Annotated in this window: 54 protein-coding genes (2 of these 54 running past the window's edge); 25 read left to right on the forward strand and 29 right to left on the reverse strand. The window is 63.8% G+C overall.

Features of this window, described 5'->3' with window-relative positions; all coding sequences use genetic code 11:
- The 6 genes from OKW37_RS23120 to OKW37_RS23145 all read right to left on the reverse strand — a co-directional run.
- Positions 1-56, reverse strand: partial view of an acyl-CoA dehydrogenase family protein gene (locus OKW37_RS23120; protein ID WP_429403880.1) — the start only. The gene continues 1,162 nt to the left of window position 1, outside the view; the window shows 56 of its 1,218 coding nt (coding positions 1-56); its start codon is at positions 54-56; the stop codon falls past the left edge of the window.
- 35 nt (positions 57-91) lie between these two features.
- Positions 92-1,447, reverse strand: a complete 1,356-nt coding sequence (locus tag OKW37_RS23125; protein WP_429403881.1) for an MFS transporter — start codon at positions 1,445-1,447, stop codon at positions 92-94.
- A gap of 321 nt (positions 1,448-1,768) precedes the next feature.
- Positions 1,769-1,945 carry a hypothetical protein gene (locus tag OKW37_RS23130; RefSeq protein ID WP_187612476.1) on the reverse strand — a complete coding sequence of 59 codons (177 nt, stop codon included), beginning with the start codon at positions 1,943-1,945 and terminating at the stop codon, positions 1,769-1,771.
- 136 nt (positions 1,946-2,081) lie between these two features.
- A complete protein-coding gene (locus OKW37_RS23135; RefSeq protein ID WP_184031106.1) occupies positions 2,082-2,600 on the reverse strand; it encodes a hypothetical protein in 519 nt (172 codons plus the stop codon).
- A 249-nt stretch (positions 2,601-2,849) separates the two neighbouring features.
- The gene (locus OKW37_RS23140) at positions 2,850-3,329 is read right to left on the reverse strand and encodes a DUF1348 family protein (RefSeq protein WP_187612478.1); all 480 of its coding nucleotides are present in this window, start codon (positions 3,327-3,329) and stop codon (positions 2,850-2,852) included.
- 13 nt (positions 3,330-3,342) lie between these two features.
- Positions 3,343-4,008 carry a TetR/AcrR family transcriptional regulator gene (locus OKW37_RS23145; RefSeq protein WP_429403882.1) on the reverse strand — a complete coding sequence of 222 codons (666 nt, stop codon included), beginning with the start codon at positions 4,006-4,008 and terminating at the stop codon, positions 3,343-3,345.
- Positions 4,009-4,131: 123 nt separating this feature from the next.
- On the opposite strand from OKW37_RS23145, the gene OKW37_RS23150 reads away from it, so the two are divergent.
- Positions 4,132-4,782 (forward strand): YceI family protein, encoded by a 651-nt coding sequence (locus tag OKW37_RS23150; protein WP_429403883.1) that lies wholly within the window; start codon positions 4,132-4,134, stop codon positions 4,780-4,782.
- Positions 4,783-4,823: 41 nt separating this feature from the next.
- On the opposite strand, the gene tdh is transcribed toward OKW37_RS23150, so the two are convergent.
- A complete protein-coding gene (gene tdh / locus OKW37_RS23155; RefSeq protein ID WP_090810329.1) occupies positions 4,824-5,855 on the reverse strand; it encodes an L-threonine 3-dehydrogenase in 1,032 nt (343 codons plus the stop codon).
- A gap of 28 nt (positions 5,856-5,883) precedes the next feature.
- Positions 5,884-7,089, reverse strand: a complete 1,206-nt coding sequence (locus tag OKW37_RS23160; RefSeq protein ID WP_429403884.1) for a glycine C-acetyltransferase — start codon at positions 7,087-7,089, stop codon at positions 5,884-5,886.
- 137 nt (positions 7,090-7,226) lie between these two features.
- Here OKW37_RS23160 and OKW37_RS23165 point away from each other — a divergent pair, with 137 nt between their 5' ends.
- From OKW37_RS23165 to OKW37_RS23175, 3 genes are all read left to right on the forward strand, one after another.
- Complete coding sequence (locus OKW37_RS23165) at positions 7,227-7,874, forward strand: helix-turn-helix domain-containing protein (RefSeq protein ID WP_184057682.1); 648 nt, start codon at positions 7,227-7,229, stop codon at positions 7,872-7,874.
- Positions 7,875-7,941: 67 nt separating this feature from the next.
- Positions 7,942-8,352: a DUF2471 family protein gene (locus tag OKW37_RS23170; protein ID WP_184052722.1), complete on the forward strand. Its 411-nt coding sequence runs from the start codon at positions 7,942-7,944 to the stop codon at positions 8,350-8,352.
- A gap of 115 nt (positions 8,353-8,467) precedes the next feature.
- Positions 8,468-9,550: a tyrosine-type recombinase/integrase gene (locus OKW37_RS23175; protein WP_184031072.1), complete on the forward strand. Its 1,083-nt coding sequence runs from the start codon at positions 8,468-8,470 to the stop codon at positions 9,548-9,550.
- Positions 9,551-9,619: 69 nt separating this feature from the next.
- Here OKW37_RS23175 and OKW37_RS23180 read toward each other — a convergent pair whose 3' ends face one another.
- Positions 9,620-10,849: a DNA-binding protein gene (locus tag OKW37_RS23180; RefSeq protein WP_429403885.1), complete on the reverse strand. Its 1,230-nt coding sequence runs from the start codon at positions 10,847-10,849 to the stop codon at positions 9,620-9,622.
- A gap of 1,947 nt (positions 10,850-12,796) precedes the next feature.
- Between OKW37_RS23180 and OKW37_RS23185 the strand changes: the two genes are divergently transcribed.
- Positions 12,797-14,146, forward strand: a complete 1,350-nt coding sequence (locus OKW37_RS23185) for a replication initiation protein (protein ID WP_184057688.1) — start codon at positions 12,797-12,799, stop codon at positions 14,144-14,146.
- Positions 14,147-14,204: 58 nt separating this feature from the next.
- Here the strand turns inward: OKW37_RS23185 and OKW37_RS23190 are convergent, their stop codons facing one another.
- Both OKW37_RS23190 and parA read right to left on the reverse strand, forming a co-directional pair.
- Complete coding sequence (locus tag OKW37_RS23190) at positions 14,205-15,260, reverse strand: ParB/RepB/Spo0J family partition protein (protein ID WP_429352759.1); 1,056 nt, start codon at positions 15,258-15,260, stop codon at positions 14,205-14,207.
- A gap of 24 nt (positions 15,261-15,284) precedes the next feature.
- The gene (gene parA / locus OKW37_RS23195) at positions 15,285-15,947 is read right to left on the reverse strand and encodes a ParA family partition ATPase (RefSeq protein WP_013092840.1); all 663 of its coding nucleotides are present in this window, start codon (positions 15,945-15,947) and stop codon (positions 15,285-15,287) included.
- Positions 15,948-16,666: 719 nt separating this feature from the next.
- Between parA and arsC the strand changes: the two genes are divergently transcribed.
- Positions 16,667-17,026 (forward strand): arsenate reductase (glutaredoxin), encoded by a 360-nt coding sequence (gene arsC, locus OKW37_RS23200; protein WP_184057692.1) that lies wholly within the window; start codon positions 16,667-16,669, stop codon positions 17,024-17,026.
- Positions 17,027-17,080: 54 nt separating this feature from the next.
- On the opposite strand, the gene OKW37_RS23205 is transcribed toward arsC, so the two are convergent.
- A complete protein-coding gene (locus OKW37_RS23205) occupies positions 17,081-18,064 on the reverse strand; it encodes a sulfonate ABC transporter substrate-binding protein (protein WP_429403886.1) in 984 nt (327 codons plus the stop codon).
- Between the two features lie 248 nt (positions 18,065-18,312).
- Here OKW37_RS23205 and OKW37_RS23210 point away from each other — a divergent pair, with 248 nt between their 5' ends.
- Positions 18,313-19,689, forward strand: a complete 1,377-nt coding sequence (locus OKW37_RS23210) for a gluconate:H+ symporter (RefSeq protein WP_429403887.1) — start codon at positions 18,313-18,315, stop codon at positions 19,687-19,689.
- Between the two features lie 40 nt (positions 19,690-19,729).
- Positions 19,730-20,044 (forward strand): DUF1272 domain-containing protein, encoded by a 315-nt coding sequence (locus tag OKW37_RS23215; protein WP_429403888.1) that lies wholly within the window; start codon positions 19,730-19,732, stop codon positions 20,042-20,044.
- 24 nt (positions 20,045-20,068) lie between these two features.
- Here OKW37_RS23215 and OKW37_RS23220 read toward each other — a convergent pair whose 3' ends face one another.
- Both OKW37_RS23220 and OKW37_RS23225 read right to left on the reverse strand, forming a co-directional pair.
- The gene (locus OKW37_RS23220; RefSeq protein WP_429333146.1) at positions 20,069-20,281 is read right to left on the reverse strand and encodes a zf-HC2 domain-containing protein; all 213 of its coding nucleotides are present in this window, start codon (positions 20,279-20,281) and stop codon (positions 20,069-20,071) included.
- Positions 20,262-20,870: an RNA polymerase factor sigma-70 gene (locus OKW37_RS23225; protein WP_184057700.1), complete on the reverse strand. Its 609-nt coding sequence runs from the start codon at positions 20,868-20,870 to the stop codon at positions 20,262-20,264. The genes OKW37_RS23220 and OKW37_RS23225 overlap by 20 nt, the downstream gene beginning before the upstream one ends.
- Positions 20,871-21,335: 465 nt before the next feature.
- On the opposite strand from OKW37_RS23225, the gene OKW37_RS23230 reads away from it, so the two are divergent.
- The gene (locus tag OKW37_RS23230; protein ID WP_018424013.1) at positions 21,336-21,470 is read left to right on the forward strand and encodes a hypothetical protein; all 135 of its coding nucleotides are present in this window, start codon (positions 21,336-21,338) and stop codon (positions 21,468-21,470) included.
- 153 nt (positions 21,471-21,623) lie between these two features.
- Here the strand turns inward: OKW37_RS23230 and OKW37_RS23235 are convergent, their stop codons facing one another.
- Positions 21,624-21,839: a hypothetical protein gene (locus tag OKW37_RS23235; protein ID WP_013092833.1), complete on the reverse strand. Its 216-nt coding sequence runs from the start codon at positions 21,837-21,839 to the stop codon at positions 21,624-21,626.
- Between the two features lie 291 nt (positions 21,840-22,130).
- On the opposite strand from OKW37_RS23235, the gene OKW37_RS23240 reads away from it, so the two are divergent.
- Complete coding sequence (locus tag OKW37_RS23240) at positions 22,131-22,685, forward strand: NADPH-dependent FMN reductase (RefSeq protein WP_090808128.1); 555 nt, start codon at positions 22,131-22,133, stop codon at positions 22,683-22,685.
- A 104-nt stretch (positions 22,686-22,789) separates the two neighbouring features.
- Here OKW37_RS23240 and OKW37_RS23245 read toward each other — a convergent pair whose 3' ends face one another.
- Both OKW37_RS23245 and OKW37_RS23250 read right to left on the reverse strand, forming a co-directional pair.
- The gene (locus OKW37_RS23245; protein ID WP_429403889.1) at positions 22,790-23,959 is read right to left on the reverse strand and encodes a hypothetical protein; all 1,170 of its coding nucleotides are present in this window, start codon (positions 23,957-23,959) and stop codon (positions 22,790-22,792) included.
- Between the two features lie 235 nt (positions 23,960-24,194).
- Positions 24,195-26,489 carry a response regulator gene (locus OKW37_RS23250; RefSeq protein ID WP_429403890.1) on the reverse strand — a complete coding sequence of 765 codons (2,295 nt, stop codon included), beginning with the start codon at positions 26,487-26,489 and terminating at the stop codon, positions 24,195-24,197.
- Positions 26,490-27,095: 606 nt separating this feature from the next.
- Here OKW37_RS23250 and OKW37_RS23255 point away from each other — a divergent pair.
- From OKW37_RS23255 to OKW37_RS23290, 8 genes are all read left to right on the forward strand, one after another.
- Entirely contained in the window at positions 27,096-27,461 is a 366-nt protein-coding gene (locus tag OKW37_RS23255; protein ID WP_090808122.1) for a response regulator, read from the forward strand.
- A complete protein-coding gene (locus OKW37_RS23260) occupies positions 27,454-28,077 on the forward strand; it encodes a chemotaxis protein CheC (protein WP_184031036.1) in 624 nt (207 codons plus the stop codon). The genes OKW37_RS23255 and OKW37_RS23260 overlap by 8 nt, the downstream gene beginning before the upstream one ends.
- Entirely contained in the window at positions 28,074-29,024 is a 951-nt protein-coding gene (locus tag OKW37_RS23265) for a sensor domain-containing diguanylate cyclase (protein WP_184057708.1), read from the forward strand. Before OKW37_RS23260 ends, OKW37_RS23265 begins: the two co-directional genes overlap by 4 nt.
- 233 nt (positions 29,025-29,257) lie before the next feature.
- On the forward strand, positions 29,258-30,106 hold the full coding sequence (gene hpnD, locus OKW37_RS23270) for a presqualene diphosphate synthase HpnD (protein WP_429403891.1): 849 nt from the start codon (positions 29,258-29,260) through the stop codon (positions 30,104-30,106).
- A 4-nt stretch (positions 30,107-30,110) separates the two neighbouring features.
- On the forward strand, positions 30,111-31,379 hold the full coding sequence (gene hpnE / locus OKW37_RS23275) for a hydroxysqualene dehydroxylase HpnE (RefSeq protein ID WP_429403892.1): 1,269 nt from the start codon (positions 30,111-30,113) through the stop codon (positions 31,377-31,379).
- Positions 31,376-33,454, forward strand: coding sequence for a squalene--hopene cyclase (gene shc / locus OKW37_RS23280; RefSeq protein WP_429403893.1), 2,079 nt, complete (start codon positions 31,376-31,378; stop codon positions 33,452-33,454). The genes hpnE and shc overlap by 4 nt, the downstream gene beginning before the upstream one ends.
- A 3-nt stretch (positions 33,455-33,457) precedes the next feature.
- Positions 33,458-34,216, forward strand: coding sequence for a phosphorylase (locus OKW37_RS23285; protein ID WP_429403894.1), 759 nt, complete (start codon positions 33,458-33,460; stop codon positions 34,214-34,216).
- A gap of 1,037 nt (positions 34,217-35,253) precedes the next feature.
- Positions 35,254-35,730: a DUF3828 domain-containing protein gene (locus tag OKW37_RS23290; RefSeq protein ID WP_184052756.1), complete on the forward strand. Its 477-nt coding sequence runs from the start codon at positions 35,254-35,256 to the stop codon at positions 35,728-35,730.
- A gap of 288 nt (positions 35,731-36,018) precedes the next feature.
- Here the strand turns inward: OKW37_RS23290 and OKW37_RS23295 are convergent, their stop codons facing one another.
- A complete protein-coding gene (locus OKW37_RS23295; RefSeq protein ID WP_429403895.1) occupies positions 36,019-37,038 on the reverse strand; it encodes an MlaA family lipoprotein in 1,020 nt (339 codons plus the stop codon).
- Positions 37,039-37,040: 2 nt separating this feature from the next.
- Positions 37,041-39,656, reverse strand: a complete 2,616-nt coding sequence (locus OKW37_RS23300; protein WP_429403896.1) for an MMPL family transporter — start codon at positions 39,654-39,656, stop codon at positions 37,041-37,043.
- 211 nt (positions 39,657-39,867) lie between these two features.
- Here OKW37_RS23300 and OKW37_RS23305 point away from each other — a divergent pair, with 211 nt between their 5' ends.
- The gene (locus OKW37_RS23305) at positions 39,868-40,470 is read left to right on the forward strand and encodes an MlaC/ttg2D family ABC transporter substrate-binding protein (protein WP_184057725.1); all 603 of its coding nucleotides are present in this window, start codon (positions 39,868-39,870) and stop codon (positions 40,468-40,470) included.
- 142 nt (positions 40,471-40,612) lie between these two features.
- Here OKW37_RS23305 and hpnH read toward each other — a convergent pair whose 3' ends face one another.
- Complete coding sequence (gene hpnH, locus OKW37_RS23310) at positions 40,613-41,767, reverse strand: adenosyl-hopene transferase HpnH (RefSeq protein ID WP_018423996.1); 1,155 nt, start codon at positions 41,765-41,767, stop codon at positions 40,613-40,615.
- Positions 41,768-41,777: 10 nt separating this feature from the next.
- Positions 41,778-42,722: a 4-hydroxy-3-methylbut-2-enyl diphosphate reductase gene (gene ispH / locus OKW37_RS23315; protein ID WP_090808097.1), complete on the reverse strand. Its 945-nt coding sequence runs from the start codon at positions 42,720-42,722 to the stop codon at positions 41,778-41,780.
- Between the two features lie 376 nt (positions 42,723-43,098).
- Between ispH and hpnC the strand changes: the two genes are divergently transcribed.
- Entirely contained in the window at positions 43,099-43,965 is an 867-nt protein-coding gene (hpnC, locus tag OKW37_RS23320; RefSeq protein WP_429403897.1) for a squalene synthase HpnC, read from the forward strand.
- Complete coding sequence (locus tag OKW37_RS23325) at positions 43,965-45,137, forward strand: glycosyltransferase (RefSeq protein ID WP_429403898.1); 1,173 nt, start codon at positions 43,965-43,967, stop codon at positions 45,135-45,137. The genes hpnC and OKW37_RS23325 overlap by 1 nt, the downstream gene beginning before the upstream one ends.
- Before the next feature lie 91 nt (positions 45,138-45,228).
- On the opposite strand, the gene OKW37_RS23330 is transcribed toward OKW37_RS23325, so the two are convergent.
- Both OKW37_RS23330 and hpnA read right to left on the reverse strand, forming a co-directional pair.
- Entirely contained in the window at positions 45,229-45,795 is a 567-nt protein-coding gene (locus tag OKW37_RS23330) for a hypothetical protein (protein WP_184057731.1), read from the reverse strand.
- Between the two features lie 134 nt (positions 45,796-45,929).
- Positions 45,930-46,940: a hopanoid-associated sugar epimerase gene (hpnA, locus tag OKW37_RS23335; protein WP_429403899.1), complete on the reverse strand. Its 1,011-nt coding sequence runs from the start codon at positions 46,938-46,940 to the stop codon at positions 45,930-45,932.
- Positions 46,941-47,078: 138 nt separating this feature from the next.
- Here hpnA and OKW37_RS23340 point away from each other — a divergent pair, with 138 nt between their 5' ends.
- Positions 47,079-47,372, forward strand: coding sequence for an acylphosphatase (locus OKW37_RS23340; RefSeq protein WP_090808088.1), 294 nt, complete (start codon positions 47,079-47,081; stop codon positions 47,370-47,372).
- Positions 47,373-47,475: 103 nt separating this feature from the next.
- Here OKW37_RS23340 and egtD read toward each other — a convergent pair whose 3' ends face one another.
- Positions 47,476-48,459 (reverse strand): L-histidine N(alpha)-methyltransferase, encoded by a 984-nt coding sequence (gene egtD, locus OKW37_RS23345; RefSeq protein ID WP_429403900.1) that lies wholly within the window; start codon positions 48,457-48,459, stop codon positions 47,476-47,478.
- 560 nt (positions 48,460-49,019) lie between these two features.
- Here egtD and rarD point away from each other — a divergent pair.
- The gene (gene rarD / locus OKW37_RS23350) at positions 49,020-49,916 is read left to right on the forward strand and encodes an EamA family transporter RarD (protein WP_184057740.1); all 897 of its coding nucleotides are present in this window, start codon (positions 49,020-49,022) and stop codon (positions 49,914-49,916) included.
- 14 nt (positions 49,917-49,930) lie between these two features.
- On the opposite strand, the gene OKW37_RS23355 is transcribed toward rarD, so the two are convergent.
- Positions 49,931-50,470 carry a DUF962 domain-containing protein gene (locus OKW37_RS23355; protein ID WP_184057742.1) on the reverse strand — a complete coding sequence of 180 codons (540 nt, stop codon included), beginning with the start codon at positions 50,468-50,470 and terminating at the stop codon, positions 49,931-49,933.
- Positions 50,471-50,570: 100 nt separating this feature from the next.
- On the opposite strand from OKW37_RS23355, the gene OKW37_RS23360 reads away from it, so the two are divergent.
- Positions 50,571-51,278 (forward strand): Crp/Fnr family transcriptional regulator, encoded by a 708-nt coding sequence (locus tag OKW37_RS23360; protein WP_429403901.1) that lies wholly within the window; start codon positions 50,571-50,573, stop codon positions 51,276-51,278.
- Here OKW37_RS23360 and OKW37_RS23365 read toward each other — a convergent pair.
- From OKW37_RS23365 to OKW37_RS23375, 3 genes are all read right to left on the reverse strand, one after another.
- The gene (locus tag OKW37_RS23365) at positions 51,275-51,592 is read right to left on the reverse strand and encodes a hypothetical protein (protein WP_184052781.1); all 318 of its coding nucleotides are present in this window, start codon (positions 51,590-51,592) and stop codon (positions 51,275-51,277) included. The genes OKW37_RS23360 and OKW37_RS23365 overlap by 4 nt on opposite strands.
- A 240-nt stretch (positions 51,593-51,832) precedes the next feature.
- Positions 51,833-52,195 carry a hypothetical protein gene (locus OKW37_RS23370; protein ID WP_429403902.1) on the reverse strand — a complete coding sequence of 121 codons (363 nt, stop codon included), beginning with the start codon at positions 52,193-52,195 and terminating at the stop codon, positions 51,833-51,835.
- Between the two features lie 148 nt (positions 52,196-52,343).
- The gene (locus OKW37_RS23375) at positions 52,344-54,161 is read right to left on the reverse strand and encodes a putative bifunctional diguanylate cyclase/phosphodiesterase (RefSeq protein ID WP_429403903.1); all 1,818 of its coding nucleotides are present in this window, start codon (positions 54,159-54,161) and stop codon (positions 52,344-52,346) included.
- Between OKW37_RS23375 and OKW37_RS23380 the strand changes: the two genes are divergently transcribed.
- On the forward strand, positions 54,147-54,392 hold the full coding sequence (locus OKW37_RS23380) for a hypothetical protein (RefSeq protein WP_429352782.1): 246 nt from the start codon (positions 54,147-54,149) through the stop codon (positions 54,390-54,392). The two genes, OKW37_RS23375 and OKW37_RS23380, sit on opposite strands and share 15 nt — an antisense overlap.
- 86 nt (positions 54,393-54,478) lie before the next feature.
- On the opposite strand, the gene OKW37_RS23385 is transcribed toward OKW37_RS23380, so the two are convergent.
- Positions 54,479-54,902: the 3' portion of a GGDEF domain-containing protein gene (locus tag OKW37_RS23385; RefSeq protein WP_184057746.1), read on the reverse strand. It continues 302 nt past the right edge of the window; the window shows 424 of its 726 coding nt (coding positions 303-726); its start codon lies beyond the right edge, outside the window; its stop codon occupies positions 54,479-54,481.

Consider the following 54,902-nt stretch of genomic DNA (forward strand, 5'->3'; position numbering starts at 1 on the left):
ATGATGGGTGCGTCGGCGGTGCAAGCGCGGGCGCTAGCGGTATGAACGGCGTGCATGCGCGTTACCTCTTGATTCAGTGATGTGAACGATGTCATTCGGTTTCCTGATGCGCTTCGATGCGCATCGCTTTCGGATAGGTCTCCCGGGCGAGCAGCGTCGCGATCACGGTGATCAGGCCGAGCACGCCGAGATACAGAGCGACCGGCGTCGCGCTGCGATAGTGCGCGAGCAGCGCCGTGGCGATCATCGGCGACAGGCCGCCGCCGAGCACCGAGGAGATTTCGCGCCCGATGCCAAGCCCCGAGAAGCGCAGATGTACCGGCAACAGTTCGCTGATGAACGCGGGCTGCGCGCCTTCGAGGATGCCGAGGGTGAGGCTGTTCGCCAGCACGAGGGCCGTGATCACTTTCCAGTATTCGCCGGAGCCGAGCAGCGCAAAGTACGGCCATGCGACAAGCACCAACGCAATCGCGCCGGCGAGATACACGGGCTTGCGTCCGACCTTGTCGGTCAGGTAGCCGAAGAACAGCGAGAACGGAATCATCAGCAGCATCGAAAGAGTCAGGCCGCCGAGCATCCAGCTCGATTTGATGCCGAGGAACTGGCCATACGCGATCGAGAACGCGAAGAAGATGTACGACGCACCGCCTTCGCCGAAGCGCAAACCGAAGATCGTCAGCACTTCGCGAGGACATTGCCGCAACACTTCGATCACCGGCATGCGGGTGTCGCGACGCGTTGCCTTCGCTCGAGCGAACGCGGCGCTTTCGCCGACCGAGCGGCGCATCCACAAGCCCAGTGCGACGAGCGCGGCGCTGCAGAGGAATGGAATGCGCCAGCCCCAGCTCAGGAAATCGGCAGATGACAGGTTCTGCACCAGCAGGAACGCACCGGTCGACAGCACGAAGCCGAGCGCCGCGCCGCACGGACTCCATGCGGCGAGTGCGCCGCGCTTCGATTGCGGCGCGTTCTCATGGATCAGCAGGATGCTGCCGCTCCATTCGCCGCCCGCGGCGAGCCCCTGCACGATGCGCAGACACACGAGCAGCGCCGGCGCGGCGAGGCCGATCTGCTGGTAGGTGGGCAGCACGCCCATCAACATAGTCGCCGTGCCCATCGCGAACAGCGTCAGCATCGTCACGAGCTTGCGCCCGTAGCGGTCACCGAGATGTCCGCACAGCACACCGCCGATCGGCCGCGCGATGAAGCCGACCGTGAAGCCGCCGAACGCGGCGATGGTGCCGGTGAGCGGATCGCTGCCGACGGGGAAGAACAGCTTGCCGAATACCAGCGCCGCGGCCGTTCCATACAGGAAGAAGTCATACCATTCGAGGATTTGACCCAGCACGGCGGTCGTGACCGCACGTCGTACGCCGCTCGTCGCGGCGGCGGACCGGCGTGATGCGAGCGGGGCGCTCAGATCGGAATTCACGGCGTCAGAGTTCATGGCTCAGGGAGAACGAAGATTGAGGTTCCCGCATGACGATGGCTCTACGCAGCGGGGCGAATCACATCCGGACGACATGGCTGCACGATATGAGCGGCGATAAACGCGGTCAAATTCGGGCCAAAAATGATCGATATGAATGGCGTGCATGGGCGAGGCCCGGGTCGGGCGACGCGCGAATGGTGAGGAGTTCCAGGAGGTGGCGCTACGGTGAGGGTTTACGGGAGCGGTGGGCGGGATGCGCGACGGCTCACGCGGTGTGCGTCGGAACGGCGATGGGGATGAGGTGCATCGAAGTGCGCAGCGCGTGCTTCGCTGGCTTCAGCGTTGTGGTGAACGATTGCGTTTCGGACCAGCGAGCGCGGAGCGCGTCGGTGTCCAGTGCGCGAAAAACACGCTGGAATGCAGGGCTAAAAGTTGAAGCGAGCCTGTTGAGGTGAGGTCTTCCAGGATGGTGAGGATTTCCAGGAGTCGAGAGAACGACGCTTTGTGCGCCATGGTGAGGAGTTCCAGGAGGTCGGCCCCGCATTCGAGACCTCGCGCTCGCGGCAATTGCTCAATCCGGGTAGAACGGAAGCCTTTGGCTCCCGAAAAACCTCACCTGGGGCTATCGCTCACGTTCCTTACGGCTCCATCAGAACTTTACCTTCAGCTGAAAACCAATCGTAAAGGGCAGATTGTCCGATGGGATCGGCGGAATGACGATGAAGTTCGCGCCGACGCGCTTGTATTCGAGCATCACGATCGGCGCGACCACCGGGCCGATCGTGTGATTGCTGCCAAGCCCCCAGTTGCCATAGTTATAGCCGGAGATGATCCCGCCGATCGCCGCGATCCGCACGATTCCCCAATGCGCGAACTCCGGCGCCCACACGCCGCCGCCGTAGTAGGACGGCCGACGCAGCGAGTTGCGAAAGCCGCCGGCCGTCAGCGCCCACTGGTTGTTCAGCCAGCATTCGACGCCAAGCCCGGGATTGAACTGCTCGAAGTGCGTATCGGGATCGGGGTTGATGTGATACGAGCCGAGCATCGCGTCGACCCATACACCGCCGTCACACCAGTTGCCCGCGTGCGCCGCGGAGAGCGCCGCGAAGCTGGCGAAAAGCGCCACCGCGGCGCGCCGGATATTCTTGTTCATCTGCCTGACGTGCATTTCTTCTCCGTCACCGGTCGAGCGCCGGTGTCATGGTGTTCTGGCGATCCGCGTGCCGCCCGTCGCGCACTGTACCTGAAGCCGTGCGGTCGATGTTGGGGACTCGCTCGGCCGGCCGGGCACGCGACGTGCCCCCGCAGCCGGAACCGCCACGATAACGGAGAACCGATGGCGCCGTGATGAACAAGCGGTGAAGAAGTTCGCGGCGCGCATCAGGTGCGCCGCCGGCGATGAATGTGGTGGGAACGTCTACAGACCGAGATCGGACAGGCTGGGGTGATCGTCGGGCCGCCGGCCGAGCGGCCAGCGATACAAGCGGTCGGCTTCGCGGATCGGCAGGTCATTGATGCTTGCGTGACGATGCGCCATCAGACCATGCTCGTTGAACTCCCAGTTCTCGTTGCCATACGAGCGGAACCAGTTGTTCGAATCGTCGTGCCATTCGTACGCGAAGCGCACCGCGATGCGGTTGTCGGTGAACGCCCACAGTTCCTTGATCAACCGATAGTCGAGCTCCTTCGCCCACTTGCGGCGCAGAAAGCCGACGATCTCCGCGCGGCCATGCACGAATTCGGCGCGGTTGCGCCACACGCTATCCGTCGTGTACGCGAGCGATACGCGCTCGGGTTCGCGCGTGTTCCACGCATCTTCCGCGGCGCGCACTTTCTGGATCGCGGTATCGCGAGTGAATGGCGGCAGCGGCGGGCGAGCTTCGATCGTATCGGCCATGATGGTTCCTCAGTCAGGTTATGGTGCGCCGCGATGGCGGCCGTTTGGTTGCGGCGGGTTTCGCTGCCGCATCGAGCAAGGTCTTGCCAACCGCCTGCGCGTCGAGCGCCGCATCGGCTTCGCCGCTCACGAGCGCCACCGCGATCGCGCCGTCGAGCAGCACGAGCCATTGCCGCGCGAGCGGCGCCGCGCGACGCGCATCGATTTCGGCTTCCACGACGAACGCGACGCATTCGGCACGCACGAAACCGAGCAGCCGTGCCTTGTGTTTGCGCGCGACGACGCGGATCGGATCGTCGGCGGATTCGATTTCGCCGGCCGCGTTCAGAAACGCGCAGCCATGAAAATCCGCCGATGCGAACCACTCGCGCAGCACGTCGAACATGCCGAGCAGGCGTCTGCGCGCGCCCTTGCCGCGCCGTTGCGTGCCGGCGATAAACCAGTTCATCCAGCGCTCGTCGCGCCGTTCGAGCGCGGCCGCGATTAGCGCATCTTTCGACTCGAAATGCGTGTAAAAGCTTTTGCGCGCGGTGCCGGACTGCCGCACGATCGCATCTACGCCGGTTGCATGGATGCCGCCGGCGTAGATGAGCGCCTCGGCGGCATCGAGCAGCCGCTCGCGCGCCGTGCCGGACTGGGCCGCGTCGTTTGGATCGGTCGGAATCGTTTCGTGTGTCATGGACGAAAAGGTAGAACGATCATTCTCCATCGTCAAGTTTTTCTTCGAGCTTCGGCGCTGTGGGTGCGCTTGCTGCTATCGTGATGGAGATCGCTTGATCACCGCTCAACCGGAATCGCTTCGATGAAACCATCCTCCGTTCGCACCGCGTGGATGCGCGCGCTGCTCGGCGCAACGCTGCTGGGCGCGGTGGCCTGCACGCCGATCCAGGTGCTCACGCATTCGGTCAGTCAGAACGAGGCGCGCGTGCCGCCCGGACGCTACGACATCGATCAGGACCATACGAGCATCACGTTCGATATCGATCACTTCAAATACACGCGCTTTACGATGCGTTTCGATCGCAAGCAGGGGGAGCTCGACTGGAACGACGGCGGCCTCGAGCGCAGCACGGCGTCGGTCGCGATCGACGCCGCGAGCATCGACACGAACGTGCCGCTGCTCGACAAGATGGTGAAAAGCGACAGCATGCTCGACGTCGCGCGCTATCCGCAGATCCGCTTCGCGAGCACGCGTTTCGAGCGCACCGGCGAAGCGCGCGGCACGCTGAGCGGCGATCTGACGATCCGCGGCGTCACGCAGCCGGTCACGTTCGACGTCACGTTCAACGGCTTCGCGCCCGATCCGCTGACGAAAAAGGACACGCTTGGCTTTTCCGCGGACGGTCATTTCAGCCGCGCGAAGTTCGGTCTGTCTACCTGGTATCCGGCCGTCGGCGACGATATTCACGTGCGCGTCCAGGCCGAGTTCGTGAAAACGCCCGCAGGCGCGTAAGCGCGCTGCGGGCGTCAGCGTTCAGACGGTGAGGTGCCGACTCAGGCAGAGGTCCAGTCGAGAATCACCTTGCCGCTTTCGCCGGAGAGCATCGTCGCGAAGGCTTCCTGATAGTCGTCGACCTTGAAATGGTGGGTGAGGATCGGCGACAGATCGAGGCCGCTTTGCAGCATCGCGACCATCTTGTACCAGGTCTCGAACATCTCGCGCCCATAAATGCCCTTGATTTCAAGGCCTTTGAAGATCACCTGGGTCCAGTCGATCGCGGTTTGCGCGGGTGGAATGCCGAGCAGCGCGATCTTGCCGCCGTGGTTCATCGCTTCGAGCATGCCCGTAAAAGCACTCGGCACGCCCGACATTTCGAGTCCGACGTCGAAGCCCTCGGTCATGTGCAGATCGTGCATCACGTCGCGCAACGATTCGCGCGACACGTTCACCGCGCGCGTCGCGCCCATCTTGCGCGCGAGTTCGAGGCGATAGTCGTTGACGTCGGTGATCACGACGTTGCGCGCGCCGACGTGCCTGGCGATCGCGACCGCCATGATGCCGATCGGCCCAGCGCCGGTAATCAGCACGTCTTCGCCGACGAGGTTGAACGACAGCGCCGTATGCGTCGCGTTGCCGAACGGATCGAAGATCGCGGCGAGATCGTCGGAGATTTCAGGCGGGATCTTGAACGCGTTGAAGGCCGGAATCACCAGGTATTCGGCGAACGCGCCCTCGCGATTCACGCCGACGCCGATCGTGTTGCGGCACAGATGCCGGCGGCCCGCGCGACAGTTGCGGCAGAAGCCGCAGGTGATGTGTCCTTCGCCCGACACCCGATCGCCGATCGCAAAGCCGCGCACTTCCTGCCCCATCTCGACGATTTCGCCGACGTATTCATGGCCGACGTGCATCGGCACCGGAATCGTCTTCTGCGCCCAGTCGTCCCACTTCCAGATATGAATGTCGGTGCCGCAAATCGCGGTGCGCGTGATGCGGATCATCACGTCGTTATGACCGACTTCGGGCTTCTTCACGTCGGTCAGCGTGAGGCCCGGTCCGCGTTCGAGTTTTGCCAATGCTTTCATCTGCTTCTCCATTCGAATCACGCGGCGATCACGTGGTGATGACGCCGAGCTCGCGGCCGACGCGCGCGAACGCCTCGACGGCACGGTCGATCTGCTCCGGCGTGTGCGCGGCGCTCATCTGCGTGCGGATGCGCGCGCGGCCACGCGGCACCACCGGGAACGAAAAACCGATCACGTAGACGCCTTGCTTCAGCAGCGCATCGGCCATCTTTCCCGCGAGTTGCGCGTCGCCGAGCATCACCGGAATGATCGGATGTTCGCCCGGCACGAGCGTGAAGCCGAGCGCGCTCATCGCGCGGCGGAAATGCGCGCCGTTTTCGCGCACGCGTGCGCGCAGCAACGCCCCTTCATCGCTGGCGAGCAATTCGAGTACCTTCAGCGACGCCGCCGCGATGCTCGGCGTGAGCGTGTTCGAGAACAGATACGGGCGGGAGCGCTGCCGCAACAGCTCGACGACTTCCTTGCGCGCCGCGACGTAGCCGCCCGATGCGCCGCCGAGCGCCTTGCCGAGCGTGCCAGTAATGATGTCGACGCGCGCCATCACTGCGCAATGCTCGGGCGTGCCGCGACCGTGTTCACCGATGAAGCCGACGGCGTGCGAGTCGTCGACCATCACCAATGCGCCGTACCTGTCGGCCAGATCGCAGATGCCGGCGAGGTTCGCGATGATGCCGTCCATCGAGAACACGCCGTCGGTCGCGATCAGTTTGAAGCGCGCGCCCGCCGCATCGGCTTCCTGCAGGCGCGCTTCGAGTTCGCCGAGGTCGTTGTTCCTGTAGCGAAAGCGCTTCGCCTTGCACAGCCGCACACCGTCGATGATGCTCGCGTGATTCAGCTCGTCGCTGATGATCGCGTCGTTTTCGTCGAGCAGCGTTTCGAACAGGCCGCCGTTCGCGTCGAAGCAGCTCGAGTAGAGAATGCAGTCGTCGGTTTGCAGGAACGCGGCGAGCGCCGCTTCGAGTTGCTTGTGCACGGTTTGCGTGCCGCAGATGAAGCGCACCGACGCCATCCCGAAGCCGTCGCTGTCGAGGCCTTGCTTGGCGGCTTCGATCAGCCGCGTGTCGTCGGCGAGACCGAGATAGTTGTTTGCGCAGAAGTTAAGCACGTCGCTGCCGTCGGCAAGACGCACGTCGGCCGACTGCGGACTCGCGATCACGCGCTCGCTCTTGTAGAAGCCGTCGGCGCGGATCTGGTCGAGGGTGCCGCGCAAATGGGCAAGGTATTGGTCACGCATGAACGGGACTCCTGAGAGTGATGGCGCCCGCATTCGCATGCGTGCGGGAAGGGCGGCCTGTTATAGTCGGTTGTCAGCTTTATCGGATATTTTCGTTTTTCCGAACTAAAATCCGGTATATCGAACAACTCTAAACGATGGGTCTGGAAATGGCAAGTTCGGGTACACGCCGCACCGCGTCCAATGCGGCGCCCACCTCCGCCAGCGCGGCATTACCGCCGAGTGCGGCGATTGCGGCGCCGCCGCGCGTCGGCGAACAGATTCAACGGCTGCGCGCCGAGCGGCGCATGACGCTCGACGATCTGTCGCGCGCGGCCGGCGTATCGAAATCGATGCTCTCGGAAATCGAGCGCGACAAGGCCAATCCGACGATCGCGGTTGCGTGGCGGCTGACCAATGCGCTCGGCGTAAGTCTCGATTCGCTGTTTGCGCCGCCGAAGTCGCCTGAGGCAATCGCCGTTTCCGGACCGCGCGATATTCCTACGCTAAGCGGTCACGAAGCGAAATACCAGTTGCGTGTGTGGGGACCGATCGAGCTGGCCGGCAAGTTCGAGTGGTACGAGTTGACGCTGCAGCCTGGCGGGGCCCTCGTGTCGAACGCGCACGAGCCAGGCACGCGCGAGCATCTGACCGTGCTGCACGGCTCGATCGAAATCGAGGCGGCCGGCGCGACGAAGCGGCTCAAGGTCGCGGACACCGCGCGCTACGTCGCGGATGTTCCGCATGCGATCCGCAACGTCGGCAAGAGCGAGGCGAAAGCGCTGCTGGTCGTGATTCACGGTTAGGCCGTTCGGCCAGGTTGCGCCCGGTACTGTATGTTTGTACAGTATCAGGTGTCGATTGGAGCCGAGAATGAACAACCTGAAAACCGACCCTACCGATCAAACTCTCGCCGCGCTGCGCTTCCAGACCGCCGCGCGCGATCTCGAACATATCGTGCGCAGCATCGCCGCGCGCTACATCGTCAGGCAGGTGCCGCTCACGTGGCGTCTGCTCCATGCCATCGAAGCCGAGGCGCTGGCCGATCTCGGTTTTGCCAGCCGGCACGACGCGCTGATGCTCGGGCTGTTCCAGCGCCCGTCCGATCTGCCTTATCCAGAAACCGATGACCGCGTGGATTTCGGCACCTCCAACGCATTGCCGGCCGTTTTTGCGTTTGCCGTCAATGCGTACGAGGAAGCGGCGCGGCAAGCGGCGCGCCGGGCGGCGCTGCCACGGCCGGCCGATGCGCCCTTAAAGCGCGCCCGGGCGTGGGGCGGCTAATGGCGGCACCACGTCGGGATGGCTCGGATCCTCATCCATTCCTCGCGGTCGGCCTCGCGGCGCTCAGCGCCTACAATACGCGGACCAAACGGTGCAACTAACGGAAGGATTGCCCATGTCACCCCCTCATCTGTCCGACCCCGTTCCCCGTCCCGCGCCCTCCACCGATCTGTTCGATCAGCAACGCGAAGACTGGCGTCGCGACCCGCAGGTCGCGTTCGATGCGTGGCTCGCGAAGCAGCACTTCCGTCGCTCTTCGGCGTTGGTCTATCAGGCGCAGTGGGGGCAGTTTCTCGATTGGCTCGGCGCGCGGCAACAAAGCCTCGCGACGGTCGACACGCCCGCAATCGCCGAATTCGTCGCCAGCCTCGAGATTCGCAGAACGCAGCGGATCCGCTATTTGCGGCTTATCGAGCGCGTGCTCGATCACGTGCGCGAGATCGAATCTGCGTCGACCAACCCGGCTCGTTTCATCGCTCAGGACGGGGAAGCCGCGTGGCGCAATGCGCGCGACAATGAGCCGACCGGGTTTCTCACGCATGCGGAACGCACTGCGTTGATCGCGCGGCTGTTCGCGCCGTTGCCGGCGTTGTCGACCGCGCAGCGCTGGAGAGAGCGACGCGATCGCGCGTTGATCGCGGTGTTTCTGGGCGCAGGACTGAAGACGGGCGAAGCGGGAGCGCTTACGGTTAGTTGCGTGAGAGAGGGCTCGCCGTGGGTCACGATCGAGTCCGCGAATCCAGTGCTGACGCGGCGCACGCGACTCGCGCCGTTCGCAACGGCGATTCTCGACGCCTGGCTAGCCGAACGACGGCTGACGCAACTGGCCGGCAAGCTTGTGTTTCCCGCATCGCCGTCGGGCAGGCCGATGCATAAGGCCACGATGCTGCGCGCGGTGGATGCGCTCGTCGATGCAGCGGGGATTGCCACGTCGCGCCAATCGCGCGCGAGTCCGCAGACCTTGCGCAACACGTTTGCGGCGGACCTGTTCGAAAGCGGGGTAGAGGCCGAACAGGTCGGTCAATGGCTCGGCTTCGTGCAGGCGGTGTCCGCGAACCGGCTATATCGCGCGTGGCAAACCTGGATTGATCAGCAGGATTCGCCCGCGACAGAGGAGCCGGATCCAGCTGCGGCACCGTTGGCCGAGCCCCGCCGTGACGGGCGTTTGACGAGAAAAACGGGAGCCGGCGAACCTTGAAGAACCTCACCGTTGCGGTCCCGAATTTCCTCACCTTTGACGTTTTTCCGTTAGATTGGCCGCCTCTGGTTAACGCATCGCGTGCACGGAGCGGGACGACGGCGCGGTGGCGCCGTCGTTCGACAGAAACTGGTTCACCGCCGCGAGCCTCGATTCGCCGAGGCCGGAAGAGTGCTCGCATTCCGGGCACAACAGTTCGAAACGGTGATCGACCTGCGAGAGCTCCGGCTCACCTTCCTCGCATTTCGGGCATCTCGCGGGCAGCGTCACGTGGCCGTCAGCCGCGGTGCCGATCATGCTCAACTCTTTGCTCGTGAGCCGCCCGTCAGTAGCCAGCGAGCACAGCAGTACGGCGATGGCTGGATCGATGCCCTGCTGGCCACGCAGGGCGGCGACTTCTTTCGTCAGCGCGTCGACTTCGTCCGACTGCTCGCGCAGCTGCGCGTCGAGCCGATCGGTGCGCGCCTTGGCGGCGGCAATCTGCTGAATGAACTCGAATTCCTTGCGGCTCGCATCACGCACGCCGGACTGATACGTCGCGGCCATGCTACGCAGCGAGTCGAGTTCGACTAGCATCGGCTTGACGCGCCGCTCGGCTTCGGCCACCGCATCCTTGATCTGCTGTGCATAGTGCTCCGTGCTTTGCCGCAATTCGACGTGCAACGCGTCGATCCGGTCGCGCAACGCAGCATTGGCAGTCTGTTCGTTTTCGAGCCGTTGCCGCAGCGCCTCGTTCTCCTGGTCGAGCCGGCGCGTGGTTGCCTGCATGCCTTCGAGGTGAACGCTGCCGTGCGTAGTCGCGCTCGATAACTGCGTTTCAAGTGCGCGAACCCGCTCCCACGCGGTTTCGGCGCGCGCTTCGCTGCGCCTGATGGCGTCGTCGGCCGCATCCCGACGAATTTCCGCCTCGCGTACGCGTAGATCGGCGGCGCTGATCTGCGCGCGGATCTCTTCACGTTCGCCATCGAGCGACGCTTTGGCCTGCACGACCGCTTCTTCGAATAACGCGCCCAGCAGTTCGCCGGCGCGATCTTCCAGTGCCTTTGGTATCGCGCCCGCTCCGACCTTGACCCGCGACACGCTGCGGATGCGCTCCCAGAAATGATCGATGTCCTTCGGGATGTCGCTCGCGCTGCCGGTTTGCGTGAGATCGCGCACGGCCGCCATCGATGGCCGGATGCCGAGATCGAAAAAAAGCCGTTTGCATGCATGCAGCGACAGATCCTGGCGGCGCACGCCCTGCGCACGCATCGATTCAAGCTCGTCGCGAATGGCTTGCCGCTCCTGATCCAGATTCATGTTTACCTCGATGTGGCTCGAATTGGATGGATCATAACAATTTACGTAGTGTTTGCTACCGATTTATCGGTGGCGAACGGATTGGCGTATACCGACGGGCTTTTGCGTGCAGATTGCGATGGTAAACACGCGCCTGCCGTTTTTCTCCGTGAAACAAAACGAAGAATAGCTAATAAGCCATTGTATTAGAAGAATTTTGTTTGATTTCCGCATGATCGCGCACTGTTTCACGATTGATCGGCAATGGCTGCGGGGTGGTGGGCCTGTGTTTCACGGGGCTCGCGGGTGTAAGGCTTGAGAGTAATAAAAATAAACACCTTTGAACCCTTGTTAAAGACGTTAACGACTCGGCAAACCCTTATCTGGCGGGGCTTTCAGGCCAGCAAGGTGAAGCTTTGCGGGAGACTTGGTGAGGGTCTGCGGGAAACTCGAGTGATGGGGTTCGGGAAGCTCGGTGAGCGGCTCCGGGACGGAACGTGAGCGGGTTCAGGAAACGCCGTATACGTGGGGTTTGGGCAAAGGTGAGGTTTTGCGGGACTTCGCAGCCGCGAAGCGCCCGACAGCCCTCGACAGTGTCTGTTCGGTTTGGTCTGCAGCAAGGTGAGGGCTTTCGGGAGGCTCGCGAGCGTGGTTTTTTGCCGGTTTTTTGGGGTGGTTAACCGCTTTGGTGAGCCGTGGCGGGAGAAAACGTAAAACGAAGGTGAGATTTTTCGGGGCGCGGGGTCCAGTTTTGCTTTCTTTTTGAGCATCCATACTGCTGAGGTGAGGTTTTACGGGAGCCAACATGGAATTCGACGCATCGATTGCCCGAAAGACTGGTCGGCGGGAACCGCTGGCGATTGGAAAGGTGAGGGGATTCGGGGAACTGGCTGATCAGCTAGATCCTCGAGCTGATTTGGCCGGGGATTCCGTCAAAGGTGAGACTTTTCGGGAGGGTCTGGATAGGGTTCTGCGCATTAAGGTGAGGAGATTCGGGACTGAAACGCGGGCTATCGGCCGGAGATGCCCCGGCGGATGGCAATTTGCGAGCGTAGGTATACCTGGTCTCTGATTGCAAAGGTGAGTCTTTTCGGGAGATTCATGGGGACGCAATGAAAAGTGCTGCGGTGCGAAAAACGGGCTTAAGGTGAGGTTTTACGGGGACAGCGGTGGTTCGAGCGCTAGATGGGATTATCGCAAGTCACGGAAATCATTGATTTTTTTACTGTCCTCGAGCAAAGGTGAGAGTTTTCAGGAGTTCTTTGGGAGGGGGCGCCAGGGCCTCCGTAAAGGTCAAAGGTGACGCTTTTCAGGAGGTTGCATTGGGGAAATGCGGTACTGGCGCGGCATGAGCGCGTGTCGTGTTGTGCCGTTCTGCGGAGCTACGGTGAGGTTTTTCGGGAGCATGGGAGCGGTGAGGATTTGCCTGTGGTTGGATCTCCCCTTTTTCGGCGGCTTCGGACGAAGCTCGAAGTCGTGCCCGACGATAGGAAGCTTGATGCACCGACAGCAGGGCTGACGGGGCGCCCGTCGCAGGCCCGCGCCGCGTTGCGGTCCCAATACCGTGCGGGCATTCCATCTATCGATCCGGACTGTGCGTCGGCCGGCAGCACGCGACGATCGACGAAACGATCGCGAGGCCGCACGACGAAGTCATCACCCGCCCCGGACACCATCCGTTTACACAAGGGTCTCGAAAAAATCAGCGAAAATTTTTGAGGTGAGAAGATTCGGGATCAAATGCTCCCCATTGCCGCACGCGGCGAAACGAGCCCGATTCGCAAACGCCGCGGCCGGCAAGGAGAGCCCGATCCTGGCGGCACGCACACGAGGTGAGGGTTTTCGGGAGTTGCTCGAGGTGAGTTGCGCTTCGTAAACTCGCTTCACCGGCAATGGTGAGATGGGCGCTATAGACGCGTATCACCACAGCCGGTATGCTCTCGCGAAATCCCCTCCTCACCCCGACGCATGGCCACCAAGCGCGCGAAAAAGACCGATGTTGTCAGCCCGAGCTCGGCTGAGCTGCGCAAAGCCGTCGAGGCGATCGCGATCCAGCCCAAGAGCGGCAAGATCACGCTGCTCACGCGCAAGCTATTTAACGTGTTACTCGCGGTGGCCCAGCAAGCGGATGAATCGGGCGACACCTATCGGGCGCTGCTGTCCGACATCGTCGCCAATTCCGCGTTCGATTCCAATGACACCGCGCTCGTCAAGGAGCATCTGCGCCGCATGGTGTCGGTGCAGGTCGAGTGGAGCACCGGCACGTCGAGTCAGAAGCCTGGCCGCAAATGGGGTATTTCGACGCTGATCGCGGACGCGGAAATTCTCGAAGATCCGACCACGCGTCGCGTCTGGGTCGAGTTTTCGTTTGCGCCGAAGATCAAGAAGAAACTGCTCGATCCGGTTCAGTATGCGCGGCTGAGTCTGCAGTTCCAGAGCCAACTGCGCAGCAGCGCGGGCCTCGCACTCTACGAGATTTGCGTGCGCTACCTGACCAACCCCAGCCACCTGACGATGCGCGAGACCTGGGAATGGTGGCGGCCGATTCTGTCGGGCACGCCGGACACTGAAGCCGGCGACGAGGCGAAGCGCGAGTACAAGTATTTCAAGCGCGACTACCTGCGTCCGGCCATCGCCGAGGTCAACGCGGTCACGAACATTTTTGTCGAGCTGATCGAGCATCGCGAGGGTCGGCGCGTCGCTGAAATCCAGTTCCGCGTGACCGAGCGCAAGCAGCCGATGCTCGCGCTCGACGAACATCCGAACGTGTTCGACAGCACGCTGGTCGACCGGATGGTGAAGATCGGCATTCCGCTCAAGGAGGCGCAGACGCTTTATGCGGACAGCGAGGAGAACCGGATCCGCGCGGCGCTGCAGATGACCGAGCAGCGTATGCGCAGCACGTCACTGCCGCCGGTGCGCAGTGCGCCGGCGCTGTTCAAGGATGCGTTGAAGAAAGGCTATGCGCCGCCGGTCGAGGCGCTGCCCGCGGGTGGCGGCACCAGCAAGGCCGCGGCGTCGCCGGCCGACGATCTGAAGGCGCGTCTGCTCGGTGAATACTCGGCTTACCGTCGCAAGCAGGCCTACGAGTTGTACAACGAACAGGGCGAGTCGGAGCGCGATATCGCGCGACAGTCGTTCGAGGAAGATGAATTGCCGGGGCTCGGCACGCACATGCGCGACGACTGGCGGCGTCGCGGGCTCGATTCGAAGATCGTCGAAACGGCGTTCTTCGACTGGCTCGCGCGCAGGACCTGGGGCGAACCGACCGACGGCGACCTGCTCGCCTTTACGCTGAGCCAGTCGCGCGCGGCGTGATGGGTCGATAACTGCCTTTGAAATCCAGGCGGCGGTGCATGCGCACCGCCCTCACGTCTTACTTCAGCATCTTCTCGATCTGCCGCAGGATGTCGTCGCGCTTTTCACGCGTGAGGCCTTTCAGGCGCAACTCGAGCCGGTCGTCCCCATACGACTTCAGATCGCCGACCGACACACCACCAAGCTTGATTTCCAGACGTTGCGCGTAGCGCTGCCGGCCCGCCGGTTTGGCGCTTTCCTGCGAGGTCGCTCGGCCTTTGACGATGTCGGCGACCTGGCGTGTGCTCAGATCGTCGGAAAGGATCCGGTTGATCAGTCGCAGTGTCGCCTCCGCGCCGCGAGCCGTGTGGTAGCGGCCCACCTGATACGCCATGTTCGAGCCGAAGCGGTCAGGGCGCGCGACCATCTCCTGCATCACGGTTTCCGGGAGTTTGGCGATGGACAGCGCGACTGCGACCGTCGATTCGTCGAGGCCGAGATGTTCGGCCAGTTCCTTCTGGCTCTGGAAATGCCGCTCGTCGAGAAAGCGTCGCCACACGACCGCGTTGTCGAACACCGTCTGCGAGTCGCGCTGCACGTTGAGGTCGTAACCGAGCTTGTAGCTCTGGATGCCGATCGGCAGATCGATGACGATCGCTTTCACCGACTCCTTGTTCGCTTCTTTCAGCGCACGCACCCGTCTGCCGCCGTCACTGACGAAGTAGGTGCCAGGGTTGTCATAGTCGGGAATGACGTGAATCGCCTGCTGCTGCCCCTGCTTCGCCAGATTGACGGCAAGCTCCGCAATCGACGACTTCACATAGAAGTACCGTGGATTGAACGGGCTCGGCTTGATCGTCTTGAGCGCCAGTTCGATGATCTGGCCGGGACGATAGCCGTGCTCGAGCCTCCAGGCGCGGTAGGCCGCCGATTCGTTGTCCGGATCAGGAATCTTCGCGTCCTGCAGACGCGACGGCAAGACGGCCGGAATCGGACGCCCGGCGATCGTGGGAGTTTTCGCCTCGTTGCTGACCAGGCCGTCGATCGCATTCAGACGGTCGAGCGCGGTGCGCTTTTCGCTGCTGGTCGTGTCAGGACGTGCTTGAAAGCCTTTGGCGAACTGGGACGGTTTCATTCAGGGTCCTTTATGCGCATAAATTCATGGGAGCAAGGCGGCGATCTCGTTGGCGCACGCCCGTACTTCGAGCGCGGCGAGCTTCGCGCCGCGGTCGTTCATCTGAAGCACCGTTTGCCCTAACGCCATTGCCTGCTTGTAGGCTTCGCGCGTGGGAATCTGGGTCTTGAGGAGAGGGAAGCCGAGTTCTTCGAGCGCGCGCTTCAGTTCGCGCGTCAGCATCCGTTTCTCTTCAGTCTTGTTGAGCAGGAACACGGCTCGCAGGTCTTCGTTCATGACCTGCGCTTGCTGGACCAGCTTGACGAGGCCGATGCTCGACCAGTAATCGGCAGGGGACGAGGAAGTTGGGATTACCGCGACGCTCGCCGCGAGCAGAACGACGCCCGAGACTTTTTCGGTGATGGAGGGCGGGCAGTCGACGACGATGATGTCGTAGTCAGCCACGAACTTCTTGATCTCGCGATGGATCTGGCTGCCTGCTTCGGACAGGTTGACGACGGCGAATGGAATACCGATGTCGCCGTCGGAGGCAGCACTGGCCCAGTGAATCAGAGTGTTTTGGCCATCCGCGTCGACGACGAGAACGCGTTTGCCTTTCTCGTGAAATGCAGCGCCGAGATGCATCGCGATGGTGCTCTTCCCGACCCCGCCTTTCTGCTGTGTTACCGCGATGATTTCTGCCGCCAAATTTCACCTCCTCTTTTTAGACGCAAATGGATTTTACCTGGTTGAAGTGCTATTTCAAATGATTTGCGTAAGCGCAGTTCGGAAATTGGCCATTCGGCAAAGGGTTTATGCGCATAAAGAGGCATCGGACGTGTGCCGGGGGTCTTGCGGGATATCAGAGCAAGCGTGGACTGGGGCTTAAGCGTTGCTGATCGCTGTCCGGCGGCGGCAAAGGGAAAGTAACGAGTGCTCGCGCACTGCGTGCACAGTCGTCGGTGACTGTTCGCGATTCTCGGGCTGATGTGCAGAGAAAAGGAGCGCATGCATCTGAGCGACCAAAGGGGTGAGAGGTGCCAGACTTTATGCGCATAAAGTTCGCGTGCCAATTGGCCCGGAGGGACCGTTCGTCATGAATTCGTCCGATGCCGATTCTCCCCAGACATGGCGGCAAGTAACGTGCATCCGGCGCCTCATCAGCGGGGGATATAGGTTGTCGTTTGAATCGCGCCCGCGCGAGCAAATCTCAGGTGCGACTAGAACTCAGGGTGCCAGCATTAAACGGTTCCCACTCGCCTCGAAGGCAGCGTCGGTTTATGCGCATAAACCGACCCGCTCGCCGATGGTTCAAACAACGCGGATGCCGCGCAGTCATCCCGCGCCACGTCATCAAGTCACCCGCTAAAATTCCCGAACCCTTCTAACCGTCACAGCCTTCAACGGCGTAAGCCCCGAATCCAGCCATGATCACCATCTACCACAACCCGCGCTGCTCCAAATCTCGCACCACCTGCGAACTCGTCGCGAACACCTACAACTCCGCAAACGAAGCGACGGAAATCGTCGAATATCTGAAGAAGCCACTCACCGTCGCAGAGCTTGAGAAGCTCAATGCTCAACTCGGCTGTCCCGTCCGCGAAATGATCCGCGACACCGAGGTCGAATATAAAGAGCTCAATCTTGCCGACACGTCGCTGACGAACGCCCAGCTCTATGACGCATTGGCGAAGCATCCGATTCTGTTGCAACGACCGATCGTCGTCAGAAACGGACGGGCTGTCATCGGCCGCCCGCCGGAAAATGTCGCCGCGCTTTTCGCCTGATCGCGCGACCGTCGAAGTAAAACGATGTGGGCAATGCGGACTCGAACTGCTGCGCTAGGCTTTGCCGGACAGCGCGGCATCCTTGGTCACGATCTTCGTCGGAATCAGATGCAGTTCGGTGAACGTATCCGCGATGCGCTGTTGTTCCGCAAGCACGTTCGCGTCGACGGGCTTGTAGATATGCGCGTAATGCCGCAAGCCTGATTCGATCACGCTCGCGTCGAGCCCTTGAATCGGCGCGAGTCTGGCGGCGGCCTCGCTGTAATGGCCGCGTACCCACTCCCCTTCCTTGCCGACTTCATCGATCACGATCGCAAGGACGTCGCCGTTCTGTTGCGCGAAGGGCCGCGCGCTCAGAAAGAACTGGTGGTGACTCACGATACCCTCGGCATCGGCGAGCTGCCGCGCGTTCGTTTGCCGCCTGGCGGCTTCGAGGAACGGATCCCAGATCGCCCACGCATCGACCGCACCGCGCTCGAAGGCCGCGCGTGCATCGGCGGGCGGCAGATACACGGGTTGGATCTCGCTGAACTTCACGCCGTTCTTCTGCAACGCGGCGACGAGAAACCAGTGCACATCCGAGCCCTTGTTCAGCGCAATCTTCTTTCCCTTCAAATCGGCCAAGGTTTTGATTGGCGCGTCCGGATGCACGAGGATGCCTTCGGCGTGCGGCGTCGGAATTTCATACGCCGTGTAGACGAAATTGGCACCCGCGGCCTGCGCGAACACGGGCGGCGCTTCGCCCACATAGCCGAAATCGATCGCGCCGACGTTCAGCCCTTCCAGCAATTGCGGCCCAGCCGGAAACTCGGTCCATTTGACCGTGATGCCAAGTGGCGCAAGCCGCTTTTCGAGCGTGCCGTGCGCCTTCAGCAATACCAGGGTGCTTGCGGCTTTCTGATATCCGATGCGAAGTTCTTTTGCATGTTCATCGGCGGCAAATGCGGCGGCGGAGAAGACCGGCAACGCGGCGGCGGCCAGCGTCGCGCCTACGCCGGCCAGAAACGTACGGCGCGTCAGCAGCGGATCACGGGACATGAGAATACTCGTCGAAAAAGAATTTAACGGACGCCAAAAGATGGTCCGATTGGCTCCGACGATAATTCGTCTGCGAGCCTGGACGAACCGATAAATTCGCATAAGCAAATCATGCGGCAGTCGCGAAGCATTGCCCAAAGCCCAACCTATCCCCTCCCGCTACAATCGACCGGCAAAACAAGCGCCCGCGACCATCAGCTCGCGGCTGCATCGATCGACTGCAAACGAAGAGAGGAAAAAAAGCTGCCGTGCCTGTAACGACAACACTGACACCGTGGGCCGCCCACGACACCCAACTGATCCTGTCGTGCGCGCTTGGACTAGCACTGATCATCATCTTCATCGGCGTGCTCAAGCTCGCGCCGTTCCTGTCGATCCTGGTCGGCACCTTCGCGGCGGGCTTCACGGCCGGCCTGCCGCTCGAAGCAGTCGCGAGCGCGTTCAGCAAAGGCGCCGGCGCGTTGCTCGGCGACGTCGGCATCATCATTGCGCTGGGCGCGATGCTCGGTGCGTTGATGGCCGAATCGGGCGCCGCCGACCGGCTCGTGTCGACGATCCTCGCGCACTCGACCCCGCGCACGCTGCCGTGGATGATGGCCGTCGTCGCGCTGCTCATCGGCCTGCCGCTGTTCTTCGAAGTCGGCCTCGTGATGATGGTGCCGATCATCTTCGTCATGGCGCGTCGCGCGCAGCAGCCGATTCTGCGCATCGCGATTCCCGCGCTCGCCGGTATGACGACGCTGCATGCGCTGCTGCCGCCGCATCCGGGTCCGCTGATCGCGGTGAGCGCGTTGCACGCCGATCTCGGTTTGACATTGGGCCTCGGCCTGATCGTGGCGCTTCCCGCGGTGGTCCTCGCCGGTCCGCTGTATGGCATCTGGCTGTCGAAACGCATGCACGTCGTCGAGCCTGAAGAAATGGGCAAGCTGTTCACCGCCGAGCAGAACGGCTTCGAGCCGCCGGGCTTCGCAATCTCTCTGATCACGATCCTGCTGCCCGTCATTCTGATGCTCGGCCGCACGGTCGCGAAGCTGCTGCTCGAGCCCGAAACGTTGCTCTTCGAGACACTGAATTTTCTTGGCGAGCCGCTGATCGCGCTGGGCCTCACCGTGCTGTTCGCGGTGGTCGCGCTCGGCTGGTCGCGCGGCATGGCGCGCGAGCGCGTCGGGGGCATTCTGCGCAAAAGCCTGCCGCCGATCGCCGCGCTGTTGCTGACGATCGGCGCGGGCGGCGGCCTGAAGCAGGCGCTCGTCGCAGCGGGCATCAGCGCGACGATCGGCAAGATCGCGGTCGGGGCGCATATGCCGCTGATCTTGCTCGCCTGGTTGATCGCCGTCGCGCTGCGTCAGGCCACCGGCTCGGCGACGGTCGCCACGACGACGACGGCCGGCATCGTCGCGCCGGTCGTCGCGGGCCTCGGCGCGACGCACAATTCGCTGATGGCGCTCGCGATCGGCGCCGGCTCGGTGTTCTTCTGCCATGTGAACGACGCCGGCTTCTGGATGGTCCGCGAATATTTCGGACTCCAGCTTAAACAGACTGTGCTGGTGTGGTCGGTCTTGCAGACGATCGTATCGGTCGTCGGTCTCGCGTTGACGCTCGTGCTGTGGAGCGCGTTGACGTGAGCACGGCGCGCGCGACAGCCTCACCCATTTGGGCAGCGTATTGACGCGCGCACAGCGGAACACGCGCGCAGAACCTCACGCGACGCCAGGCAGCGAGCCGCGCCTCGCGTCATCAACAACAGGGCCACCGTCATGCTCGAATTGCGAATGCACGCTCTGCGAGGTCTGCGCGTTGACGAGGCTGTGCAACGTGTGTCCGAATTGCGGCGGCAATTTCGCGCATCGGCCGATTCGCACCCGCGCGCAACTCGCCAAACATCCGGCGAGTGCCGATGCGCGTCCTGTCGGCATCGATGAAGCATCGCATGCCCGCTTTTTCGAACGCTATCGCGACGTGCCGATCGGCGAGCGCTGAACTGCGGTGTGGCAAAGCGGCAAATCACTCGTCGCCGCTCACCGCTCCGTCCACGTTCGCCGCTCCGCTCGCCACATGCGCGGCGACCCGCAGCAGGCGGATCTGTTTGCGATAGTTCCGGCACCCGCTGCAGGTCGGCAGATGCAGGCGGATCGCGAGCCATTCGCCAGTCGACAGGGAGCGGTCGAGCGCATCGGATAGCAGCCGCGTGATGTCCTTACATTTCCCCATTCGCATCCTCGCTGGATAGGCCTTTTTCGCTCAGGCACGTGCGCAGCCGCAGCCGCGCGCGATAGATCAGCACGCTGCAATGATTCGCGGTGATCTGCAGTTCCGCGCAGATCGCCGCGATGTCGAGGTCGAGAAACTCCCGCATCATGAACACGCGTCCAATGTGCTCGGGCAAATGCTCGAGGCACATCTCGAACAGCGTCCAGAATTGCTGCTGGCGCAATGCAGTTTCGGGTGTCGGCCACGGACGCGGTTTGGTCTCGCGCGACCAGTGGCCGTTGTCCTTGAAGAGCTCGCGATCAAGCAGCGCCTCGCCGTCGAGTTCGGCTTCGAGCGCCGACAGATTGACCGTGCGCTGGCGCGCGCGCAGCGTGTCGACGAGCTTATGGCGCAGGATGCCGAACACCCAGGTCTTGTGCTCCGACTGCGCGGCAAAACGCGTGGCCTGAGTCCACGCGGCGGTCAGCGCTTCCTGCACGGCGTCCTCGGCGGCCGCGGCGTCGCGCAATTGCAGACGGGCGAAGCGCACGAGGTCACGCCGCAATTGCGCGAGATAGATGGGATCGTCCAGCGAGGGAGCGCCTGGCTGCGTCACGGCATGCTCCGTCGCTGCGCTGTCGGCCGCGCGCTGCGCTGCGCGTGTCGTCCTGAAACGTCGTGATTCATGAGCGGATGGTCGTCCTCGCACGGTTTGCGGATTCGTGCGCCATTCTCCCTCACGTTCCTGCCCTAGCGAATCGGTATTGAACATATGCCCCTTGGCCATCGATGCCCGAGGAGCTTCGTCGCGCGGCGCGGCCGCTTATGACACCGGAAATTAATTGTTGCAAGAAATGATATTTCGAGTCTGCGCGCGACAGGGCTGTTGGATCGCCATACGGGCCGATCAACGCGTCGCAGTCGACCACCAATCCAACGCAATCGCACAATAGTGATTATTTCAATTTATAAAATAATGTCTTCTCATCTTCGCTGTTTGTGGACGCGGGCCCGCTCGCTATTCTTCACGCCATCGATCGCATCAGATCGCGCAACCCACACACAAACGAGGACGCACACCATGAAACGCATTTTCTCCGCCCTGATCGCTTCGGCCGCGCTGTTCGCAGCGGCTTCGGGTGTCGCTCACGCCGACGCTCCGGCTTCGACCTGCAACGGCCCGGCGTCGTACTGCAACGTATTTTTTGGCAACTGATCGACACGTCGAAATACGCAGCAAGGAAGCATGAGAAAAGGGCGCCGGCAACGGCGCCCTTTCATATTCCAGTATTCAGCATTCGGCCTGCATGGGGATACGGCGGCGTCAAGCGGCCCCTTCTAGCCACGGCCGACGGACAACCCGCGAGTCCTAGCGGCTCGGCGCCTTCCCTCCGCCATCGAGTCCGGCGCCCGTGCGCCACACCTGTTTGCCTTGTTCCGACAACTCGCCGCAGCTATGCGTGGCATCGGCTTCGACGCCGTCGACGGCCATCTCGCCGCCCGCCGGCTCCTGCGCGCGCTGCCGCGCTTTCTTGCGCGCGGCGACCGCTTCGTCGTGGGATTTTCCTGCGTAGTCGAGACTCATGATCCGGTCCTCCAGAATGTCGATGGTGTCCCATTTGCCTCAGATCGCCCTGGCCCGAAGGCATGCTTGATTGGCAAGGCAAAAGTTCCACTTATCCACAAGGTTATTCAGCGAATCTGTGGATAACTTTTCGAGCCGCGAGGTTATCCACCGTCAGGTGCCGCAAGAATCCTTCCCGATCCGCTATGAGCTGGCCACATCCGCCAGGGCCTGGGCGTTTCGCGCGGCTTTTGCCTATGATGGACAGTTCGTACTCTCTGCGCGTCGAGCGCCTTACCTGAGGAAGCGAACATGGCCTATCACATTGCAGTGGTCGTCGGCAGCCTGCGGCGGGATTCGTTCAATCGTCAGCTGGCTCAGGCGGTGATTTCCCTCGCTCCAGCCGATTTCACCTTCGAATACATCGATATCGGCTCCTTGCCGCTGTACTCCCAGGACTACGACGCCGACTATCCCGAAGCCGGCAAGAAGCTCAAGGAGCGCGTGCAAGCCGCGGACGGTCTGCTGTTCGTGACGCCCGAATACAACCGCTCGATACCGGGCGTGCTGAAAAACGCGCTCGACTGGGGCTCGCGGCCGTGGGGCACCAACTCGTGGGCCAACAAGCCCGCCGCGGTGATCGGCACCTCGGTCGGTGCGACCGGTAGCGCGCTCGCTCAGCAGCATCTGCGCAACGTGCTCGCCTATCTCGACGTCGCGGCGATGGGGCAGCCCGAGGTGTTCATCAAGCACGATCCAGCGGTGATCAACGAAAAGGGCGAGATCGTCAACGACGGCACGCGCAAGTTCCTGCAGACGTTCATGGACCGCTACGTTACGTGGATCAAGCGGCACGGGGCGGTGTAGCCGAGCCTCAGCGCCGCTGACCGCGTCCCGACCATCCGCCGAAGCAACGCGAACACAGCGCGCGCCGCATAAGGCGGCCGCGCTCGTGCCGCTCGGCGCATCGCCTACACGTGGTGATGGCCGGTCGCCCGCTCCCAGCCGTGACGCACCGCGAGCTTGAAGCGCTCCCACGTGCTGTCCGGCGACGTGGTTTCCCAATGGCGGCGTGCCTGGGGCTCGATCTCATCCCACGGACGATTGCGGAATCGCGCGTCGCGAGCGATCTCCGCGCCGTAGCGATAGGCCGGCACATAGTCTTCGTAGCGCGCGTTCGCGGCGGCGTACTGCTCGTCGTAGTGAGCGCGGAAATCTTCTTCGTACTCCAGATATTCGTTCGGCATCTGCGCGCCGGGACCGGTGCCCGGCTGCCCGCCTTCTGGGACGATGTCGGACGGCTGCATCACCGCGCCCGAACCCGGTACCGAGCCGGCGGCGATCGCGCGGCGTCCCGCATCGCCGGCGAGCGGATCGACGATGGGTTCGTTGACCGGATCGCTCATCGGCCGTTCGCTGATCGGCGGCGGCGCGAACGGCTTGGCGGCGGCGCCGATGTCCGCCGGTGGCATGGCGGTCAGCGGATCAGGGCGCGGGGTGCCGGGAGGGGGCATGGTGTCGGGTGCGGTCGTACCGGTCGCCGAAGTGGCGCCCGTCGCGCCGGCGATTCCGGTCGATTCGGTCATGGCCGCCGCACCCGCTGCGCCGCTGCTCGAACTCACGCCCGCCGCACCCGGTGTCGCAGTGGTGTCGCGCATCCCGGGCGTCGCAACCGCCTCGGTCGTTACGCTCGACGTGCGCGGCGTTCCCGGCATCACCGCGCCGATGCCCAGCTCATCGAGTATCGAGTGGTCGCGGTCGGTGGCGGCCGGCGTGTCCGCCTCGGGCGGGCGGTCGCCGATATCCGTCGCGCCGAGCCGCACGAGCGTATTGCGCGCCAGCTCCGCATGCGACTCGCTTGCCGCGTGGACGCACACGAGCACCGCGCCGCGCCGCATCGCCTCGGCATAACGCGCGGTGTCCGATGGGCGCGGCCCGGTCGAGAACAGGCTGGCGAGAAAGCGCTCGATATTCGCGAGCACGCCCGCGTTGGCGACTTCGCTGGTGGCCGAGCCAACCGAAGGTTCGGCGTTCGCCTGCAACTCGATCTTCTCGCGCGCAAAGCCGGTTTGCACGAGCGTGTCGCGGGCGGTTTCGGCCTGCATGTAAGTGTCGAATAAACCAATCACGGTATGTTGCATGGTTGTCTCCCGACATGTTCTGCTGGAAAGGGCGACGCTCGCGGCGTCGTCCCCTTGCCGTGTGCAGGCAAGCAACCTTCATGCCCCGCACCGCCGCGCGGCGCCGCCGCGTCCCATGCCCAGCCGCGCTGCCCGGCGTGCTACGCATGACGCGGGCTCACGATGAAAAAAGCGCGGCGTGTCAGCGCCGCGCTTTTTACAAGGCCCGGTAAATGACGCCGGCACGGCGCGGACATCAGGTATCGGCCGGATGCGTGGCGGCATCGTTGCTCGTTTGCACGGCGCCGTGCTGGATCGTTTCGAGCAGTTGCTCCAGCAGTCCGATATCGAACGGCTTGGACAGCACGCGCACGTTCGCGTGCCGCGCGCGGTCGAGCTCTTCCGCGTAGCCGGTGACGAGGATGACCGGCAGCTGTGGGTCGAACCTGAGCACCGCTTCGGCCAGATCGATGCCGTTCATCTTGCCGGGCATGTGGATGTCCGACAGCACCAGATCGAACGGCAGCGGCTCGCCGGTGCTCGCGCGCTTCGCGCGGGCGTCGTCGAGTACACGCAGGCCCGTGTCGGCGTTGAACACGCAGGTGACCTGATGACCCATCATCTGCAGCAGCGCCTCGGTGCCGGCCGCGACTTCTTCGTTGTCCTCGACGAGCAGCACGCGCAGGCCCTGTGGCACGCCGCTTTCGGTCGCTAGCGCTTCTGCAGGCCCGGCCGTGTGCGGCTCGGTCGACGCGCGCGGCAGATAGAGCCGCACCGAGGTGCCCGCGCCGATCGCGCTGTCGATTGCCGCGAGCCCGCCCGAGCCCTCGCAGAACGCGAAGACCTGCGGCAACCCGAGTCCCGTGCCCATGCCTTTGGGCTTGGTCGTGAAAAGCGGCTCGAACGCGCGCGCGAGCACGTCGGGCGCCATGCCGGCGCCGGTGTCCTCGAGCGACAGTTGCACGAACTCGCCGGTCAGCGGAAAGCCGTCCTCGTGACGGAACACGACATTGCTCGCGCGCACCGTGAAGCGCCCGCCGTTGGCCATCGCATCGCGCGCATTGACCGCGACGTTGATCAGCGCGAGCTCGAGCTCGGCGACGTCGACGCGCACCGGCCAGGTATCGACGCCGCTATTGATCACGAGCGACACCTTCGCGCCGAGCGACGCGCGCAGCAGTTCGCGGCACGACGGCAGCCAGCGTTCGAGCGACAGCGTCTCGGTGCGCAGCGGCTGCTTGCGCGCGACGCCGAGCAGCTGCCGCGTCAGCGACTGGCCGCTCTTCAGCGCGCGCTCCATCGCCGACAGTTCGCGCTCCAGTTCGCCGACGCCGCGCCGTCGCACGATCTGCACGTTGGCCGACAGGATCATCAGCAGGTTGTTGAAGTCGTGCGCGACGCTGCCGACCAGCCTGCCGAGCGCTTCCATCTTGCGCGACTGGCGGTACGCGGATTCGATCGAGCGGCGCATCGATGCCTCGGCCTGCCAACGCTGCCACGCTTCCTCTTCGGCGCCGAGGCGGCGCAGCGACAGCCAGATCACGCACCACAGCGCGATCGACGGCGTGAACATCGACAGGACCAGCACGCTCAGGTGCTTGTACCAGGCGGCCCAGATCGCCGACGTGCGATAGCCGCACAGCACGTAGACCGGATACGAGCCGACGTGCCGGAAGGCGACGATCAGGTTGCCGCCGGCGAAGCTCGAGCGCATCCGCACGACGCCGGAGCGCTGCCCCTGCCTGACCGCTTCGGCGAACGGCGAATCGGACGCGAGCGCGGTCGGCTCGCGTGGGCCGCGCGGGTAATGCGCGAGCACCGCGCCGTCGGTGCGCACGAGGCTCATGATGATCGGCGTAGAGTCGCTGCTGCCGAGCAACTCGCGATAGAACGCGTCGAAATAGCTGGGCCGCAGCGCGATCGACACGACGCCCGCGAACGAGCCATTGGGCGCCTGGCGCTCGACGCCCATGTTGAACACCTGCTCGCCGCTCACATGTCCCGTCATCACTTTCGACACGCGTTCCAGCACGTTGCCGTCGCGGATGCCGACGAAATCGTCGCGCTGGCCGACCGAATTTTCCGGCGACGGATACAGGCGGCTGCTCACGAGCAGCGCGCCCTGCTGGCCGAAGATCGACACCGAGGCTACCTGCGGATAGCCGCCGCCCATCGTGCGCAACTTGTCGTGAATCGTGTGTTCGCGCGCGCGAATGCCGTCGTCGTCGAGGCCGTCGGTCAGTTCGACGATGCGCGAGTTCAGCGTCTCGTTCATGTCGAACACCTTCAACGCGTGTTCTTCGGCGACCCGCACCGTGCGCAGCGCCAGATCGGTCGCGTCGGCCTCGCGCGAGCGCAGATCGGCGAATGCCATCGCCGCGACGTAGACGAACGGCAGCACGATCGCCGCGACCAGCAGCGCGATCAGCGTGATGCGACGCACCTGGAAATTCTGTTCCGGCACGGTGGGAAACGACGCGTCGTCCTGCTCGCGGGCAGGACGACGCGAAAGACGGCCCGCGCGGGCGGAGTCGACCCGGTCTGATGTCATTGTCGTTGACGCGAAAAGTCGTTCGGATGTGGCAGCCCCGTATCGGGCCGTTGCCGGCACCATGCCGCCTTCAGAACAAGCATAGACGCAGCACGGAATAATTTGCCGCAACGCGTTGGAGATGGGCGTCCGCCGTGCCGGCCGTTCTTTAAGAGCGGCTTTAAAACAGCGACGAATCGGGAAGCGCAAACGTACACAAAAGGATAAAGATAAAAAAATGTCCGCCCCGACGATAGATCTATTTCTGAAATTCGCCTAGCAGAGAAACAGATCGTTACCGTCAGCGATTCTGGCGAGTTGCTTTTGCGCGACTTTACTTCGACAATCCTCGTCACGATAAAAAGGGCCGTTGCCACCTCTGTGCGCCGGATCGTCAAGGTTCGCCAAACGCGTCCTGCCGCATTCGCACCCCCTCTCGCCAAAGGCAATCGCAATTCGACAGGCGCCACTGTACCTGGTCGCGCATTGGTCGGCATCACGCGAAGGTGTGCCACCCTCCGCTGTCGTGACGAACGAAATACGCACACAACCAGGCGCGGAAAGCGCGCAGACGAACCAGCCGATTCCTTTATCCGACCCGCCCAAACCGCCCGACCCGCCGTTGCCATGCTCCCCATTGTGATCGCCGACGATTCGCTGCTCGCCCGCAAGTTGCTCACGAAGGCACTGCCGCCCGACTGGGCAGTCGACGTGTCCTACGCGACGAACGGGCACGAGGCGCTCACGCTGTATCGCGAGGGCAAGGCATCGGTGATGTTCCTCGACCTGACGATGCCGGACATGACCGGCTACCAGGTCCTCGAAGCGTTGCAGCACGAGGACCTCAACACCTTCGTGATCGTCGTTTCCGCCGACGTGCAGCCGCTCGCCCAGCAGCGCGTGCGCGAGCTCGGCGCGATCGCGTTCATCGCCAAGCCGGTGACGCCGGAGGCGGTCCTGCCCATCCTCAAGGAGTACGGCTTGTATGTCTGAGCCCGCCTTCACCGAAGACCAGCGCGACGCGCTACAGGAAATCGCCAATCTCGCGATGGGCCGGGCCGCGACGCGGCTAGCGGGCCTGCTCGATTCGTTCATCGAACTGTCGGTGCCGCGCGTGCGGATGGTCGCGGTGAGCGACGCGGCGCGCACGCTGCGCGAGATGACCCATATTGACGACACGGTCAGCGCGGTGCGTCAGGGCTTTCGCTCGGACATCAAGGGCGAGGTGCTGGTGATCTGTCGCAGCGACAGCATCGCGCAGCTGTGTTCGCTCGTCCGCGACCCGTACGCGCGTTCGAGCTACGAGGAGGTCGGCGAGCGCGAACTGATGCTCGACGTCGCGAACCTGCTGTCCGGCGCGTGCGTGTCGTCGATACTCGACCAGCTCGGCCGCACGCCGGTGTTTTCTGCGCCGGGCATGCTCGGCGACACGCTGACGCTCGACGAAGTGTTCCAGCCCGGCGTGCTGCAATGGCAGGTGGCGCTGCTCGTCGAAGTGAATTTCGCGCTCGAACATCAGAGTTTTCGCGCGCATCTGGTGATGCTGATGGCCGAAGAATCAATCCGTCACATGAACGAAGCGCTCGATGCGCTGCTGTCCAGTATATGAACGTCTCCGTGGAATCGTTGAGCGACCTCGTGGTCGAGCGGGTCGGTTTTGGCATCTTCGTGCTCGACCGTGAACTGAAGGTGCTGATGTGGAATCGCTTCATGCAGGACCATAGCGGCCTGTCGGCGGAGCAGGTGGTCGGCCACTCGATCTACCAGAACTTTCCGGAGCTGCCGCGCGTGTGGCTGTCGCGCAAGATCGAGAGCGTGTTTCAGCTCGGCAGCTTTGCGTTCAGCTCGTGGGAGCAGCGCCCGTATCTGTTCAAGTTCGATCACGACCGGCCGATCACCGGTGGGGTCGACTTCATGCAGCAGGACTGCACGTTCATGCCGCTGATGCGCGGTCGTGAGGTGGTGGCCGTGTGCGTGACGATCTCCGACGTGACGCACGTGAGCATCGTGCAGCGCGAACGCGAGGAGGCAGTTGCGAAGCTGCAGGAGTACGCGAATCGCGACGGACTGACCGGCATCGCGAACCGGCGCTTTTTCGAAACGCGGCTGCGCGACGAGTTCACGCGCTGGCAGCGCTACGGCGGCGAGATGTCGATGTTGCTGTTCGACCTCGATCACTTCAAGAAGATCAACGACCAGTTCGGTCATGGCGTCGGCGATACGGTGCTGCGTGTGATGGCGCAGCGCGTCGCCGGCGTGGTGCGCGCACAGGACACGTTCGGGCGCTTCGGCGGCGAAGAGTTCGCGCTGCTGCTGCCGTGCACGCCGCTCGACGACGCGATGCTGGTGGCCGAGAAGATCCGTCGCGTGATCGAGGAAACGCCGGTGGAGCTGATCGGCACCAGCGTGCCGGTCACGGCGAGCCTCGGCGGCGCGACGGCGCGCGCCGGCGTGCCCGCCTACGACGTGCTGATCAACGAGGCCGACGCGGCGCTCTATAGCGCAAAGCGTCAGGGCCGCAACTGCGCGGTCGCGTTCCGGCTCGCGGGAGCCTGATTCGCTAGCGGGGGCGGCGCAGTCGAGGCCGCCGCGCCCGGCGGCCTTCCTTCCCGTCCCTCTATTGACCGGCGAAACTGCGGTCACCGGCAAAGATTGCTATACTTTTCGCCGTTTCCGGCCGCCCAGCCGGATGTTTCGCGCGTGTCCGCGCGCGCGGGCCCACTGCCCTGCGGGTCGGCATAAAAACCTCTTTGAACGCCTTTCAGCGGGCGCCTCCAGCGGAGATCGTCTTGGCTGTTTCCAATCTTGTCGTGGACGATACTGAAACCGACGCCGCTGCCGCCACGTCCGGCAGCTCGTTTTATCTTGCGATGCGCATCTTGCCGGCGGCGCAGCGCGATGCGATGTACCAGGTCTACGCCTTCTGCCGCGCCGTCGACGACATCGCCGACAGCGACCGGCCGCGCGCCGAGCGCGCGGCCGGGCTCGACCAATGGCGCGCCGACATCGACGCTTGCTACGCCGGCCAGCCGCGCGCGTCGCTGCGCGCGCTGACGCGGCACATTCACACGTTTCATCTGCAACGCGAGGATTTTCACGCAATGATCGACGGCATGGCGATGGATGCCGCCGCCGACATCTGCGCGCCCGACGACGCCACGCTCGACCTCTATTGCGACCGCGTCGCGAGCGCGGCCGGCCGTCTGTCGGTGAGGATATTCGGGATGCGTGACGAGCCGGGCCGGCTGCTCGCGCACCATCTCGGCCGCGCGCTGCAGCTCACCAACATCCTGCGCGATATCGACGAAGACGCCGTCATCAACCGCTGCTATCTACCGCGCGAGCTGCTCGCGCGCGAAGGCATCGCGGCCACGGACCCGCGGCAGATCGCTGACGATCCGACGCTGCCGCGCGTCTGCGCGACGCTCGCCGAGCGCGCGAAGCAGCACTTCGCCGAGTCCGACGCGATCATGGATCACGAGCCGCGCGCTCAGGTGCGCGCGCCGCGCATCATGTCGGGCGTCTATCGCGTGCTGCTCGAGCGCGCGCTGGAGCGCGGCTTCGACGTTCCGCGCACGAAGGTCCGCAAGCCGAAGCTGCGCCTGCTGTGGATCGTCGCGCGTTACGCGCTTTTCTGAGCTGATGCCGAAGCTCGTCCACGTGGTCGGCGCGGGCGTGGCCGGGCTCGCCGCCGCCGTGCAACTGCAGCGGCGCGGCGCGCGGGTCGTGCTGCACGAAGCGCAGGATCACGCGGGCGGCCGCTGCCGTTCGTACTACGACGCGAAGCTTGGTGCGACGCTCGACAGCGGCAATCACATCGTGCTGTCGGCCAATGCCGCGACGCTCAACTACGTGCGCGCGATCGGCGCCGCCGACGAACTGGTCGGCCCCACGCAGCCCGAGTATCCGTTCGTCGATCTGGCCACGCGTTCGCGCTGGAGCGTGCGTCTGTCGCCGGGGAGTTTGCCGTGGTGGATTTTCGATGCGCACGCGCGCGTGCCGAACACGGGCCCGACCGATTACCTGTCGCTCGTGCCGCTGCTGTTTGCGAAACCGGGCCGCAGCGTCGCGCAGACGATGCGCTGTCACGGTCCGCTGTGGGAACGGCTGCTGCGGCCGCTGCTGCATGTGCTGCTGAATCTGGAGCCGCGCGACGCCTCGGCCGAACTGACCGGCGCGCTCGTGCGCGAAACGCTGCTCGCGGGCGGGCTCGCGTGCCGGCCGCTGGTCGCGCGTAATGGTCTTGGCAGCGCGTTCGTCGATCCGGCGCTGCGTCTGCTGCAACATGGCGGCGCGACGATCCGGCTCGGTTCGCGTCTGCGCGACATCACGTTCGCGGCCGACCCGGCCCGTGTGCAGGCGCTGCATTTCGACGATGAGAGCATCGCGCTCGGCGCGAACGAGGCGGTGATTCTCGCGCTGCCGCCCGAAGCCGCGGTGGCTCTCGTGCCGGGCCTGCGCGCGCCGACGCGTTTCGCGGCCGTGCTCAACGTGCATTTCGCGGTCGAGCCGCCGTTCGGCCTGCCGCAGATCACCGCGCTGCTGAACGGAACGGCCGAATGGCTGTTTGCGTTCGACGACCGCCTGTCGGTGACGCTCAACGGCGCCGAGCGGCTCTTCGACACGCCACATGACGTGTTGGCGGCGACCGTCTGGGCCGAGGTCGCGCAGGTGGTCAATCTGCCGGCCGCGCCGCTGCCGCGCTGGCAGGTGGTGATGGAATCGCGCGCGACGTTTGCCGCGCTGCCCGCGCAGGAGACATTGCGGGCGGGTACGCGCACTCGCTGGAACAATTTGCTGCTCGCGGGCGACTGGACGGCCACCGGCCTGCCCGCGATGCTCGAAGGCGCGGTCCGCTCCGGCCGGAAGGCCGCGGATACGCTGCTGAATCAACCGATGGAACGCAGATGAACGACTTATCTCACACCCAGCCGCTCGACGCGGCGCTGCCCGAAGCCGCCGATGCGGCGCCGGACCTGGCCGAAGCTGCCGTGGTTGCCAACGCGCCCGCCGTGGCGGACGCATTGGCAACCGCAACGCCGGCGCCCGAGCAGGGCGCGAGCGCGCTCGACGCATCGATCACGCGCGCGACCGATGCGATCCTGGCCGCGCAGCAACCGGACGGCCATTGGGTCTACGAACTCGAAGCCGACGCGACGATTCCGGCCGAATACGTGTTGCTGGTCCACTATCTCGGCGAAACGCCGAACCTCGAACTCGAACAGAAGATCGCGCGTTATCTGCGCCGCATCCAGTTGCCGGACGGCGGCTGGCCGCTCTTCACCGACGGCGCGCTCGACATCAGCGCGAGCGTGAAGGCGTACTTCGCGCTGAAGATGATCGGCGACCCGGTCGATGCCGAGCACATGGTGCGCGCGCGCGACGCGATCCTCGCGCACGGCGGCGCGGAACACGTGAACGTGTTCACGCGAATCCTGCTCGCCCTCTTTGGCGTGGTGTCGTGGCGCGCGGTGCCGATGATGCCGGTCGAGATCATGCTGCTGCCGGTGTGGTTCCCGTTCCATCTGTCGAAGGTGTCGTACTGGGCGCGCACGGTGATCGTGCCGCTGCTGGTGCTCAACGCGAAGCGGCCGCTCGCGCGTAATCCGCGCAAGGTGCGCATCGACGAACTGTTCCGCGGCGCGCCGGTGAACACCGGCATGAACGAGCGCGCACCGCATCAGCACGCGGGCTGGTTCGGCCTGTTCCGTTGTGTCGATTCGGTGCTGCGCGCGGTCGACGGCCTGTTGCCGAAGGCGACCCGCGAGCGCGCGATCCGCGCGGCGGTCGCGTTCGTCGACGAACGGCTGAACGGCGAGGACGGCCTCGGCGCGATTTTCCCGGCGATGGCCAATTCGGTGATGATGTACGACGTGCTCGGCTATCCGGCCGATCATCCGCATCGCGCGATCGCTCGCAAATCTCTCGACAAGCTGCTCCTCATCAAGGACGACGAAGCTTATTGCCAGCCGTGTCTGTCGCCGGTGTGGGATACGTCGCTCGCCGCGCACGCTTTGCTCGAAACCGGCGAAGCGCGCGCCGAACAGGCGGCCGAACGCGGGCTTGCGTGGCTGCGTCCGCTGCAGATTCTCGACGTGCGCGGCGACTGGATTTCGCGCCGCCCCAACGTGCGGCCGGGCGGCTGGGCGTTCCAGTACAACAACGCGCATTTCCCGGATGTCGACGATACCGCGGTGGTCGCGATGGCGATGCATCGCTCGGCGGCGCTCACGCAATCCGATGTGGATCGCGAAGCAATTGCCCGCGCGCGCGAATGGGTGGTCGGCATGCAAAGCAGCGACGGCGGCTGGGGCGCGTTCGAACCGGAAAACACGCAGTACTACCTGAACAACATTCCGTTCTCGGACCACGGCGCGCTGCTCGATCCGCCGACCGCGGACGTGTCGGGCCGCTGTCTGTCGATGTTCGCGCAGATCGGCGAGCTGCCGCAAAGCAGCGAGCCGGCGCGGCGCGCGTTCGACTACATGCTGCAGGAGCAGGAGTCGGACGGCAGCTGGTACGGCCGCTGGGGCCTGAACTACATCTACGGCACATGGACCGCGCTGTGCTCGCTGAACGCGGCCGGCATGCCACACGACGACCCGCGCATGCGGCGCGCGGTGCAATGGCTCGTGTCGATCCAGAACGACGACGGCGGCTGGGGCGAGGGCGGCGAGAGCTACAAGCTCGACTATCGCGGCTACGAGCGTGCGCCGAGCACCGCGTCGCAGACAGCCTGGGCGCTGCTCGGACTGATGGCGGCGGGGGAGGTTGATCACGAGGCGGTGGCGCGCGGTATCGACTATCTGCAGCGTGAGCAACGCGAGCATGGGCTGTGGGACGAAACGCGCTTTACCGCGACCGGCTTTCCGCGCGTGTTTTATCTGCGCTACCACGGCTATCGCAAGTTCTTCCCGCTGTGGGCGCTCGCGCGCTTCCGTCATCTGAAGCGCAATAGGCTCACGCGCGTCACGGTCGGGATGTGACGGATGTCCGTGTCGATGACGCCGTCCGTGGGGACGGGCGCTAGCAGCTTGCCGGTGATCGTCGTGACGGGCATGGCGTTCGAGGCGCGCATCGCGCGCGGCGACGGCAGCGAGCGCGTCGAAGTCGTGTACGCGGCGCGCGCCGATCTGCTCGAGCGCGCGCTGAACGCCGCGGTCGCTCGCGGCGCGGCGGGGATCGTCAGTTTCGGCACGGCGGGTGGGCTCGCGCCGGATCTGCAGCCGGGCGCGCTGATCGTCGCGGATGCCGTGCATGGGCCGTTCGGGCGTATCGACACGGATCGGCAATGGGCGGAGCGGATTGCCGCCGCCGTGACCAACGTCAGGACGGCCGAAGGGCTCGCGGGACGTCTGCGCCGTGGCGCGATGGCGGCGGTCGCCGCGCCGCTGATCACCGCCGAAGACAAACGCGCGCTGCACGGATCGACCGGCGCGCTCGCGGTGGATATGGAATCGCACATCGCTGGCGCGACCGCTGCCGCGCACGGTCTGCCGTTCGCCGTGTGTCGCGCGATCGTCGATCCGGCCTGGCGCACGCTGCCGCCGGCCGCGACCGCTGGTTTGCGCGACGACGGCAGCACCGCCCTCGGGCCAATTCTGCGCGAATTGCTGCGGCAGCCGTCGCAACTCGGCGCGCTGCTGCGCCTCGCCGGCGATGCGCGCGCCGCGCGGACTACGCTGGTCGAGGCGCGGGAGGCCTTGGGGAAGGGCGGCGCGCTGCGGATCGCGGGCGTCAGCAGTTGAGCGACGGGGATGGCGGTTAGCCATCCCGACTGCGTCTGGGGCCGGCAGCAAGTCGCTAGCGTGTGCGGGACTCACCCCTGGAGCGGCGACTCGAGTCTTCGCCCAGGTCCCTTAGGCGACAGGCGATCGCGGCGAGCAGAAGCGCCACTTTATCGACGATCCAATTCATACCAATTCCGCTCGATGGAGCGCCAGACAGGCGTAGTGCCGGCGCGCTGGCCTATTTGTCAGCACTTCCGGATGGCGATGGATGAATGCCAGCATGGTCTGTGGAACGACCAATCCGAGGCGATCAATTGTAGTGAGGCGGCGCGTTCGCTGATTCAATGGCTTTGGTGTCCCATGTTCCGAGTCGCACGTCTTCTGCCCGCATGCGTAGGGTCAGCGGCACCAGGTCCGCCTGCACGGCGGTCCCAGATATTGGTGTCAAGCACGGCAGCCTGTCCTCGGGTAGCACCAGGCGGCCGAATGAATACCGGTTATTGCTCACAATGTCCACCGGTTAAAAAGAGAAAATTCTAGCCGATGAATGCCCGTTTTTATTTTGTGATGGCATCCTCCACAATAAAAATGGTGAATCTATTGTAAATTCTTGTCACATTCCGTATTAATAATTGACTTGCATCGAGTGGCGATAATTATCAGGCTCCTCTTCTTAAGGAGCCTGATAAAAATGGCATGGTACAAAACCGGCGCGGTACGATACCTGCAAGCTAACGCTAGGCTATCGAGCCAGAGCCGATGCGCGGAGTACACCAGGCGTGCGATTGAAGCGGGAGGACTGCGGATTACGCATACGGCGTACGCGAAAGATTACGGCTCTCGCTCGTGGGAGCGGGGTTTCACGAGGTGGATGGCACTCCGCAGCGCGGCGACGTGGTAGTTATTCAGGCCATTACGGGTCATCCATACGGCCACATGGCGATGTTTGACGGCCAGATATGGATATCGGATTTTCGACAATTGCATGGGTTTTATCGGGGTCAGGCCTATCGAACCATGAAACCTGCATACAAAATATTCCGGCACGACTGACAATGAGTAAATTTCTTTTGCGCGTTTTTGCCTCACTGGCTCTTGCGTTGGTACTCGAGCCGGGTGTAACCACCGCAGCGACTCCGGATACACCAGAAGCCGCAGTGAAGGCGTTTTACACTTGGTATTTGCAGCGGGAGGGCAGCGTTTATCAACTGACGGATAGCCACATTTACAACTATGTGGCAAAACCGACGGTCGATAATCTGCGGGACGACTATCGCCACAAACGCTTGCCGGGCGGTGCGGACTACTTCACGCGGGTGCAAGACCTCGATCCGCAAATATGGCTCACAACGATGACTTTGCATCCGGCAATCGCGCTCGGCGGGACGGCGGTAATTCCAGTGACGTTCGGGTTAACGGAAAAACAGAATCTCGTCGTGTTCGTCGCAAAGGAAAACGGGCATTGGCGGATAACCAAGGTAGAGGACACAACCGGCTATCAGGGATTCCACCAGTATGACCCGATGGATTAGGGAATACGTTCCCAACCTGCCCGCCCGCTGTCGAGCGGGCTTTTTCCGTCGGCGCTGCATGGCCGCACGAGTATCCGTTCCGCGGACGAGCAGTTCGCTCACTATCGCGCGAACTCCAAGCCGGTACCGCAAACGGCACCCGTCAGGGCCGTCGAGGAAGGGTGACGTCTGGCTGTACTTCAGCGTGGGGCGCCCATCCAGGGCGCCCCGCTGTGCCTTGTAGCGCTGGACTGAAGCGCCAGGGCACGGCGGCCGGCCCGGCGGCCGGTTCCCAGATCCCCTGGAGCGCTATTGCGGGGCCGACGCCGGCTCAGCAGGCACGGCTGGCGTAGCGCCCGCGCCACTGTCACCCGGATCGGTGTAGTTCGGCAGATCCCCGCTGGGCGCGTTGGTCGCTCCACCGGAAGCCCCATTGGGCGCCGGCGAGGACTCACCCGGATCGTTGTAATTCGGCAGCGCGCCGGTCGCGCCCTTGGCCGCGCCGCCCGCTCCCGAAGCGCCATTGGGCGTCTCGCCCACATCGCCCGGATCGGAGTAATTCGGCAGGCCGCCCGCCGGCGCGCCTGCCGCAGGGGCAGCAGCCGGGCTCGTATTGCCGTTATCGTCGTAGTTCGGCAGCGGCGGAGGGTTATTGCTCGTGCCGCGCAGACGCGCGAGGCGCTGCTGCACATAGGCATCACGAACGAACGAGTACTTGTCGAGCGCAGCCTGCTCCAGAAGGCTGGTCGCGCCGAGCAGATCCGCACGTGTGCTCACGAACTGCAGCACGTACAGCGGATTGCGGGTCGCGGGTTCGATATAGTTCAGCGGATTGAACTTCACATCGACGACGAGCCCCATGCTGTCGCGCACCGTGCTCGGCCCGAACAGCGGCAGCACCAGATACGGACCCGACGGAATGCCCCAATGCCCGAGCGTCAGACCGAAGTCCTGATGATGCTTGGGCAGACCGGCCGGCGTCGCCCAGTCGAGCAGGCCGCCAATGCCAAACACCGAGTTGAACGCGAAGCGCATGATGTCTTCGGTCGCATCGGTGATCTTCAGTTGCAGCAGCGCGTTTGCGGCGTTGGTGAGGTCGCCGAGGTTCGAGAAGAAATTGCTGACGGCGGTGCGCAGCGGCTGCGGCGTCACTTTCTGGTAGCCCTTCGCGACCGGCACCGCGATATAGCGATCGACGCCGTCATTGAAATTGAAGATCACCCGGTTCACCGGCTCGAACGGATCGCCCGGCTTGCGATCCGGAGCGGTCGCGCAGCCGGAAATGAGACCCGCGGCGGTGAGCGCCAGCGCGGTGTTACGCAGCTTCATGCTTATATTCCTTTTTGCTTCCCGCGACGTTGACGCGGCTTGCCCATCAGCACCGGCTGGAAAACCACCGCTCCGATCAGCGTGCAGAACAGCGAAAGCACGAGCAGCCTCCCCATGCTGGACGTGCCCGGATGGTGCGACAGCCACAGGCTACCAAACGCGGTGGCCGTTGTGGCGGCGCTGAACAGCACCGCATGCGTGAGGCTCGACTGCAACAGGCCGGTCTGGCCGTGGCGCCACGCCATCACGAAGTAGATCTTGAACGCGACGCCCACGCCGAGCATCAGCGGCAGCGCGATGATGTTCGCGAAGTTCAGCGGCATGCCGAATACCACGCACAGTTCGAGCGTGACGATCGCGGACACCAGCAACGGCACCAGCGTGCGCAGCACGTCGCCGACACGGCGCAGCGCGATCCACAGCAGCACGGCGATCGACAGCAGCGCATAGACGGCCGCCTCCAGGAACGCCTTGATGATCGTGTTGGCCGAATGCAGGATCGAGATCGGTCCGCCGATCGCGCCCGGCTCCGCCTTCTTCACCGCATGCGCGAAGCGCGCGAGCATCTGGTCGTCGTTTGGATCGACGCCGGGCGGCACCTTCGGCGCGATATCGACGAGCGCATGACCGCCCTTGCCGATCCACATCGCGATGATGCCTGGCGGCAGGGTCTGCTGGGTTATTTCGGTCGGCTGCAGAAGGTTCTCAAGCTGCTTCAAGGCGATGCGCAGCGTGTCGGACATCGCGACTTCGGCGCGGTCGCGCGTGGCGGCGTCGGCGGCGGCGAGCTTTTGCAAGGTCGCGGACAGGTGCTGCGCATCCGCCGCGCCCGGGCCCGGATGGTCCTCGGCCGCGAGCGACAACTGATTCGCCGCGCGCTTCAATGCGGCGACGCGCAACTCGTCGGTGGCTTGCGGCGCGGGCTGCTGTTGCAGCGCCGGCAGCAGCTGTTGCGCGGCGCTCGCGATCAGCATCATCTTCTGCTGCTGGTCGGCCGGCACGAAGGTGCTCAGCGTGTTGACGCGGCCCACTTCCGGCAGCTTGCGCAGTCGCTCGGCCATCGCGTCGGCGTCGGCAAGCGACGGCGCCAGCGCCTGCACGTTGTTCACCGCGGCTTCGGGCGAATCCTTCAGCGACAGCAACGTTGCCATCGACTCGGTATGCGGGTCCTTCAGATGCAGCGGATTGAAGTCGAAACGCAGGTGCGTGAGCAGCGGTGTCGCGCCGATCACGACAAGCAGCGTGCCGATCAACACCGGCTTGCGATGGCGGTCGAGGAAGTCGTCGACGGGCTCGAGCTGCTTGAAACCGGGCGAGGCGACTTCGCCCGGCGGATTGAAGAGCTTCAGCAGCGCTGGCAGCAAGGTCATGTTGGTGAAGTACGCGACGAACATGCCGACGCCCGCGATCTGGCCAAGCTCCGACACGCCGCGATAAGCGGTCGGCAGGAACGAGAAGAAGCTCAGCGCGACTGCCACGGCCGCGAGCGTGAGCGGCACGCCGATGCTGTGCGCGGTGTGCATCAGCGCGGCCGACAGCCGGTCGTCGCGGTTGCGCTCCTCGCGATACTTGACGCCGAACTGCACGCCGAAATCGACGCCGAGCCCGACGAACAGCACCATGAACGCGACCGAAATCATGTTGAGCGCGCCGACCATCAACAGGCCGAGCGCGGCCGTGATCGCGAGGCCGACGAACAGCGTGATGAACACGGCCGCGATCATGCGGCCCGAGCGCAGCGCGAGCCACAGAATGATCAGGACGACGATGAAAGTGCCGATGCCGTTCAGCACCGCACCGTCCTGCACTGACGCGAACTCCTCGTCGGCGAGTGGCTGCTCGCCGGTCAGGCGGATCGTCGCACCGTAGCGCTGCTGGAGATGCAGCGAGACCGCGGTTGCGCGAATCGCCCTCGACGCGCTCGCGCCCGGCTCCAGCGCGTCGTAGTTGACGACCGGATGCACGACGACAAACGAACGCGCCGGATTGGTGGCGGCGCTTTTATCGACGAGAGCGCGCCACGAGAACGCGGCGGGCTGGCCGGCCAGCACGCGATCGAGCGTGTTCGCGCTTTGCGCAAGCAGCCGGCTCATGTCAGGGAGTTTGACCTGGCCGAGTTGCAGCGGCAGCAGCAGGGTCGTAGTCAGCGTGCCGGCGAGACCGGTCAGGCTCGGATCATGCGCAAGTTGATTGACGAGCGGGCGCGACTGCACGAGTTGCGAGGTGGTGGACATCACCTCGTCGGTGGACAGAAACAGCAGGCCGTTGTGTTCGAAGAACGGGCCGCCGGCGGGCTGCGAGACCGACGTGAACTCCTTCGGATCGGCTCTGAGCGCGGCGGTCAGCGCGTTGGCGGCGGCGTCGGCGAATTCGGGCGCGCGCGCCTCGACCACCACCAGCACGGTGTCGCCACGGTCGGGGAAGGCGGCGTCGAGCGCGTTCTGGACTGCCGCCCATTGCTTGTCGGTCTCGATGAGACGGCTGATGTCCGTGTTGATCTTGAAGTTATGCGCGACGTATATGCCGCTCAGGACAGCGAGCACGATCGACAGCGCGATGATCCTCAGCGGATGACGCACCGAATACGCGACGAGACGGACGATAGATGACTTCAGCATGTAGGCGGACGTGGCCTTATCACGGGTGTTGTTTTTGACGAAGGTGCATAAGTATACAGAGCCCGGGCAAGCAAGCCCGACTTCGGTAGCAAGTACGGCTCCTGACGGCTTCGTCCGGATGGGAACGTAATCCCCGCTATACTGGTGTACCTCTCTTTAGCCGCGGGGCTGCGGCCCGTCGGCGCTACTTCTTTCGAGTCGTGACAAGCGTATGAAACGATATCTGACTGCTTTTGTGGCTGCGGCCGTGGTATCCACGGCGGCGTTTGCGCAGAGCGCACCCGACGCGGTGGTAAAAAGTGCAGTCCAGGGCACGGTGGCTGCAATGAAGGCTGACCCGCAGGCGCGCGGCGGCGACATGGCGCAGATCACCCAGGTCGTCCAGACGCACTTCCTGCCCGCCACCGACTTTCAGCGCACCACACGTATCGCGGTAGGCAAGCCGTGGGCGACCGCGACGCCGGAGCAGCAGAAGCAACTGTACGAGCAGTTTACGCTGCTGCTCACGCGTACCTATGCCGCATCGCTGTCGCAACTGCGCGACCAGGACGTGAAGTTCCAGTTTGCGCCGGTCAGCGTGCAAGGCGGCGCGACCGACATCGTCGTGCAATCGCACGTGATCAGCAACGGCGGCGATGACGCGATCGACTACCGGCTCACCAAGGGGCCGTCGGGCTGGAAGATCTATGACATCAACATGATGGGCGCGTGGCTGATCCAGGTGTATCAGACGCAGTTCGCCGACCAGATCGCCAAAGGCGGCATCGACGGGCTGATCAAATTCCTGACCGCGCATAATGCGCGCGGCGCGTAAGCGGGTTGGTCGACAGAAGTTTCAATCGGTAAAAGCAAAGCGCGGTGGCCTTGATTGGCCACCGCGCTTTTTTTCGAGTTGCTTGCGCTAACGATCAGGCGCAATACAGGGGCGGCGCGCGGCCGCTCTCCTGTCGAACGCCTCAGTGCGCGGCCGTCGCGGTCTCCACCTTCTTGCCCTTGCCGGCGCGCGTGATTTCTTCGAGCTTGATCTCGACGTGACGCGAGAACACGTACTCGGCGGGACGCTGCTTGTCGAGCGGAATGTCCTGCGCGAACGCGCCCGTGGTTTTCGGGCCGCGCATGCTGACCTTCAGCGCCTTCAGCGGATGCGCAACCGTGTCCATCACGGCCGTCGCTTCGAAACCGCAGTGGACCATGCAGTCCGCGCACTTCTCGTAGTTGCCGGTGCCGTACTTGTCCCAGTCCGTGGTTTCCATCAGTTCCTTGAAGGTCTTCACGTAGCCTTCGCCGACCAGATAGCACGGTTTTTGCCAGCCGAACACGGTACGCGCCGGGTTGCCCCACGGCGTGCATTCGTAGGTCTGGTTGCCCGCGAGGAAGTCGAGGAACATCGCCGACTGGCTGAACGACCAGTTCTTGCCGTTGTTGCCGCGCTTGAAGATTTCGCGGAACAGCTGCTTGGTCTTGTCGCGGTTCAGGAAGTGCTGCTGATCCGGCGCGCGCTCATACGCATAACCCGGCGATACCGTGATGCCGTCGACGCCCATCGGGCCCAACGTGTCGAAGAACTTCGCCACGCGTTCCGGCTGCGCGTCGTTGAACAGCGTGCAGTTGATGTTGACGCGGAAGCCGCGGCGCTTCGCTTCGCGGATCGCGGCCACGGCCTTCTCGTACACGCCTTCCTGCGACACCGAGTGATCGTGCGCTTCCTTGTCGCCGTCAAGGTGAACCGACCACACGAAGTACGGATTCGGCTCGTAGTCGTCCATCTTCTTTTCCATCAGCAGCGCGTTCGTGCACAGGTACACGAACTTCTTGCGCGCCATGATGCCCTTGACGATCTGCGGCATTTCCTTGTGCAGCAGCGGCTCGCCACCCGCGATCGACACGACCGGAGCACCGCATTCGTCGACGGCCTGCAGGCATTCTTCCAGCGACAGACGCTGGTTCAGAATCGGATCCGGATAGTCGATCTTGCCGCAGCCATTGCAGGCGAGATTGCAGCGAAACAGCGGCTCCAGCATCAGGGCGAGCGGATAGCGTTTGTTGCCGGAGAGATGCTGGCGCATGATGTATGCGCCGACGCGGACTTTCTGTAGCAGCGGAATAGACAAGGCGTCCTCCTTAAACTTCGCGTGCAGCGAGTGGTTGCATCAGTTTCGATGGCAACTTGAATTCGACTTTTTCTTCACGGCCCGCCATCGTCGTGACATCGACGGGCCCCAATGCGCGTAGCGCATCGATTACGTTTTCGACCATTTCTTCGGGCGCCGACGCGCCGGCCGTGATGCCGACCGTGTGCACGTTGGCGAACCATTCCGGCTTCACTTCAGAGCCGTCGGCGACGAGGTAGCTCGCCACGCCGCTCTCGCTGCCGATTTCGCGCAGCCGGTTCGAGTTCGAGCTGTTGGTCGCGCCGACCACCAGCAGTACATCGACCTCTTTGCTCAATTCGCGCACCGCCGCCTGGCGGTTCTGCGTTGCATAGCAGATGTCGCGCGTGTCGGGACCGACCATGTCGGTAAAGCGGCGCAGCAGCGCGTCGATGATGCCGCGCGTGTCGTCGACCGACAACGTGGTTTGCGTCACGTAGGCGAGCGGCGCATCGACCGGCAACTCGAGTTTCGCGACTTCTGCCTCGCTCTGCACGAGCAGCACCGTGCCGGGGATCTGGCCGATCGTGCCTTCCACTTCTGGATGGCCGGCGTGGCCGATCAGGATCAGCGTGCGGCCGGCGGCCACGTACTGACGACCTTGTACGTGCACCTTGGTCACGAGCGGGCAGGTTGCGTCGAGCACGTCGAGGCCGCGCGCTTCGGCATCACGTTCGACGGTTTGCGCAACACCATGCGCGCTGAATATCGCGACGGCACCTTGCGGCACTTCGTCGAGTTCCTCGACGAAACGCGCGCCCTTCTGGCGCAGATTGTCGACCACGTGACGGTTATGGACAATCTCGTGGCGGACATACACGGGCGCGCCGTGTTGCTGTAACGCACGATCGACGATTTCGATTGCGCGGACAACGCCCGCACAAAAGCCGCGCGGCTGAGCAAGGATGACTCGCATAAGTTGGCGAACTCCGACTAACGCGGGTTTCGAAGAAGTCGTGAAACTGACTTTATCGCCGCGCTCATCTTGATTAGTTGACGTCTTGAGCCCCGGCGACCGGCCGGTACAGCAAAACCAAACGCGCATTCTAACGCTATCGGGGCCACTTTGCTTTTTGCTGCGGCCCCTGTGTTGGCCGCTTGCCGCACCCGCTGGGCCGTGCGGAGGACCGGGGCGGCGAGCGTTACAACGATGTAAGGAGTCAGCGTGGGATTGCCTCGTAACGCGCCCGACCATGACCGCACACTGCACCGTCACGGCGGAACCCTTAAACTACCGATCCTTGCCGCGCGGACATCGCGCTGTATTACAGAATGGTTTCGAGGCTCGCTGGATGGACGTCGATCAGCACGAAAACTTTCCGATCGCGAGCGTGTTGCTGCCTAAGGCCCTACGCGCGCCTGTCGGTATTATCTATCAGGTCGTGCGCACTGCGGCCGATATCTCCGCCGAAGGCCAGTGGAGCGCCGCCGAGCGGCATGCCCGGCTGGCCGATTTCCGCGCCGGGCTCGACGCGATCGCGCAACGGCGCGCCGCGTCCGTGCATGCGCTGTTGTTCGGCAAGCTCGCTGGCGTGATCGCGCAATACGAGCTGCCCCTCGAACCTTTCTACGATCTGCTCGAGGGCTGCGCGCAGGACATCGATACGAATCGCTATGCGGATCGCGCCGCGCTCGTCGACTATTGCCGCCGCTCGGCGCATCCGGTCGGGCATCTGCTGCTGCATCTGGTCGGCGCGGCGACGCCGCACAATCTTGCCGACGCCGACGCGATCTGCACGGCGTCGCAGCTGATCAGCTTCTGGCTCGACGTCGCCGCCGACTGGCAACGACAGCACGTGTACCTGCCGCAAGCCGATTTGCGCCGCTTCGGCGTGACCGAGGCGCAGATTGCCGATGGTGTCGTCGACGATGCGTGGCGCGCGCTGATGGCGTATGAAATCGCCTTCGTGCGCGCCACGCTGGTCCGCGGCGCACCGCTCGCGCTGCGCATGCCGGGGCGGCTAGGCATCGAGCTGTGCGGCGCGGTGCATGCAGGCTTTCGGTTTCTCGAGCGCATCGAGCGCGCGGATTACGATGTGTTCCGCGCGCGCCCGGTCCTCAATCTGTTCGACTGGTGCGTGGTGGCGGCGCGCACCCTGAAAATGCGACTATCCAGACGCGTCGGCATGGCGGCGCGCTCAATCGAGGGTAATGCTTAATGGCGGCGGTCCTGTTCGTTCTTTCGTGTGTTTCCCTGCTGATCTGGTGCGTGCTGCTGTTCGCGCGTGGCGGCTTCTGGCGCGCGCGTCCCGCCGCGCCGCTGGCCATCGCGGCGCGCGACGCATGGCCGGCCGTCGCGGCCGTCGTACCGGCGCGCAATGAAGTCGACGTGATCGCCGAGGCGGTCACGTCGCTGCTCGAGCAGGACTACGCAGGCGCGTTCCACGTGATCGTCGTCGACGATCACAGCACCGACGGCACCGCCGACGCCGCGCGTGCCGCAGCGCTGCGGCTGCAATGTCCGGAGCGCCTCACCGTGCTGAGCGCGAAGCCGTTGCCCCCGGGCTGGTCCGGCAAGGTGTGGGCGCAGTCGCAGGGCATCGAGGCGGTGCGCACGCTCGATCTGCCGGCCGAATTCCTGTTGCTGACCGATGCCGACATCGGCCATCCCGCCGAGGCGTTGACGCAGCTCGTCGCGCGCGCGGATGCCGAAAAGCGCGACCTCGTCTCGCTGATGGTCCGGCTGCGCTGCGATTCGTTCTGGGAAAAGGCGCTGATTCCGGCCTTCGTGTTCTTCTTCGCGAAGCTGTATCCGTTCGCGTGGGTCAACAATCCACGCAACCGCACCGCGGCCGCGGCGGGCGGCTGCATGCTGGTGCGCCGCGCGGCGCTCGAGGAAGCGGGCGGCATCGAGTCGATTCGCGCCGAGCTGATCGACGATTGCAGTCTTGCCGCGCGCATCAAGCATCGTGGCGCCGGCCGTCATCCGATCCGGCTCGATGTGGCGGCGAAGAGCGTGTCGCTGCGTCCCTACGATAGCTGGCACGACATCTGGAACATGATCGCGCGCACCGCGTTCACGCAGCTGCGCTACTCGCCGCTGCTGCTCGCGGGCACGCTCGTCGGCATGGCGATCATCTATCTGTTGCCGCCGGTCGCGGCGTTGATCCTCGGGCCGCTCGGCTGGCCGGCCTGGATCGCGTGGGCGGCAATGTGCTGCGCCTATGCGCCGATGCTCGTCTACTACCGGCGCTCACCGCTGTGGGCGCCGTTTCTGCCGCTCGTGGCGCTGTTCTATGTCGGCGCAACGTTCGCATCGGCGGTGCGCTACTGGGGTGGCAAGGGTGGGCAGTGGAAGGCGCGCGTGCAGGCGCCGGTGCAGGAGCGCTGAAGTCTGTCGATGGCCGATGCGCTCGTCGGATGCAGAAGGCGGACGTAAAAAAAGCGGCTCCTGGCCGCTTTTGTTATGTCCGCGCGTTTCATCACGCGTTCGTCAGCATCATGTACATCTGGATCACGATGTCCGGCGAGAACGTGAACGGCACCCAGCCGTGGCCGGTGTGGCGCATCACCAGCAAGCGGTCGCCGTTCGACTGCTTCTGCACGGCCATCATCGGATTCTTCGTCGAGACAAATTGCCAGCCCGGCGGGATGCCTTGCGGCTGCTCCGGCGTCATCGAGGCCCGTGCGTTCGACAGTTCCTCGATCAGCCGGCCGATCTGATCCGGGCGTAGCGCGACGGTCTGGTCGCCGATCGTCATCGTGATTTCGTCGCGCGCGGGGCGGTTGATTTCGAGCGTCGGCTGGAACTGCGGGGCGGCCGGCTTATCGATCGCTTCGGCGTGCGTTTCTGCGTTTGCTTCGGTGCTCGCGGGCTGTTCCGCTGCTGCTTGCGCCGCTGCTTCGTGCGCGGCATGCTCCACCGCCGCGGGCGATGCCGCAGCGTCAGCGCTTGTCTCGGGAGTGTTCTCGGCCTGCGTGGCCACGACAGCCTGAATGAGCTGGTCGACGCCCATTTCCAGCGCGCCGAGCTGTTCGTGAAGATTCATGCGAGGTTTCTCAGGTAGGACCCGCGATTTTACCCGCTGCGAGCGGGCTTGGACCCGTCGCCGGCGCGGGACTTGTAACAAAATGCTTACGGCCGCTGTTCAGCCCTTCACTTAACCGTTCACTTATCCCTTGATCACCGCTTCAGATACCCCGCCTGCCGGAACCATTCGAGCGCATCGGCGAGCCCCTCGCGATAAGGCCGCGCCCGATACCCCAGCTCGCGTTCCGCCTTCGCCGACGTGAAATACATCTTGTTCTTCGACATCTTCAGTCCGTCGACGGTGACAAAAGGTTCGCGCTTCGTGAATTTGGCGACCGCTTCCGCGCCCATCGCGAGCGGATACAACGGCCAGCGCGGCAGGCTCAGTGTCGGTGCCTTGCGGCCGGTCAATGCCGCGATATCGGCGAGCATCTGCTGCAACGGCAGATTTTCGCCGCCCAGAATATAGCGCTCGCCGATCTTGCCGCGTTCGAGCGCAAGGATATGACCGGCGGCGACGTCGTCGACGTGCACGAGGTTCAGCCCCGTATCGACGAATGCGGGAATCTTGCCGAGCGCCGCCTCCAGAATGATGCGCCCGGTGGGCGTCGGTTTCACGTCGCGCGGGCCGATCGGCGTCGATGGATTGACGATCACCGCGGGCAGACCGTCCTCGGCGATCATGCGCTCGACCGCGCGCTCGGCGAGCACCTTGCTGCGCTTGTAGACGCCGATCGCCTGGTCGGCGCGCAGCGGCGAGGTTTCGTCGGCGGACTGGCCGGAGCTCGTCACCTTCAGCGTGGCGACGCTGCTCGTATATACGATGCGTTCCACGCCTTCCTTCAACGCCGCGCGCATCGTCGCCTCGGTGCCTTCGAGATTCGCGCGCTCGATCTCGCCGGGGTCCGGCGCCCACAGCCGATAATCGGCGGCCACGTGTAGCAGATAGCGCACGCCGCGCAGCGCGTTGCGCATCGATGCTTCGTCGCGCATGTCGCCGACGACGATTTCCGCGTCGAGCGATTCGACGTTCTTGCGCGGACTCGTCGCGCGCACCAGCACGCGTACGCGAAAGCCCTTGCTCTGCGCGATGCGCGCCACCGACGAGCCGACGAAGCCGGACGCGCCGGTCACGAGCACGAGATCGCGATGCTGTTCGGTCATTCTGTTTCCATTTCCTGCGTGACGGTCGACGGATTGTACGTGGCGCGCGCAAAGGATGGGCGTTGCCGAGCGCGCTCGCCGCGACGCGACTAGAATGCCGGCTTGAAAGATTGTCAGGCATTAAAAGGAGGTAGCGGCATGGCCCCGGATCTGGATGAGCGGATCGAAACGTATTACGCGCGGGTGCGCGGCACCGTGCAGGGCGTTGGCTTTCGCCTTGCGACGGTGCGCCAGGCGCACGCGCTCGGCATCAAGGGATGGGTCGCGAATCTCGACGACGGTTCGGTCGAGGCGATGTTGCAGGGACCGGCCAATCAGATCGACCGGATGTTGTCGTGGCTGCGTCACGGACCGCCGGCGGCGCGCGTGACCGAAGTGAGCGGCGAGGAGCGCGTGACGGACAGACGTTACGAGCGCTTCGAGCAGCATTGAGCTCGAGCTGCGCGAGTTAAAAAAGCGGCGCGCCGTCCAGAGGAGGGCGCGCCGCTTTTTCGTTTATGCCTTTATCGGCCGTTATTTGCCGCGTGGTCAGCGCTTACCGGGCCACCAACAAACTCTCCGCGAATCCCCACTCATCCTCGATCCATTGATGGCTGCACACGAAGCCGGCGTCATCGGCGATCGCGGGCAATTCTTCCGCGCGATACTTGTGGCTGCTTTCGGTCCAGATCGTCTCGCCTTCCGTCAGCGACACCGTCAGCTTTGCGGCGCGCACGTGAGCGGTGATATCGCGCTTCGCGCGCAGATGCATCTCGATGCTGCGCGCGTCCGGATTGAAGCGCGCGACGTGCTCGAACTCATCGAGCGGAAAGTCGCCGTCGAGTTCGCGGTTGACGCGCGCGAGCAGGTTCAGATTGAACGACGCGGTCACGCCGATCGCGTCGTCGTAGGCTGCGACCAGCACCGGCGTCGGTTTGATCAGATCGGTGCCGAGCAGCAGCGCGTCGCCGGGCGCGAGCATGTTGCGGATCTCGCGCAGAAAACGCGTCGCCGCGAGCCTGCCGAAGTTGCCGATCGTGCTGCCGAGAAACAGCACGAGCAAGCGGTCGCCGGGCGCGCGCTGCCGGCTCACTTCGGCGAGACCGGCCAGATAGTCGCGCTCATAACCGACGATCGAAATCCGCTCGATGTCACCGAGTTCGCGCCGGCACAACTGCAACGCACTGCGCGAAATTTCAATCGGGCAGTAGGAAGTAGGGCGTTTTTTACACAGCGCCTCGAGAATGCGCCGCGTTTTACGGCCGCTGCCGCTGCCGAGTTCGGCGACCGTGACGTCATGCGGCAAATGCTCGACGATGTCGGCCGCGTGCTTCGCGAGCAGACGTTCTTCGGCGCGCGTGACGCCATATTCGGGCAATACGGTAATCACTTCAAAAAGTGCGGAACCGACCTCGTCGTACAGATACTTCGACGGCAGCTCTTTCTGCGGCGTATGGGTGAGGCCGGCGTACACGTCGGCGGCGAAGGCGCGACGCAGTTCGGAAGGCGAGTTGCTGAGCGATAGGGCTGGCTGGGTCATGCTGGCTCCAGTAGTCACATTCGATGAGCGGGATTGCTGCCGGGCGGTGGCATGCGCGACGAAACGCAGTTGAGGCATGCCGTGGGCGAGATGCGCGGGCGGTGATTCGTGGCGGCCTGACAGACTGCGCTCGAGGCTGCATTCGCCGACCCGGCTCGTGGTAGCTGCTCGTTGCGTGCCGCTGTGGACGTCGTTGTCGCGAGTGGTGCTGCCACAGCGTGCAAAACTTGGGTAGCAAGATTCGCGCGAGGCGAGGACGAGCCGGAAAGGGCTTCGCCGGCCGCGGCGCACGAAGTTATGTTCTAGTGCATCGACGCGCGACGCGCACGACTAATTGCAGCCGACTGACGAAAAAGCGCAAGCCCGTTGGCGAATAACCCGTCTAGAATGCCCGTTTTCCTACGGTTTTGCACCGCCGCTTCAGAACGACAACGCAGCGTCTGCCGCTTTGCCCGCGTGGCCGCCTGCTCACGAGACATCATATTCATGACGACAACGAACGCCGCGAGCCTGCGTCGCGCGCCGCAAGCCCACGCGTCACACCGATCCCCGACCGCGCAATGAATCACAACGACTTCAGGCGCGGGATCGCATTGTCGGTCGGCGCGTCGGCGATGTTCGCATTATTGTCCGCTTACGCGACGCTGCTCAAACCGCTGTCGGGCCTCGACATCTTCGCGTGGCGCATCGTGTGGACCGTGCCTGGCGCGCTGCTGCTCGTCGCGGTGCGCAAGCGCCTGCCGATTCTGCGCGCGCTCGTTGTCCAAATGATGACGCAGCCGAAGCTCGGTGCCGCGATGGCCGTGGCTGCGGGCCTGCTCGGCGTACAGCTGTGGCTGTTTCTGTGGGCGCCGCTGCATGGGCGCATGCTCGAAGTGTCGCTCGGCTATTTCCTGCTGCCGCTCGTGATGGTGCTGGTCGGGCGCTTCCACTATCGCGAGCGGCTCGACGCGTTGCAGTGGCTCGCGGTCGCGTGCGCGGCGGTTGGCGTCGCTCACGAACTGTGGGTGACGGGTGCGTTCTCGTGGCCGACGCTCGTCGTCGCGCTCGGTTATCCGCCTTATTTCGTGGTGCGTCGTCAGATCAATCAGGATTCACTTGCGATGTTCACCGTCGAAATGGCGTTGCTGCTGCCGGTGGCCGCCGTGTGCATTCTCGGCGGCGGCTCGCTGCAAGCAATCGCCGGCCGCGCCGAAATGTGGTGTCTGCTATTGCCGGGCCTCGGTGCGTTGAGCACGCTCGCGCTCGCTTCGTATCTGAAGGCGAGCCGACTGTTGCCGGTCGCGTTGTTCGGCATTCTCGGCTACGTCGAGCCGGTGCTGCTCGTGTTCGTGTCGATCACGCTGCTGCGCGAAACGCTGAGCGTCGCGCAACTCGCGACCTATGTGCCGATCTGGATCGCCGTCGCGCTGACCGCGCTGCACAGCGTGCGCTTCGTTCGGTTCGCGTCGAACTGAACTACGGCGCTCGCTCAGCGATGCGCGTCGGTCCGCTGCGGATCGATGCGCGTCGGGCCTACCTCAGCCTCGATCGCATCGCGCAATTCGGGGCGCCAGCCGACACCGAACAGCGCTTCGGCGAGCACGAATAGCGGGCCGATCAACAGGCCGATCACGTCGTCGACGAATGCCGGCTTGCGATGTTCGTAGGCCACGTGGCCGACGAACTGGAACACCCAGCCGACCACGAACAGCCCAATGCCGGTCGCGAGCCACACGAGCGTCGTTTGCGCGGCGATCCACTCGCCGAACCCGACGCAGAGCGCCGAGACGCAGGCCATCAGCACGCCGAGCGGCACGTCGAGCGCGAGGTAGTAGACGGTCGCCGCCACGAACAGCAGCCACGCCGGCGACAACGTGACCGGGAACATCCCGGCGCCAAACGACGGGCGGCTCAGCAACACCGCGAGCGCGAGCACGATCATCGGAATGCCGACGAAGTGCGTGGCGATATTGCGCCGGTCGCGATGGTAGGCCGCGTATTGCGTCAGTTGCTGCGTCAGCGTTCTCATCAGTGCCGCTCCTGTGTCAAAGTCAGCATAATCGCGGGCAGCGGATTTTCAAACCATCGGGTAGCCGACAATCAGCAACGACCGTCCACGGATACCGTCCATGACAGCGCGTTTTTCATCGAAGGAGCTTGCCGGGCTGCTCGAGCGCAGCGCGTGGTTTCGCGCCGCGCCAGCCGAGCTGCGGGTGCAATTGCTCGACGCGGGGCGCGTCGAATCTCTCGCGGCAGATCAGCGGCTTTTCACGCGCGGCGCTGCCGACGACGGCCTGTACTGCGTGCTCGACGGCCTCGTCAGAATCGGCGCGGCGAGTTCGACCGGCAAGGAAGCGTTGCTCGCGGTGATCGAGCCGGTGAACTGGTTTGGCGAGATCGCGCTGTTCGACGATCGATCGCGCACCCACGACGCCTATGCCGAACGCGATACCGCGCTGTTTCATGTGCCGCGCGCGGCGCTCGCCGCGTTGCTCGAGCGCACGCCGGCTTACTGGCATGCGTTCGGTCTGCTGCTCGCGCACAAGTTGCGTCTGGCGTTCGAGGCGATCGAGGAAGCCGCGCTATTGCCGGCCGCACCGCGTGTCGCGCGGCGCCTGTTGCTGATGGCGGGCGGCTATGGCGAACCCGGCGCATTGCGCAACGTGCTGAAGGTCCCGCAGGAAGACCTGGCGATGATGCTCGCGCTGTCGCGGCAGACGATCAATCAGGTGCTCAAGCACTTCGAGACGCAGGGCGCGTTGAGGCTGCGTTATGCGGAGATCGAAATCGTCGATGCCGACAAGCTGCGTGAACAGGCTTTCGTCGAGCGCATTTAACGCGCGCTCGGGTGGCTGACGCGACGTTTCAATGGACCGATCGTCGCGGCGGGCAACGTGGTGAGCAGCATGTGCAACGTGAAGTGGAGATCTTCGCGCGCGATGTCGAGTTGCACGCGGTCTTCTTCGCGCACGGTTTCCGTGTTGATTACATAGACGCCGAGCGGTGAATGAAGCAGTGCGCGCAAGTGAGCGTGCGGCAGCGTCACGAGTAGAGCCGCGCGCGCCGACGGAAACGCAATGACGTTGCTGTGTTGAACCTGCTTGCTGGCAGGTTGCGGCGAGAGCTTGTCGAGCGATTGGGTAAGAGCCATGTGATGCGGCGTTGGTGCGACGCGATGGTGAATTGGAACAATTCGAGAGTAGTCGTCCGCGAGTAAAGACGGTGCAAAAATTCGCGCGTTTGTCGGCAAAAAGATACGACGGGGAATGACACGCGGCATAAAAAAGGCGAGTCATAAGACTCGCCCTCCCCGAACGGCACAGTCCGGCTTCGATCAACTTCTATTTGAACAGCACCTGCATGGCCGGTCAGCGCCGAAACCGATCACGTGTTATTGCGTTTTGGTCGTGTCGGCTTGTGCGCCGTCGGCTTTCGCCGGGGCAGTGCTGGCCTCTTTCGCACTCTCCGTTTTAGTCTTCGCGGCACTCGTTTCGGCGGCATTTTTGGCCGTGGACTTGTGGGCCTTCTTCGTATGGGCGGAAGTCTTTTTCACGTGCTTTTGCGTAGCGGCTTCGGCAGGCGCTTTCGTTGCGGTCGCGCCGGCTTGTACCGCGGTGCTTGCCTTCAGATTCGCCTGGCCGGTGGCTGGCAACTGCGTGGTTTGCGCGGGTTGTGCGGCAGACGGTGCGGTCGTTTGAGCAAAGGCGGTCGACACGAGCAGTGCGGAAGCAACAGCGGCGAAAAGCGTCTTCATGATGTGACTCCAGGTTGAATCGGTGGATTCGTTTGTCGCGGCTGAATCATTTCAGCGCTGCCGGTTTAACGTAGGGCGGAATACAGAAGTTGACGCCGCGCTGGTGACAAAACGTAAGTAGTGCGTCAGCGCGGATACATGTTGCGACTCACAAAGCGAATCCCCGGAAAGGCGCCACGCTCAATGAAGACGCGACCGCGGTCTTGCCGAGCAATTGCGCTAAAGCCTCCGGCGAGACCGCTGGGCTAAACAGGAAACCCTGGGCCACCGTGCATCCGTGACGGACCAGAAACTCGCGCTGGACATCGAGCTCGACCCCTTCAGCGACGACATCGAAGCTCAGCGTTTCAGCAATCGCGATGATGGCAAGCGACAGAGCTTCGAGTTCCTTGTCTCTGCCGATTTCGCAAACGAAGGCGCGATCGATCTTGATGCGGTCGACGCTAAAGCGTTTCAGATAGCTGAGGCTCGAATAACCGGTGCCGAAGTCGTCGATAGCGATGGACACACCGAGTTCGCGCAGTTCGCGAAAAGCCCGTTGCGCTTCTTCAGCGTTGCGCATCAACGTGCCCTCGGTGACTTCGAGCTCCAGCAGTTCGGCGGGCCAATGGGCATCGTCGAGTGCCGAGTGCACTACGCCTGGAAGGTCCGCCCGTTCGAGTTGAAGTGGCGAAACATTGACCGATATGCGCACGGGCGGAAGCCCCGAGAGTACCCATGCGCTCGCCTGCAGACACGCCTGCCGCAATACCCACGTGCCGATGTTCTGGATCAGACCGGTTTCTTCGGCAAGCGGGATGAAGACGGCCGGCGAGACTTCACCGAGTTCGTCGTCGTGCCACCGCAAAAGTGCCTCGGCACCGACGATGCATCCGGTTTTCATGTCGATTTGCGGCTGATACGCCAGATACAACTCATTGGCTTTCGCCGCGCGCCGCAGTCGCGTCGTGAGCCGCAACTTCTCGGCGGCCGCCCGGCTCAGCTCCGGTTCGTAGAATTGATAGCCGTTTCTCCCGCGCGATTTAGCCACGTACAACGCGGCATCGGCATTTCGCGTGAGCAGTTCCGGCTGGGCGCCGTCTTGTGGAAAAGTACTGACGCCGATGCTTGCTTCGAGATAAAGCTCGTGCTCGCCGATGCGATACGGCTCGCTCATCTCGTGAATCAGCGTGTCCAGCATTTCGGTGAGTTGCTTCGCGTCGGCCCGTTCCGCGACGATGACGAATTCATCGCCCCCGTAACGCGCGACGAAATCCGTCGCGCGCAGCAGACGCTGAAGCCTTCGCGCCACGGCCTGTAGCAGCAAATCGCCAATGCGGTGTCCGAGCGAATCGTTGACGTCCTTGAAACGATCGAGATCGAGGAACAGGACGGAAACGTTCTGACCTGTCGCTGCCGCGCGGACGAGCGACTCTGAAAGATGTTCGCCGAGCAGCACCCGGTTCGGCAGATCGGTCAGTGCGTCGTATCTGGCTTGATGCTCGAGTCTTGTGAGCGAACGACGAAGATGCGCTCCAATGCGCCCGTTCCAGTGAATCAGCGAAAGCAGCAACAAGGCCGAAGCGACGCCGCAGCTCAACAGCATGCGCGTAAACCACTTCCCATCCAACGAGGATTTGCTGACGACTAAAGCGACCTTGGCGTCGGCCGCGAGTCGTACGTCGACGACCCGCTCGAGAACGCTATAGAAATAGGCGTCGATTTGTTCGAGTCTGGGGTCGCCCACTGCCACACTGCCGGGATGTTCCGCGATCTTGCGCGCAAGACCAAAGCTCAGCTCGCTAAGTCTGCCGATCATGTCGTCCAGATCCGACAGCCTCGATATGCATTCCTGATTCTCGCTGCAGCTCTCGCGCGCGTCGCGCGTCAACGCGAGCAGTTCCAGCATCGGAAAGCTATAAGCGGCGCGGTCGTAAAGCGGCACCGTTGCGATCGAGGTGTAGAGCGTCGCATGCTCATCGAGCATGACTTGCTGAACCTGGTCGAGGTCGTGGCGCAGCCGCCCGGAAGCCTGGATCGTCCGAAGCGAACTGTCCTGCTCGCTGCTCTGGCGGATTGCGAGGAAGGTACTCGTCGCAATGACAGCGAGAATGGCAAGTACGGCTATGACAGTACCGGCTTTGCGCGTTGCTTCCTGTCCCAAGGCCCTTCCCTTTCCGTCGACCCGGCGCGGGCGAACACCGACCCGCCCGGATAGTGAATGTTTAGGTGGCTGCATGACTTGCCTTAGGGCGCTCCGGATCTGCCTGTAACGGACGGCGCGCGATGGGTCTGCTTATCCGCCTATCGATCGGCAAATTCCACGCGGTTGCGCCCGCTTCGCTTGGCGCGGTACAGAGCCGCATCGGCGAGGCCATATGCGGTGTCGAAACAGGTTCCGACCTCGTTGATGCTGACGCCAAAGCTGGCCGTGATGCGGCGCTCGACGGGTGGAACGACCAGCGAGTCACCGATGGCTTCTCGCATGCGCTCGGCAAGAATGGCACCGCTGGCCGGTTCATGACCGGGCAGCAGGACGGTGAACTCCTCACCGCCCACTCGCCCGATGAAGCCTTGTTCCCCGACGATTCTGCGCAGACAATCGACGACCCCCGAAATGACCGCGTCGCCGGTGGGGTGGCCGTAGTCGTCGTTGATCCGCTTGAATTCGTCGATGTCGAGGATGATCATCACCGCGCTGCTGATGCGCAAGACCTTGGTGGTCCGT

The sequence above is a fragment of the Paraburkholderia sp. MM5482-R2 genome, from assembly GCF_050436125.1.
Lineage (GTDB): Bacteria > Pseudomonadota > Gammaproteobacteria > Burkholderiales > Burkholderiaceae > Paraburkholderia > Paraburkholderia tuberum.

What these genes read in the sequence shown, in the direction of transcription:
- OKW37_RS23365 (WP_184052781.1), bottom strand. Translation starts at nt 51,592, where the DNA reads ATGGCTCTTACCCAATCGCTCGACAAGCTCTCGCCGCAACCTGCCAGC.
- OKW37_RS23165 (WP_184057682.1), top strand. Translation starts at nt 7,227, where the DNA reads ATGGGTCTGGAAATGGCAAGTTCGGGTACACGCCGCACCGCGTCCAAT.
- OKW37_RS23265 (WP_184057708.1), top strand. Translation starts at nt 28,074, where the DNA reads ATGAACGTCTCCGTGGAATCGTTGAGCGACCTCGTGGTCGAGCGGGTC.
- OKW37_RS23135 (WP_184031106.1), bottom strand. Translation starts at nt 2,600, where the DNA reads ATGCACGTCAGGCAGATGAACAAGAATATCCGGCGCGCCGCGGTGGCG.
- ispH (WP_090808097.1), bottom strand. Translation starts at nt 42,722, where the DNA reads ATGCGAGTCATCCTTGCTCAGCCGCGCGGCTTTTGTGCGGGCGTTGTC.
- OKW37_RS23250 (WP_429403890.1), bottom strand. Translation starts at nt 26,489, where the DNA reads ATGACATCAGACCGGGTCGACTCCGCCCGCGCGGGCCGTCTTTCGCGT.
- OKW37_RS23150 (WP_429403883.1), top strand. Translation starts at nt 4,132, where the DNA reads ATGAAACCATCCTCCGTTCGCACCGCGTGGATGCGCGCGCTGCTCGGC.
- OKW37_RS23290 (WP_184052756.1), top strand. Translation starts at nt 35,254, where the DNA reads ATGAGTAAATTTCTTTTGCGCGTTTTTGCCTCACTGGCTCTTGCGTTG.
- OKW37_RS23355 (WP_184057742.1), bottom strand. Translation starts at nt 50,470, where the DNA reads ATGAGAACGCTGACGCAGCAACTGACGCAATACGCGGCCTACCATCGC.
- OKW37_RS23295 (WP_429403895.1), bottom strand. Translation starts at nt 37,038, where the DNA reads ATGAAGCTGCGTAACACCGCGCTGGCGCTCACCGCCGCGGGTCTCATT.
- hpnC (WP_429403897.1), top strand. Translation starts at nt 43,099, where the DNA reads ATGGACGTCGATCAGCACGAAAACTTTCCGATCGCGAGCGTGTTGCTG.
- OKW37_RS23140 (WP_187612478.1), bottom strand. Translation starts at nt 3,329, where the DNA reads ATGGCCGATACGATCGAAGCTCGCCCGCCGCTGCCGCCATTCACTCGC.
- hpnA (WP_429403899.1), bottom strand. Translation starts at nt 46,940, where the DNA reads ATGACCGAACAGCATCGCGATCTCGTGCTCGTGACCGGCGCGTCCGGC.
- OKW37_RS23305 (WP_184057725.1), top strand. Translation starts at nt 39,868, where the DNA reads ATGAAACGATATCTGACTGCTTTTGTGGCTGCGGCCGTGGTATCCACG.
- OKW37_RS23235 (WP_013092833.1), bottom strand. Translation starts at nt 21,839, where the DNA reads ATGAGTCTCGACTACGCAGGAAAATCCCACGACGAAGCGGTCGCCGCG.
- OKW37_RS23160 (WP_429403884.1), bottom strand. Translation starts at nt 7,089, where the DNA reads ATGCGTGACCAATACCTTGCCCATTTGCGCGGCACCCTCGACCAGATC.
- OKW37_RS23300 (WP_429403896.1), bottom strand. Translation starts at nt 39,656, where the DNA reads ATGCTGAAGTCATCTATCGTCCGTCTCGTCGCGTATTCGGTGCGTCAT.
- OKW37_RS23245 (WP_429403889.1), bottom strand. Translation starts at nt 23,959, where the DNA reads ATGCAACATACCGTGATTGGTTTATTCGACACTTACATGCAGGCCGAA.
- OKW37_RS23170 (WP_184052722.1), top strand. Translation starts at nt 7,942, where the DNA reads ATGAACAACCTGAAAACCGACCCTACCGATCAAACTCTCGCCGCGCTG.
- rarD (WP_184057740.1), top strand. Translation starts at nt 49,020, where the DNA reads ATGAATCACAACGACTTCAGGCGCGGGATCGCATTGTCGGTCGGCGCG.
- OKW37_RS23360 (WP_429403901.1), top strand. Translation starts at nt 50,571, where the DNA reads ATGACAGCGCGTTTTTCATCGAAGGAGCTTGCCGGGCTGCTCGAGCGC.
- OKW37_RS23285 (WP_429403894.1), top strand. Translation starts at nt 33,458, where the DNA reads ATGTCCGTGTCGATGACGCCGTCCGTGGGGACGGGCGCTAGCAGCTTG.
- OKW37_RS23190 (WP_429352759.1), bottom strand. Translation starts at nt 15,260, where the DNA reads ATGAAACCGTCCCAGTTCGCCAAAGGCTTTCAAGCACGTCCTGACACG.
- OKW37_RS23145 (WP_429403882.1), bottom strand. Translation starts at nt 4,008, where the DNA reads ATGACACACGAAACGATTCCGACCGATCCAAACGACGCGGCCCAGTCC.
- OKW37_RS23330 (WP_184057731.1), bottom strand. Translation starts at nt 45,795, where the DNA reads ATGAATCTTCACGAACAGCTCGGCGCGCTGGAAATGGGCGTCGACCAG.
- OKW37_RS23220 (WP_429333146.1), bottom strand. Translation starts at nt 20,281, where the DNA reads ATGCGAATGGGGAAATGTAAGGACATCACGCGGCTGCTATCCGATGCG.
- OKW37_RS23375 (WP_429403903.1), bottom strand. Translation starts at nt 54,161, where the DNA reads ATGCTCGATGAGCATGCGACGCTCTACACCTCGATCGCAACGGTGCCG.
- OKW37_RS23325 (WP_429403898.1), top strand. Translation starts at nt 43,965, where the DNA reads ATGGCGGCGGTCCTGTTCGTTCTTTCGTGTGTTTCCCTGCTGATCTGG.
- OKW37_RS23240 (WP_090808128.1), top strand. Translation starts at nt 22,131, where the DNA reads ATGGCCTATCACATTGCAGTGGTCGTCGGCAGCCTGCGGCGGGATTCG.
- egtD (WP_429403900.1), bottom strand. Translation starts at nt 48,459, where the DNA reads ATGACCCAGCCAGCCCTATCGCTCAGCAACTCGCCTTCCGAACTGCGT.
- OKW37_RS23230 (WP_018424013.1), top strand. Translation starts at nt 21,336, where the DNA reads ATGAAACGCATTTTCTCCGCCCTGATCGCTTCGGCCGCGCTGTTCGCA.
- OKW37_RS23175 (WP_184031072.1), top strand. Translation starts at nt 8,468, where the DNA reads ATGTCACCCCCTCATCTGTCCGACCCCGTTCCCCGTCCCGCGCCCTCC.
- OKW37_RS23180 (WP_429403885.1), bottom strand. Translation starts at nt 10,849, where the DNA reads ATGAATCTGGATCAGGAGCGGCAAGCCATTCGCGACGAGCTTGAATCG.
- OKW37_RS23370 (WP_429403902.1), bottom strand. Translation starts at nt 52,195, where the DNA reads ATGAAGACGCTTTTCGCCGCTGTTGCTTCCGCACTGCTCGTGTCGACC.
- OKW37_RS23205 (WP_429403886.1), bottom strand. Translation starts at nt 18,064, where the DNA reads ATGTCCCGTGATCCGCTGCTGACGCGCCGTACGTTTCTGGCCGGCGTA.
- tdh (WP_090810329.1), bottom strand. Translation starts at nt 5,855, where the DNA reads ATGAAAGCATTGGCAAAACTCGAACGCGGACCGGGCCTCACGCTGACC.
- OKW37_RS23260 (WP_184031036.1), top strand. Translation starts at nt 27,454, where the DNA reads ATGTCTGAGCCCGCCTTCACCGAAGACCAGCGCGACGCGCTACAGGAA.
- OKW37_RS23255 (WP_090808122.1), top strand. Translation starts at nt 27,096, where the DNA reads ATGCTCCCCATTGTGATCGCCGACGATTCGCTGCTCGCCCGCAAGTTG.
- OKW37_RS23125 (WP_429403881.1), bottom strand. Translation starts at nt 1,447, where the DNA reads ATGAACTCTGACGCCGTGAATTCCGATCTGAGCGCCCCGCTCGCATCA.
- arsC (WP_184057692.1), top strand. Translation starts at nt 16,667, where the DNA reads ATGATCACCATCTACCACAACCCGCGCTGCTCCAAATCTCGCACCACC.
- OKW37_RS23380 (WP_429352782.1), top strand. Translation starts at nt 54,147, where the DNA reads ATGCTCATCGAGCATGACTTGCTGAACCTGGTCGAGGTCGTGGCGCAG.
- OKW37_RS23185 (WP_184057688.1), top strand. Translation starts at nt 12,797, where the DNA reads ATGGCCACCAAGCGCGCGAAAAAGACCGATGTTGTCAGCCCGAGCTCG.
- hpnE (WP_429403892.1), top strand. Translation starts at nt 30,111, where the DNA reads ATGCCGAAGCTCGTCCACGTGGTCGGCGCGGGCGTGGCCGGGCTCGCC.
- OKW37_RS23130 (WP_187612476.1), bottom strand. Translation starts at nt 1,945, where the DNA reads ATGGCGCACAAAGCGTCGTTCTCTCGACTCCTGGAAATCCTCACCATC.
- OKW37_RS23340 (WP_090808088.1), top strand. Translation starts at nt 47,079, where the DNA reads ATGGCCCCGGATCTGGATGAGCGGATCGAAACGTATTACGCGCGGGTG.
- shc (WP_429403893.1), top strand. Translation starts at nt 31,376, where the DNA reads ATGAACGACTTATCTCACACCCAGCCGCTCGACGCGGCGCTGCCCGAA.